We start from the raw sequence: 56291 nt of genomic DNA on the forward strand, positions 1-56291 counted from the left end.
CCCGTGCTTTCAGGTATCTTTACGGGGCACTGTACCGCTCTGGCAGTACAGCCCTTTTCTGGAAGACGGCACATCGGACAGAAGGGAGGCCCTAACAGACAACCGAGAAAAAAGTCTGACAGGGACCACAATGAAGCTCTGATCATTCCCACGGCACATGGGAGCGCATCAACTTCCTGCTCACAGCAGCACCTTAATCAGGCGTCGCTTGGGCATAGTTTTAAACTTTTTAGGCACAATTTTTAGACAGAGGCACTTTCCATGACTGAACGCGTTCAGATCGGCAACTTAAGTGTTGCAAAAACACTCTACGATTTTATCAGCAATGATGCAGCACCCGGCACAGGTGTTGACGTTGCACACTTCTGGACACAGCTTGATGCTATCGTCCATGATCTAGCGCCTCGCAACCGTGAACTACTGGCAAAGCGTGAACAGATTCAGGCACAGATCGATCAATGGCACCGTGACCGTAAAGGCCAGGCCTTCGACCTGAACGCCTACAAAGACTTCCTCAGTGAGATCGGCTACCTGCTGCCGGAAGGTGATGATTTTACAATCAACACCACCAATGTTGACCCGGAAATGGCCACCATGGCCGGCCCTCAGTTGGTGGTTCCGGTTATGAATGCCCGCTTTGCATTGAACGCCGCTAATGCCCGCTGGGGCAGCCTGTACGATGCGTTGTACGGCACCGATGCCATTTCTGAAGAGAACGGCGCAGAAAAAGGCAGCAGCTATAACCCTGTTCGCGGCGCAAAAGTGATCGAATTTGCGCGCAATTTCCTGAATGAAGCCGCGCCACTGGCCTCTAGTGACCACACTCAGGCGACTCTGTACGCCGTTAAAGATGGCGCTCTGGTTGTTACTCTGAAAGATGGCACAGAAACCGGTCTGGCTAAGCCAGAGCAGTTTGTTGGTTTTAACGGTGCCGCTGATGTGCCAGAGTCGGTATTGCTGGTCAATAACGGCATGCACTTTGAGATCCAGATCGACCGTACTCATCTGATCGGCAAAGATGACGCCGCTGGCGTTAAAGATGTGGTGATGGAATCGGCTCTGACCACCATTATGGACTGTGAAGACTCCGTAGCCGCTGTCGATGCCGATGATAAAGTGGTGATCTACCGCAACTGGCTGGGCCTGATGAAAGGCGACCTGACCGAAGAAGTGACGAAAGGCGGCAAGACTTTTACCCGTCGTATCAACGGTGACCGTGAGTACACCGGTAAAGATGGTTCTCCAATCGCACTGAAAGGCCGCAGCTTGATGTTCGTGCGTAATGTCGGCCACCTGATGACCAACAACGCCATTCTGGACAAAGACGGCAACGAAGTACCGGAAGGCATTATCGACGGTATCTGTACCTCGCTGATCTCCCTGCATGATCTGAAAGGTGACGGTCAATTCAGCAACACCACTACCGGCTCCATGTATATCGTTAAGCCTAAAATGCACGGCCCGGAAGAAGTGGCCTTTGCTAACGAACTGTTTGGCCGTATCGAAGATGCGCTAGGGCTGACTCGTTTCACCCTGAAAATGGGCATCATGGATGAAGAGCGTCGCACCACGGTAAACCTGAAAGAGTGTATCCGCGCGGCGAAAGATCGCACCGTATTTATCAACACCGGCTTCCTCGACCGTACCGGCGATGAGATCCACACCTCCATGGAAGCAGGCCCGATGATCCGCAAAGGTGAAATGAAAGCCGCCCCTTGGATCGGTGCCTATGAAAACTGGAACGTGGATGTTGGCCTGGAATGCGGCCTGAGTGGCAAAGCTCAGATCGGTAAAGGTATGTGGGCCATGCCGGATCTGATGGCCGACATGCTGAAGGCAAAAATCGGCCACCCTATGTCCGGTGCTAACACCGCATGGGTTCCGTCTCCGACTGCCGCCACCCTGCACGCCCTGCACTACCACAAGGTTGATGTTTTTGCCCGCCAGCAAGAGATCAAAGTCCGTGGCCGCGCTAATCTGGATGACATCCTCACCATTCCGGTTGAGCCAAATCCAAACTGGTCAGCGGAAGAGATTCAGCAAGAGCTGGACAACAACGCACAGGGTATTCTCGGCTACGTAGTACGCTGGGTTGATCAAGGTGTAGGCTGCTCTAAAGTGCCGGATATCAACGATGTAGGCCTGATGGAAGACCGCGCAACCCTGCGTATCTCCAGCCAACATATCGCCAACTGGCTGCATCACGGTATCTGCTCTGAAGAACAGGTGATGGAAACCATGAAGCGCATGGCCGGTGTTGTTGATCGTCAGAACGCCAACGACCCAACCTACACGCCAATGGCACCGAACTTCGACGGCATCGCCTTCGAAGCCGCCTGCAAACTGGTGTTTGAAGGCACCAAACAGCCAAGTGGTTACACCGAACCCCTGCTGCATGAATGCCGCCTGAAGCTAAAAGCACAACAGGCTTAAACGCCGGTTAAACGCTTAAAGCAGACAAAGCCCCGGTCTTGAAAGAGATCGGGGCTTTTTGGTTATGGTAGAGTCATTGCAACTTCATGATCTAACCACCTGCTTAATACAAGGAAGATACTGATGCCAAGCACAAACAAATACGAAGATATTATCGAAGTGGTTAACACTAAAGATGAGGAGACTACTAATAAATACTTAAAGCTAGGCTGGACAATGCTGAATGTTGAAAGCCATCAATATGCCGAACACGGCTGGTCTACAGCGTTCTCTCTCGGCTGGAAAGCAAGCAAAGGCGAGATCAAACGCCCAGAAATAAAAAAATTTGATTTTGGGGAATTTGATGATGACATAGCACTTTAAATGACCCAGCAACAACACTATATACCCCAAGAGAGCCTGGCTCTCTAAATATTCAAAACCCCGTCACGGCAAAATCCAGCGATGCGATGATTTCTTCTCTTAGATGACTTAAAGACCCGATAGGATCTTTAAGTTGCTTGGCGGGCATGGACGCTATTTGGGGCGTCAAAAGCAGTAGCCTCTCCCCTTCATACTCAACTTCCGGCGTTAGCTCCCGCAGCTTTTCGTTCTGAAAATGACTCAATCGACCAAGAGGAATAACAATGCGGGTCGCCAGATCGGTCAGAAAGTCATGTTGGATATCCAGCAGGTAAGGGTAAGCGTTACAAGAATGACGGCTCGGGTTTTTATAAACATCAAACTGAGCCATCAGAACGACCTGTACTCATCACCAAAACAGCCGTTTTCTTCAACAAATTCGTTATATGCCTGAATCGCTTTTTTGTTTTCTTTTGCCCAATTTTTCGCCTCTTGCTCAGCCAACTTTTCCTTAAGCGCCTGCTCCAGAGTAGCTGAAAGGTTAATTTTCAGATCCTTAGCTTTAACCAGAAGGTCACTATTCAAGCTCAGGTTAGTCGCTTTTTTTGGAGCTTGGGTATCGTATAAAGACGGCATGATTCGAACCTCTTCAGGACAGTGTACAAATCAATTATGCGCATCAAAATGCGCATTGTACAGCAAGAGTCTAATCGCCAGACTCCATCGCCAACAACTGTCGCTTGCGGGCGATTCCCCACCGATACCCTGACAAGTCACCATTCTTACGTACCACCCGATGACAGGGAATCAACAGCGCCACCTGATTAGCACCACAGGCACTGGCCACCGCTCGCACAGCCGTAGGCATGCCTAACCTTTCCGCAAGCTGGCTGTAGCTGATTGTTTCGCCAAAAGGAATATCCTGCAGGGCTTGCCAGACCTGTTGCTGGAACGCGGTTCCGGTCAGGTTCATGGGTAATTCGGGGAAAGGTTTTTTACTCTCTAAGGCAGAGCAAATTTTTTCAAGTGACGGTGTCAGATGTTCCGACTTTTGCCAGTGGCGATCAGGGAACGCGGCCTCCGCTTCGGCCATCAGGGCTTCCGGCGACTCGCCAATATAGAGCAGCGACAAACCGGTATTAGCCTGTTGTTCCGCCAACATAAGCAAACCTAATGGAGATGGTGCGAACTGATAATACATAAGTACTCCTGACAGGGTTGCCGGAGCAGCAGCAGATTATATCGCGGACTGTACCTGACAACGGCCGTTGGCTTTAGCTTTATAAAGATAAGTATCGGCAGCAATGATGCCTTCCTGCAAGCTACCATTCTGATTAATACTGACGATACCGGCACTCAGGCTGGTGTTAATTTTACGCCCCAGCACAATAAGAGGTTCGCCGGTCAGCATCCCGTTAAGAAATTGTATCTGTTCAATCAGCTCTTTTTCCTTCAAACCAGATAGCAAGGCAAACTCCTCACCCCCCATCCGCGCCAACAGCGCTTCAGGTTCAAAATGATCCGATAACATTCGCGCAATATAAACCAGAACATGATCGCCAATATCGTGACCAAAGCGATCATTGACCTGTTTGAAAAAATCCAGGTCGATAATCACTAATGTCTGGGATTCATCCCGCAAGCGGCGGACACCTTCTTCGAAGAAAGCGCGACGATTGGATAAACCGGTTAGTGTGTCCGTGTTAGCCTGCAAGCGCAGGTCATGCTCAAGAGAGCGACGCCGGTGCACTTCTCTTTCAAGAGTCGCATGTTCGTCAGCCAGCGTCTTAAACAGACGATAATGAGGCAGGCTGATTACCACAGAAATTAATAAGGGAACCAGTACGGGCAGGACAGTCGCAACCGGAATATTGAAGCATCCAGGGGCCCAAAGCAGATAGAAACCATAACACAGCACAGCGGAAAGTAGCGTTGGCAAAAGAGTTGCCCGCAATAAATAACCCAGCAGACTGTACTGGGCAATGCGCCTGGCCTTTTCGATCAGATGCGTGCGATTGCTATCTGGCATTATGCCACCTTATGCTTATTTTTCTTGGTGCAGCATTATTCATGAATATCAGGTTAGATGCACTCTTGGATCAACATAATTCGATATAAAGTGACATTAGTCCGGTATCTTTTAAGAAAATCAGATACTCCCACTAACATTCGGATGAAATTCTTTCGTCCACAATCTTTTATCCAGTGCGTCGACGGCTTTTTCAAGCCCAAAACCGGAGATTAGCCCGTCTATCACAGCATAATAAGCGCATTTTAAGGACGAAGTAAGAAGCGCATACTACGTGTTCAAAATAATCTCAAAACGCCCTGATAAAGCCTACTTCCCAGTCTTAAAAATATAGGGTATAAGCCTTTACTCCGGTCTGTCAGGAAACACCTTGCAACCGCCCTTATGCCTGAGGTCTGCCATGAACCCTATTCTCAATACTGTATTACAGCCTGACAGCTGCTCTGCCAGCCTCGTAAGTCAGGAAGATATCGATCAGATTTGTACAGACCTGTATCAGAGTGGCTGGACCGTGGTTGAGAATTTTCTCAGTGCAGCTTTTGTTGACCTCATGCGGCAGGATCTTACGACACTGGACCAGCAGGAAAAGTTTCACAAGGCGGGTATCGGCCGTGAACTGGACTTTGTCCGCCGGGAGGATATCCGGTCAGATCGCATCTGCTGGCTGGATAATATCAACGAGACTCAGAATCTCTTTATGCAGATGTTGGATCAGCTAATGACTGCTGTTAATCGGCGGTTGTTTCTGGGGATGAATCACTATGAAGCCATGTATGCTATCTACGAGCCAGGGCAGTTCTACAAAAAACATGTGGACAGCTTTAAGGGCCAGCGTAACCGCATTATGACGCTGGTATTCTATCTGAACCCCGACTGGACTCAGGAAAAGGGAGGAGAGTTGCTACTTTACCCCGAGGTCAGTGAAAGTGGCGTGGAAAACAACGAACCTATTATAACCCTACCTCCCAAAGCAGGAACTGTGGCGGCGTTTCTAAGTGAAGACTTTCCCCATGAAGTGCTGACAACTCACGATATCCGTTACAGCATCGCAGTCTGGTTCCGTATTCGTGAGGGTGAGATTCCGCTGTAACACCGGGCTGTAGGTCACCCTTCAGGGCGTCAGCGGCGCTGCCAAAGACAGATGCCGACGGGCTGAAGCCCGACCCACAAAGACCTAAAGAGACAAGGTTAACGGTTCCGGCAGCGATTAGCAGGAAACATCAGCGCTTCCAGCAGGTAGTCTTTAAAATCCTGCGGGTAGTCTTTATCTTTCAGCGCTTCCGCCATGCAACCCAACCAGGCATCCCGCTCCTCTATGCCGATATCCAGATGGGCGTGGGCCTTTGGAATTGCGATGGAGCCGTATTTTTCCCGATACAGTTTAGGGCCTCCCAGCCAACCACAAAGAAAGCGGTAAAGCTTATCGCTGGAGACCGCCAGATCTTCCTCGTGCATACTGAGAATATGTTTTGCTTCAGGCATTGTTTGCATCGCCTGATAAAAATCATCTGCCAATTGTTTCAGTCCGGCTTCACCTCCGGCGGTCAGAAATGATTTATCCCCTTCGCCATAGGCGCGATTATCTTCCGGTGTACTCATGGTGCGATACTCATAATTGATAAATGCAGCCCCGATAAAAAAGTTATCACTTTTTAATTAGAGTCTTCTTATGTAAGGTCAGGACATTATAAGCAGAGCCCTCTCTGGTCGATACTATTTTACGCCCCCTGCGCTATTTTGCCGCTGTCAGTATCAAAGGGAATATGCCCCTGCCCGATCCAGTAAAGCTTACGATTCCGTGGTAACTGCTTAAAAGCATATTCAGCTTTCAAAGCCAGACTGCGGCTACCCAGTTTCTGCTGATGGCGCAGCCGATAGGTTTTTCGGCCACGCATAAAACGCGCGCCTTTACCGGACTCATGTTCGGCAACACGACGAGAAACATCTGTGGTGATGCCGGTATAAAGGCGCTCACCATCGGTTTCTATAACATAGAGAAACCAATCAGCCACCGGCCTTTTTCACCTTAAAGCCTTTATCCGTTAACAGCGTCAGCAGCAGATCCCGCTGGTCACCTTGGATCTCAATCACATGATCTTTTACCGCGCCACCCACACCGCAGCGGGTTTTCAGCTCTTTCGCCAGCTTTTTCAGCTCCGCAGGCGTCACGGGTACACCTTCAATCAGAGTTACACCCTTACCTTTACGGCCTTTGGTTTCCCGCTTCAGGCGGACAATACCATCACCTTCCGGCACCCTGTCATCCGCCTGCTTGCAGATACAGGCATCCACCGGCTGCTCACAATCCGGGCAGAGACGACCGGTTTCCGTTGAATAGACAAGACTTCGTAACTTATCAAATGACATTATTTTATCCACAGGCTGAAAGAATCACAGGGCATAAGTGTACTGAGGCATGGCTGCAAGCTCAATCCGGGCCGCTTAGCCCGGCAGCAAACCCCTGACTGATTTTTTGCACCAGCGCGGTCGGCATCTTTGGGTGTGCGTTGGCGGACATCACCAGTGCCACAGAAACCGAGGTCAGCTCTGGCAACAAGGTTCCCGCTTCAATCAGAGTGAGATCCTCCGGAACACTGGAGCGAATCATGGCGCTGATCATGCCGTTTTGACGCACCATCTCAGAGAGAAACAGGGTACTGTTCGCCACCGCTAAGACCTGATAATCACGCCCCAACTTATCCAGCCCATCAAGGGCCGTGCTGTGAAATTTGCAGTCCGGTTCCGCCAGTGCCAACGGCAGGCAGTCATAATCATGCGGAGACTTTCCTGCTGGCAGCACCCAAACCCCCTGATCCTGGTACAACAGATAACCTTCATCGGACTCGGCGTGTCGGGTCATCACTGACAGATCCAGTTCTCCCGCATCTAACTGAGGGCGCAGGCGGCTGCTGGAACCGCCAAATACCTGCACCTCAAGACCCGGCAGATGCCGATGAACCAGGTCGATCAGTTTTGGCATCACCGTGACCAGATAATCGTCCGGGCAACCAATTCTCAGAGGGCGACGTTCCGGCTCCCGCTGTAATTTCTGCAGCGCTTCATCATGCAGGTTCAAAATCCGGCGGGCATAGCTGACCAGCGCTTTACCATCCGCCGTTAATTCAAGGGCTCTGCCTTCACGGTCAAACAAAGTTTTACCCAGGCTCTGCTCCAGACGCTTCATCTGCTGGCTCACCGCCGCCTGAGTACGGAATATCTGACGGGCCGCCCGGGTAAAACTGCCGGTATCCACCACAGCAATAAAACTTCGAAGCAGTTCGGTATCCATATCGTGTGCGCCTGTTCTGAACCATCGGGATGATAAAAAAATCCGGCCTGAAGCCATCGAGCTTAAAACCAAAAATAAAGCTGGCACAGCCAGCAGGATAAGAAAGCCTTATAGCTGAGTTAAATTTTATTCGTTTGTCGGCCAACGAAGGGCACGGCAAACTCAGCGACGAGACTTAAACATACTGTCTCACAGCTCATTGAGCCACAACCACTGACCATAATGCACTTATCCAACACTGAAACGGAGGTTCTCATGACTCAGCCTGTACTGGTGATCGGCAACAAAAACTACTCATCCTGGTCTCTGCGCCCCTGGCTGCTACTGAAACAGTTCGGTATCGGGTTTGATGAGATCCGCATTCCACTCTTTACCGAGCAGATGCCACAACTGATGGCAGAACACACTCCCTGCAACAAGGTACCTGTGATCAAAGACGGCGATGTTGCCGTGTGGGATTCTCTGGCGGTGTGTGAATATATCAACCTACGCTTTCTGGACGGGAAAGGCTGGCCAGAGGATCTGCGACTGATCTCCCTGGGTCGCTCAGCCGTGGCAGAAATGCACTTAGGCTTCCCGGATCTGCGCCATGAACTGCCGATGAATGTGCGCCGCAGTTACACCGGCTTTAAAGCCAGCGAAAAAGCACAGAAGGATATCGACCGTATTATCGCCCTCTGGCGGCAGCTGCTGGAACGTTCCGGAGGGCCTTGGTTACTGGGTGAGTTCTCCATCGCGGATGCTTTTTATGCACCGGTTGCCAGCCGCTTTAACACCTACGGCATTGAGCTACCGGAAGCTTTGCAGCGCTATGCAAAACAGATTCTGGAACTTGAGGCTTATCAGGAATGGCTGGCAGACGCCAAAGCAGAGCAGGAAGTGATTACCGAGGAAGAAGTGGAGCTTTGACGGCCTGTCTTTGATGGGCCACCTCAAATCATAAGCTTTTAAGCTCTAACACATCCATGAAGAAAAGCGGCTCAGCGTAGCCGCTTTTTGCGTTCCCGTTTGCGCTTCTGACCGGCTTTATGCCACTGCTGCATCTTCTGCAGATAAAAAGGCAGCACCATCAGCGCCAGCACCACGGCAATGCCATTGATATGGTTGTGGATAAATTCTTCCATCAGCTTTTGACCCTCAGTTTCAGGCGTCTCCTGTTTCTTAAGACAAATTCTGCCGGGATAAAAAAACCCGTACCAGCAAAACCGGTACGGGTTCGGAACCATAACGCTTAAGGCTTATAACACCCGAGGGGGGTTATTTTACCTTAGGGTCCAGCTCACCGGTCAGGTAACGCTGGTACATGATTTCCAGAGAGTCCGCGTTGATCTTGCTGGCGTTGCCCGCAGTGCCAAAGGCTTCGTAACGATCCACACACACCTGAACCATGGCATCCATAGAGGCTTTGAAGTACTTACGCGGATCAAACTCAGACGGGTTTTCTGCCAGGAAGCGACGGATCGCACCGGTAGAGGCCAAACGCAGGTCAGTATCGATGTTGACTTTACGCACACCGTGCTTGATGCCTTCAACGATCTCTTCAACCGGAACACCGTAAGTTTCAGGGATGTCACCGCCGAATTCGTTGATCACTGCCAGCCACTCCTGAGGTACAGAAGAGGAACCGTGCATCACCAGATGCGTATCCGGGATACGGGCATGGATCTCTTTGATGCGGTCGATACGCAGTACATCGCCGGTAGGCTTCTTGGTGAATTTGTAAGCACCGTGAGAAGTACCAATGGCGATAGCCAGTGCATCCACACCGGTTTTCTTAACGAAGTCAGCCGCTTCTTCAGGGTCTGTCAGCATCTGGTCCATATCCAGAGTACCTTCTGCACCAACGCCATCTTCTTCACCCGCCTGACCAGTTTCCAGAGAACCCAGGCAGCCCAGCTCGCCTTCCACAGAAACACCACAGGCGTGAGCCATCTCTACCGTGCGACGGGTAACATCAACGTTGTACTCATAAGATGCCGGCGTTTTACCGTCATCCATCAGGGAACCATCCATCATCACAGAGCTGAAGCCCAACTGGATAGAGCGCTGACAAACGTCAGGGCTGGTGCCGTGATCCTGGTGCATACAAACAGGAATATGTGGAAACTCTTCAACCGCCGCCAGAATCAGGTGACGCAGGAAAGGAGCACCCGCGTACTTACGTGCGCCAGCAGAAGCCTGAACAATAACCGGAGAGTCAGTTTTATCCGCAGCGATCATAATCGCACGCATCTGTTCCAGGTTGTTGACGTTAAAGGCTGGTACGCCGTAACCGTGTTCGGCAGCGTGATCCAGCATCTGGCGCATACTAATTAAAGCCATGATTGTTTCCTTTTAAAATCGTCAAAGAATCAATAAAGAATAGCAAAGCGATACCCGAAAAATGCGCTCAATTCAGCACATCGCAGTTCCGGCGCATGAATGGCGCTAGTGTATCGCGAAAAAGCCGGTCTGGCTCGGTTCTCATCCTGAAAAAATCTCAGAACGATCAAAACCCAGCCACCGGCTTCTGTGTTACTTATCAGGGATGCGGATTAATCGCAGCAGCCATTACCGCAGCAGGTATCCACATCACCGGCTTGCAGCTTGGCAGCCAGTTCCAATGCCGCAACCGCTGGCAGTGTTTTACCTTCCACGTACTCCAGGAAAGCACCGCCGCCGGTGGAGATATAAGAAACTTTATCTTCAATATCATACTTATCGATGGCTGCCAGCGTGTCACCACCGCCTGCGATGGAGAAGCCTTCACTTTCCGCAATCGCCAGAGACAACGCTTTGGTGCCGTTACCGAACTGATCAATTTCGAATACGCCTACAGGGCCGTTCCAAAGAATGGTCTTGGCATCTTTCAGCTGAGCCGCCAGCATAGAGGCTGTTTCAGGACCGATATCCAGAATCATCTCATCATCGGCTACTTCGTTCACTTTCTTAACAACGGCTTCGGCTGACTCGCTGAACTCTTTGGCGACAATCACATCAACCGGAACAGGAATAGAGGCTTTTGCCATCAGGCCCTTCGCTACCGGAATCAGATCCGCTTCATACAGCGACTTGCCCACGTTATAGCCAGCAGCAGCAATAAAGGTGTTGGCGATACCGCCACCTACAATCAGCTGATCGCACTTACCGGACAAAGCATTCAGCACTTCCAGCTTAGAGGATACTTTTGAACCACCAACAATGGCGGCCATTGGCTTAGCAGGGCTCGCCAGAGCTTGCTCCAGTGCATCCAGTTCAGCTGCCAGCAGCGGCCCCGCGCAGGCAATCGGCGCAAAGCGAGCAACACCATGGGTCGATGCCTGAGCCCGATGTGCCGTTCCAAAGGCGTCCATCACAAAGATATCGCACAGGGCACCATAAGCCCGGGCCAGATCATCTTCATCTTTCTTTTCGCCCTTGTTAAAGCGAACATTTTCCAGAATAACCAGCTCACCCTCAGCGACATCCACACCATTCAGGTAATCTTTTTCCAGACGTACATCACGGCCCAGCGCTTCAGACAGATACTCCGCAACCGGAGCCATGGAGAACTCATCGGCGTACACACCTTCAGTCGGACGCCCCAGATGAGACATAACCAGTACTTTAGCACCCGCTCTCAGCGCCCGCTCAATGGTTGGCAGTGACGCACGAATACGGGCGTCGGAAGCAACTTTGCCATCTTTAACCGGCACGTTCAGATCTTCACGGATCAGTACGCGTTTTCCGGTCAGTTTCAGATCGGTCATTTTTAATACGGTCATGAGTTTGTCCTGCCGTTCAGTGTCATTTCAGAAATCGTAGTCTTTGCATGCCACCGGCACTTTTTAGTGTGCCCATGGTTTTCCGGTGTTTTCACCGGGAATCTTCTTGCCTGCACCTTAAAAGCTACCGGCTTTATAAAGTACTTCAGCTACTCTTCAGCCAGCTCAGAGCCGTATCCAACATCCTGTTGGCGTAGCCCCATTCGTTATCAAACCAGCACAGAATTTTTACCATACGCTTGCCGGAAACCCGGGTTTGAGTACCATCGACAATGCCGGAGCGCGGATCGTGGTTGAAGTCTACCGAGGCGTGAGGCTCTTCGGTATAACCCAATAGCCCAAACAGCTGCTTTTGGGCCGCATCTGACAGCACCCGATTGACGGTTTCAGCATCCGTGTCGGTCTGTACGCAAAGCGTTAAATCCATGGCAGAGACATTCATGGTCGGCACCCGCAGGTGCAAAGATTCAAACTTACCGGACAGATGAGGCAGCAGACGGTCAATCCCCTTGGGCAACCCGGTATCAACGGGCACAATGGAACTCATTGCCCCACGGGTCAGCCTCAGATCGGTCTGGTGATACGCATCGATAACCGGCTGATCATTCATCGCCGAGTGAATCGTTGTTGTGACCCCATGGGCGATACCAAAGGCATCATCGATCAGTTTCAGTATCGGAATCACGCAATTGGTAGTGCAGGAGGCACTGGAAACAATAGTCTGTTGCTGGTTCAGCTCATTCTGATTCAAACCGTACACAATCGTTGCATCCACATCCGATTCTGCGGGCTGGGAGAAGAGCAGTTTCTTAGCGCCGCTATCCAGATGGCGCTGGGCGCTGGCTCTGTCTTTAAAAGAGCCGGAGCATTCCAGCAGCAGATCCACATCCAGCTCCCCCCAGGGCAGCTGTTCCGGCTTTGCCTGACTTAAGACCTGAACGGAGTGATTGTTAATCAAAAGCCCCCGCGCATCGGAACCCACCGGCACAGGAAACCGACCATGGGTCGAGTCATAACGGGTCAGATAAGTAATCGTCTCAAGGTCAGACAACTCATTCAGCGCCACCACCTCAACATCGGCGCAATCCTGACGCTCATAACAGGCACGCAGTACACACTGCCCGATACGTCCGTAACCGTTAATGGCTAATCTGAACTTAGACAAAGCCCCACCTGCTTGAATTCAGTATGAAAAATATCAGCAACCCGCCGGAATACCGTAAAAATGACCGCGAACCGCTGAAAAAAGGTGCCGTATTTTCCCGCATATAGCGCTGCAGCGCAAACTTAGCGGGAGGAAAATGGGGCTATAAAAAAGCTTAACCGAACAGACAGGCGAAGCAAGCCAAGCCGGAACCTAACAATATAGTGCCCCTGCCTAATAGCCTTGTTAGCTAGCTTTTCCTATTAGCTTGAGCGTAAAGCTTGGATCACAGGCCAGTAAAGGCTCTTCCAACATGACGTTACAGTCCGTGAATTTCGAACGGGCCCATCTCAATATATCGGATTTTCTGAAACAGGAACGATAGCCCTTATAACTAAAACTGTGATCATTCAGGGAGTACGATACTTTGATTTTTAACTTAGAGAGAGAAGGTTCTGTTTCATTTACTTCTTCGAGGCCAAGATAGCTCCATTCCCCAAACTCACCTCCAGACTTAAAAGTAAGGTGCTCTCCTATTTCCACGAGATCTCTGTCGAAGAAATCGATCAAGACTAACTCTCGGGGAAATGACAGCAATGAAGTCGCTAGACGCTCAAAATACTCAGAAGAATCCCAATAAGCAGAAACCCTGCATGCGATGACAATGCGGGTAACCGGAAGTGTGGCTATAAGCTGCGTAATATCACCAACCTGAAATCCATTTATATGTCGATAGCACCTTTTGGCATTATCAGTAATAGATGATGAGTGATCGACAAATGTCACAGGCATATCACGCGCCAAATAGGATGCGCTTTCCGGGAAGCCAGAAAAAACGATAGGCATGCGTGTATCGCCAAGTTCGTTCTTGATGCGTTTTGCAATTTGAAAGGGATCATGAAATGTACGGTAAATTCTCTCCCAATCGATATCACCTGAGTATAGATCCTTGTTCATATTTACCTTAAAAAGTTAACGAGACTATAGAGAACTTCTGCCTCAAAAATTGATCGTTTTTTGTACTAAAAATAATGGTAATACCTTTGAAATGAATATGTTTGATTTTCGAAGAGATGGTGTTGAATATATCTGATTAGACTGCCGGATGGTGCGCTTATCCAACCTACCTGAGAGGGGTGTTCTTCACCCTTGTTGCTGATTGCCGTACAGGGGATAATCCATGGGTATTCGGGGTTTGGTCATCAACAGCAGGACAGCACTATGCGACTTAGCGAGACTCAGGTCTACAGCATCACGCACATACTACGCCAGTACTTTGGCGAGGATAGTGAAATACGGCTTTTTGGCTCCCGGTTGGACGATAGCGCTCGGGGTGGTGATATTGACCTCTATATTGAGCCGGAGCTGACCGACGGTAACGAGCTGGCAAAAGCGCTGATTCTGTCAAAAGTGGCGTTGGTCAAAGCCTTGGGTGATCAGAAAATAGACCTGGTGATTAACCGCAAAGGCAGCTCAAGCCTGCCGGTTTATCAGCATGCCCGCGAGACCGGGGTTGTTTTGTAAGAACTATCAACTTAAAACCCAAAAGGGAACTGCCTGTGAAACCCATTAACTACCGGGGGATTGAAGAGGTCTGCAGAGCAGTGGCTGGTTTTCAGGGAAATACGTAATCAGTTCGCGCACGATTATCCGACCGACCCTAATATGCAATCTGGTTTGCTGAATCAGGCCTTTGATATGACAGAAATATTGCTGAAAACTCTGGATCAGATAACGGATTTTGCAGCGCCCTACCTGCCAAAATAACCGCAGTCGGATGGCGCGTCCACGGCGCTTATCCAATCTTAAATGGCTATATACCATTCGGCAGAAACCAAAAAAGGCAGCCATATCGGGCTGCCTTTTTTGCGCTTTAAAGCGGAGGACTTATCTTATAAAAATTAGTCGTCCAGCTCTTCCAGCAGTTCGTCAACGGTGCCAACGATGTTGTCGGTGGTGAAGCCGAACTCTTCAAACAGTTGGTTAGCCGGTGCAGATTCACCGAAGGTTTCCATACCGATGATGGCACCTTCAAGACCCACATATTTGTACCAGAAGTCTTTGTGAGCGGCTTCAATAGCAACGCGGGTAATCACGTCAGCAGGCAGTACTGATTCGCGGTAAGCGGCATCCTGCGCGTCAAACAGGTCCGTGGATGGCATAGATACCACGCGGATCTTCTTACCTTTAGCCGTCAGCTCTTCCGCAGCGGCTACGGCCAGTGCCACTTCTGAACCGGTGGCGATTAGAATGGCATCAGCAGTACCGTCGCAATCTTTCAGTACGTAGGCACCACGGGCGATGTTCGCCAGCTGCTCTTCGTTACGGGGCTGGTGAGCCAGATTCTGACGGGACAGAATCAGCGACGTGGGGCCATTGTCGCGCTCTAATGCAGATTTCCAGGCAACAGCGGTTTCCACGGCATCGCAAGGACGCCATACGCTCATATTTGGCGTGCCACGCAGGCTTGGTACCTGCTCAACCGGCTGGTGCGTTGGGCCATCTTCACCCAGACCGATAGAATCGTGGGTGAATACGTAGATAGCACGTTGCTTCATCAGCGCTGCCATACGTACGGCGTTACGGGCGTATTCCATAAAGATCAGGAAGGTTGCGCCGTAAGGAACAAAACCGCCGTGCAGGGCGACACCATTCATAATGGCGGCCATACCAAACTCACGTACACCGTAGTGCATGTAGTTGCCGGATGCGTCATCAGCGGTAATCGCTTTTGCGCCGTTCCAGAAAGTCAGGTTAGAGGGTGCCAGATCCGCTGAACCACCAAGAAGTTCTGGCAGCTCTGGGCCAAAGACATTCAGACTGTTCAGAGATGCTTTACGGGTGGCAACAGTTTCGCCTTTATCTTGGCATTCTTTGATATAAGCATCGGCTTTATCAGCGAAGTCAGCAGGCAGATCACCAGACATACGACGTTTCAGTTCAGCCGCCAGTTCAGGATAAGCCGCTTCGTAAGCCGCAAACTGCTCATTCCATGCGTTTTCTGCTGCTGCGCCTTTTTCCTGTGCGTTCCAAGCGCCAGCAATATTTGCTGGAATTTCAAATGGTGCATGGGGCCAGTTCAGACGCTCACGGGTCAGTGCGATCTCGTCATCACCCAGAGGTGCGCCGTGGCAATCTTCTTTGCCTTCTTTGTTTGGCGAGCCAAATCCGATGATGGTTTTACAGATAATCAGGCTTGGCTTGTCAGATTCTGCTTTAGCGGCTTCTGTAGCAGCTTTGATCTCGTCAGGGTTGTGGCCGTCAACTTTAATCACGTGCCAGCCGTAAGCGTCAAAACGCTGGGCGGTGTTGTCGGTAAACCAGCCTTCAACTTCACCATCAATAGAGATGCCGTTGTCATCGTAGAAAGCGATCAGTTTACCCAGACCCAGAGTACCGGCCAGAGAACATACCTCGTGAGAGATACCTTCCATCATGCAGCCATCACCCAGGAAGGTGTAGGTATTGTGATCAACGACCTTATGGCCTTCACGGTTAAACTGACCCGCTAAAGCTTTTTCAGCAATCGCCATACCCACAGCATTAGCCAAGCCCTGACCCAGAGGGCCAGTGGTGGTTTCAATACCCGGTGCGTAGCCGTGCTCAGGGTGACCGGCTGTTTTAGCGTGTAATTGACGGAAGTTTTTCAGATCATCAATGGATAGATCGTAGCCGCTTAGGTGCAACAAAGAGTAAAGCAGCATGGAACCGTGACCATTAGACAGTACGAAACGGTCGCGGTTAACCCAGTTAGGATTACTTGGGTTGTGCTGTAGGAAGTCGTTCCATAGTACTTCAGCAATATCAGCCATCCCCATCGGGGCGCCGGGGTGACCGGACTTGGCTTTCTGGACGGCGTCCATGCTTAGGGCACGGATGGCATTAGCTAAATCAGAACGGGAAGGCATGCTTTCCAGACTCCAGGGTGTGTGGCTTGGCCACAAATATAGGTTTCATGACTTGCAACATTTATACGGCCATCTGGCTAAGTCTTTGATGCTGTTCAGATAATAAACAGCCTCAGAAAAGAGACTCACCCGGATAGCGACACAATCGAAGCAAACCACCGGAAAATAGGCGCGTATTGTCGCTGATCTGGCGTCAGGCTTCAAACCCAAAGGGCTATTTACCTGTCTAAAGATCCCCGCTCGATAGAATTAGATGGGGATTAATCAGACTTCTTGCGCCAAAGAATATTCTCAAGCATTGGTCTTGTATAACCAGCACTTACCAATGCTTGCTGAGCTTTTTGGGAGATATCAGATACAGCCATCCCTTTCATACTTAAGGTAAGTGAGGTTAAATCTATGGCATCTGCAATGGCGCACTGTCGCAGGAACTCCTCTATATAAATGGTATCCAGTTCACCGTTACCATTTATAGTTGAGGGGTAAAATTCCAATTCAAGTAAGAATCTGGCGAAGTCTGCAGTTGAGCTTCCAGCTTCAAGGAGAGACAAAGGAGAAAATTCAGTCAGAATTTTTATATCCGAAGAACGTTTAATAACACTGCTTAAGCCCCTCAAAGCGTAGAATTCATAGCCTTCTATATCAATTTTAATAACATCGACCACACCCTCGCAAAGAGAGTCGCCACAAACCACTTCCACGTTCTCAGCTTCGTCTGAACAACATACCGAATCATACAAGCGGTGCATGCCTCGATTGACATCACATTTGAACAGAGAGCCAAAACCAGGGTTATCCGACAGTGCCAAACGAAAACATTCGACAACACACCTATTGGGGTGCTTTTCCATATTGGCGGTCAGCAAGTCAAAGTTATATCTATCGGGCTCGAAAGCTAATACCCGACCAGCCGGGCCCACAAGATTGGCAAATAAAGAAGTGTAATAGCCTATATTGGCACCAATATCTAAGCAGGTATCCCCTTTTTGAACCAATTCCGTTAACACCGAAGTCTCATTAGGTTCAAAAACCGGATTGGTGAGCAAGCCTAGGCTATCAATATCATCAGTTTGAAAATTATGCCCATGTACGTTAATCATCTTAGTAACCCTTAATTCCCCAAAAGTGCAGATTATCTATCTCTCAGCTCTAACAAATCTGATGAGAAACCTTGCTTGCAGGTTTACTCAACAGCTCTATGGAAAGATTATAAAATCACTATGCACAACTATGCTCAAATCGCTACAATGACATGATGACATAAAGCGCGTCCAACGGAGTAGTTCCATCCAACACTTTTGTCTGTCTTTGCGATGTTCTGAGCAGGCTGAGGTGAGCTTCCTAGGTCAAACGCTACTACAGGCAGAACCGGCCAAAAGTCGAGTCTGCTAAATCAACCGACAGCTAAACGTCGTTAGCTGTTACAGGAGGTCGGGCCGTTTTCTTTTGAAGACTTTTCAAACAAAACAGTCTTGGCTAATTCCTTATTCTTAACTCCTTTGAGGGTAATAAGAGAATCATGAGCGAATACTCTTTATTTACGTCTGAATCTGTATCTGAAGGCCATCCGGATAAAATCGCTGACCAGATTTCTGATGCCGTGTTAGATGCCATTCTGGCGGAAGATAAGTACGCCCGTGTTGCCTGTGAAACCATGGTGAAAACTGGTGTTGCCATTGTTTCTGGTGAAATTTCTACATCCGCTTGGATCGACCTGGAAGATCTGGTTCGTGGCGTTATTAACGACATTGGCTATACCTCTTCTGATGTAGGCTTTGATGGCAGCACCTGCGGTATCATCAACCTGATTGGTAAGCAATCTGTGGATATTGCACAGGGTGTGGATCGTCAGAAACCTGAAGATCAGGGCGCTGGTGACCAGGGGCTGATGTTCGGCTATGCGTCTAACGAAACAGACGTACTGATGCCAGCACCTGTGACCTTTGCTCACCGCTTGGTAGAGCGTCAGGCAGAGGCCCGTAAGAGCGGCCAACTGGGCTGGTTGCGTCCGGATGCAAAGTCTCAGGTCACCTGCCGTTATGAAAACGGTAAAGTGTCTGCGATTGACGCAATTGTTCTTTCAACACAGCACAACCCGGAAGTCTCTCAGAAAGATCTGCGCGAAGCCGTTATGGAGCTGATCGTTAAGCAGGAGATTCCTGCTGAGCTACTGACCAAAGACACTCAGTTCCACATCAACCCAACCGGCAACTTTGTTATCGGTGGCCCTGTAGGCGACTGCGGCCTGACTGGTCGTAAGATCATCGTGGACACCTACGGTGGTATGGCGCGTCACGGTGGTGGTGCTTTCTCCGGTAAAGATCCATCCAAGGTTGACCGTTCTGCCGCTTACGCGGGCCGTTATGTGGCGAAGAATATCGTTGCTGCCGGTCTGGCTGACCGCTGTGAGATTCAGGTGTCCTACGCGATTGGTGTTGCTGAGCCAACATCTGTGTCTATCAACACCTTCGGCACCGGCAAAGTATCTGAGGCAGCGATTATTAAGCTGGTTCGTGAGCACTTTGATCTGCGCCCGTTTGCGATCACCCGTATGCTGGATCTGCTGCACCCGATGTATCGTATGACAGCCGCTTATGGCCACTTTGGTCGTAACCCATTTGAGATGACGGTAGGTGATGACACCTTTACTGCCTTCCCATGGGAGAAGACCGACAAGGCAGATGATCTGCGTACGGCTGCTGGTCTGTAAAAATGCTTGTCTGGCCTGCTCTGTTTAACAAGCTGGCCCGTACAAACCTTTGCCCGATCACTCTTATGTCATTGGGCTGCCAAAGCAGGAGCTTGCTCCTGCTTTGCTACATCTGAATTTTGGTCTGTTGGTTCACTGTTTTTGACACAGTTTTCTGACAGATGGTCGCTTCTGGCAATTCCGGCGGCGACACACACACGATACTGAGGGGCGCTGCAACGGAGCCTTCTCCGCTACGCTCAGTCTCGTGCCAACTTTAATTGCAAGGGCGCCCATTCATCCGAATGGAGAAACCTATGAGCTTCACTGACTATAAAGTCGCTGATATCACTCTTGCTGACTATGGCCGTAACGAGATCCGCATCGCAGAGTCTGAAATGCCTGCGCTGATGGCGATCCGTGAAAAGTACCGTGCAGAACAACCACTGGCGGATGCAAAAATCATCGGCTGTATTCACATGACCATTCAGACTGCGGTTCTGATCGAAACACTGGTCGCACTGGGTGCTGAAGTTCGCTGGTCTTCTTGCAACATCTTCTCCACGCAGGATCACGCGGCCTCTGCTATCGCGGCACAAGAGATTCCTGTATTTGCTTGGAAAGGTGAGACCGAAGACGAGTACGTTTGGTGTCTGGAACAAACCATCAATAAAGATGGCAGCCCTTGGGATGCAAACATCCTGTTGGACGACGGTGGTGATCTGACCGCTCTGATCCACGAAAAATACCCGACCATGTTGGACAGCATCCATGGTGTTTCTGAAGAAACCACTACAGGTGTTCATCGCCTGATCGAAATGATGCACAAAGGCACCCTGAAGGTCCCTGCAATCAACGTAAACGATGCCGTAACCAAGTCGAAAAACGACAACAAGTACGGCTGCCGTCACTCGCTGAACGACGCCATCAAGCGTGGTACCGATCACCTGTTATCAGGCAAGAAAGCCTTGGTTGTTGGCTATGGCGATGTTGGTAAAGGTTCTGCCGCGTCCCTGCGTCAGGAAGGCATGATCGTTTCCGTAACTGAAGTTGATCCTATCTGTGCAATGCAGGCCTGCATGGACGGTTTCGAAGTGGTTTCTCCGTTTATCAATGGCAAGTTTGACGGTACGGATGCATCTATCAATGCACCTCTGCTACAGAAAACTGACCTGATCGTTACCACAACCGGTAACTACAACGTTTGTAATGCCAACATGCTGAAAGCCCTGAAAAAAGGCGCAGTGGTATGTAACATCGGTCACTTCGACAACGAGATCGATACCGCGTACATGCGTGAAAACTGGGCTTGGGATGAAGTTAAACCTCAAGTACACCGTGTCTTCCGCGATGCAAAACCAGGTAGCGACATCAACTTAGACAGCGATGACTATCTGATTCTGCTATCTGAAGGTCGTCTGGTGAACCTGGGTAATGCTACCGGTCACCCGTCACGTATTATGGATGGTTCTTTCGCCAACCAGGTGCTGGCTCAGATCCATCTGTACAAAGCCGGTTTCGCTAACCTGTCTTCAGATGAGAAAGCCGCCAACATTACCGTTGAAGTGCTGCCGAAACAGCTGGACGAAGAAGTTGCCCGTTACATGGTTGAAGGCTTCAGCGGTGTGATTACCCAACTGTCTGAAGAGCAGGCTGGCTACATCGGTGTACCGGTTGAAGGCCCGTTCAAGCCTGAAAGCTATAAATACTAAAGCTATAAGTACTAATGCCCAGGAAAGATCATCAGCCCTGATGATCTGATCGGGTTCGTACTATCAGCCCCGCGGTTTTTATCCTCTACAGATAAATCTTCGGGGCTTTTTTATACCTGCTTTAACCACCAGCCAGGCTAGAGTTCCTTCCCTAAAACAGAGGTTAAGGCTTCTTTTAAGTAATTAGTTTTTAACAGTTTTCCTTTTCTATGAGTTTTACTCATAAAGATAGAAAAAACTTTCACTGGCACAGCCGCCGTAAACTCTGTAAAAAGTAATAAGAAATAAAGCAAACAAACTTTTTTGGAATATAGCCATGAGTCAGCCCGTCGATATCAGTTTTGAATTTTTCCCACCTAAAACCCCACAAGGCCAGGAAAAGCTGCGTGTTGTTCGGGATGAACTGGCGGCTATGAACCCTGCATTTTTCTCCGTCACATACGGTGCAGGTGGCTCTACTCAAGAACGTACCATCAAAACAGTACAGGAGATGCGCGAAGCTGGTATCAATACCGCTCCGCACCTATCCTGCGTTGGCAGCAGTACCGAAAGCCTGCGCGAGTTGTTGAACTTCTATATTGAAAAAGGTATCGACCGTATTGTTGCCCTTCGGGGTGACCTACCATCCGGCATGGGCTCCCCCGGCGAGCTGCGTTACGCCAATGAGCTGGTGGAGTTTATCCGTAAAGAAACAGGTGACCATTTTCATTTGGAAGTCGCAGCATATCCCGAGACGCACCCACAGGCAGCTAACTTTGAAGCCGATCTGCTGAACTTTAAAAAGAAAGTAGATGCGGGTGCCAACAGTGCGATTACTCAATATTTCTTTAATGCTGACAGCTACTTCTATTATGTAGAGCGCTGCCAGAAGCTGGGCATCGAGATCCCGATTATTCCGGGTATTATGCCGATCACGAACTACAGCAGTCTGGCTCGCTTTAGTGATGCCTGCGGCGCAGAAATCCCACGCTGGGTACGTAAGCAGCTTGAGTCTTATGGTGATGACAGCGCCAGCATTCGCAAGTTTGGCGAAGAGGTGATTACAAAAATGTGCGAGCAGTTAATCGCCGGTGGTGCGCCAAGCCTGCACTTCTACAGCATGAATCAGACTGAACCCAATCGCGCAATCTGTAAAAACCTTGGGCTTTAAGATTTTTTAGCCTATCTCTCATTTATTGTTGTTTGTCGCAATATTGGCCGATCTGCAGGTGCATACTTGCAGATCGGTTTTTTATTCCTGCTAAGATGGTGTTTTCGACCCGTCTGAAGATGGAGCGATAACAGCCTCCTCTCTTACCGGGATTGGTAGCTCTGAGACCCGGTCAACCTGACTCTCCAACCATTGCGTCACTTCGGCGTGGACATCGTTCACATGACGGCCTTCAGTCTGTATCAGAGGCCCAAATACAACCCGAATCGTTCCTGACTTTTTCTGCAGTGGGCTGGATGTCCAGTGTTCGCCACCATTATGCGCCACAGGCAAAATCGGAACCCCCGAGTTAGTCGCCAGCATGGCACCACCTTTTTTGTGATTTCCACGGGTACCTGGCTGAGTTCGGGTACCTTCAGGAAAAACTAAAACCGACATCCCTTCTGCCAAACGCGCTTTACCCTGCTTTAGCACCTGCTTCATAGCTGCAGCAGGCTTGCCACGGTCAACCGCAATAGGCTTCAGAGCCTTCAGTCCCCAACCAAAAAAAGGTATTTTCAGCAACTCACGCTTAAGTACTGTACTCATAGGCTGCGCCACCAGTTGCAGATATATGGTCTCCCATTCGGACTGATGGTTGCTCAGAATCACCATAGGCTGGTCTTCAGGCAGATTTTCCTGACCTTCAACCTGAATTCGGATGCCGCAGGTAATACGCAGCCATAACAACACAAACCAATTAAAGCGGGTAATCATCCATGCCTTCGTTTTAAAGGGCAGAAAAAAACTGAGTGGCGTAGAGACGCAACTGGTAAAAATCAGAGCAAAAATATAACCCAGATAGAAAATAATGGCTCTTATGGCCGTAATCATGCGGAAGGTTCCTCATTCTCATCAGCTGCAACCTGTTGGTCTGCCTGGGCCTGATCTGCAATTTTCTCAATCGCTTCAACCAGAGCAGGGCGCCAGCTACGCTGTTTGATACCGTAATGATCCATAATCTTCTGACAGTTCATCTCACGATGCAGAGCTTGTCTGCCTGCCAGGCCCATCGCCGCTGCCGAGACTCCCCGCACCATCTCAGCGCCGGTCAGCAACTCACGCTCCTGAGCCAGCTCGATAACCTGCTCAGCAAAGTTTGCACGGCTAATCGGCTCAACACCGGCATAATGGTAGGTTCCCCAGCAATCTGCTCCGGCATCCAATTGCTGAATGATGGCGACGATAACCCGGCTCGCATCACTAATGGCAGTGGGTGATAAGCTGATATCTGCCGCTTCCTGGAGATCCTGAGGCTTCTGAGCCTCCGCCAGAATAGTCTGAAGCCAACCTTCAGAAGAGGTTCCATCATGGAGCTCACCGTCAAAAAGCACGCCAAGACGTAAAATAATATGACGCTTAAGCAGCTGACGTACCGCCTCCTCACCCTGCCATTTAGTTTCGCCATAGGTGTTTAGCGGGTGTACCGTATCTTTCTCCTGAAACGCGCCATTGCGCACATCACCAATCACTTCATCAGAGGAGATATGGATCAGCGCAGCGCCCAGATCAAGGCTAATATGAGCCAAATGATCCGGCAAAATTGCATTCAGTTGCCAGGCAAGATCGGGGGACTGCTCAATCTTGCTCAGATCATCAAACTGGAGTGTATTGACTATAAAATCAGGGGACGCCGCAGTCAGTTGACGTTGCAGCTCGGCCACATCACCCGTATCCCCCTGAAAAACATTGCAATGTAATCCACAAATACCCTGGGCATAGCTGAGAAAGCCCTTGGCCAGGCTGGACTCACTCTCGGTTAAAAAGATATGCATTGTTCTCTGCCGCTCCCATGGCCGCTCATATTCAGGTAAAGGCACGAATAAAACGTTGATAGCCCAAACGCGCCTTTGCTTTCAGATTATCCTGAAGACGATCAAAACTAGAATGGAATATCGTCGTCAAAATCATCGAAACTCTGAGCTGGGGCACTGGCAGGTGAACCGAAGTTACCACCTTGTGGCTGCTGAGGAGCTTGTTGTGGTGCCGGAGCAGATTGCTGCTGTGGTGCTGGGCGTTGAGCCTGTTGCTGCGGAGCTGGCTGCTGTGGTGCAGCTTGTTGCGGTGCAGCCTGACTATAATCAGGTTGCTGATACGGTGCCGCAGATTGCTGCGGTGCCTGCTGCTGAAAATTATTCTGCGGTGGCTGCCCCATTGGCTGAGCAGCAGGGTTATTGCCATACCCGCCCGGATTGCCGCCCATTGCGCCTTGGTTCGAGGCACCCGACATATTTGAGCCGCCATTATTGTAACCACTGTTGTCACCACGACCATCCAGCATCTGCATCTGGCCGCTGAATCCGTCAACAACAACCTCAGTGGTGTACTTATCATTACCATTCTGGTCCTGCCACTTACGCGTCTGCAGTTTGCCTTCAACGTATAGCTTGGAACCCTTCTTGACATACTGACTGACAATATCCGCCAACTTGCCGAAAAAGACAACACGGTGCCATTCCGTTTTTTCCTGGCGCTGACCACTGTTTTTATCCATCCAGCTTTCACTGGTGGCCAAAGTTATATTAGCAACGGCACCGCCATTAGGAAGATAACGCACCTCAGGGTCCTGCCCGAGATTACCGACCAGAATAACTTTATTGATACCACGGGACATAATTTACTCCAAAAATTCTGTATTCAGAATGATATCAGGCGATAGCAGCAGCCAGGGCCTGATCATCAAATTGAGCTTTATCGATTTTCATATAGGCTGCTTTTTCATCTTCGATGACAACAACCTCCTCTACGCCTGGTAAAGCCAATAGACGTTTCACAAAACCATCTGCATCATCCGACCAGTGCTCAGGCAGAGATACTGCCTTGCTCGTCAGATGTTTTGGTGTTGCCATGGGAAGTACAACCACAGCCCATATAAGTGCTAAAACACCACAAACTATTAATACCGCATCAATGCCCCATGCACCATAGAGCCAGCCGCCAGCGGCACCGCCCACAAAAGCCCCCATAAACTGACTGCTCGAATAAACACCCATGGCAGCACCTTTCTGACCTGCTGGGGAAATTTTACTGACCAGAGAGGGAAGGCTGGCCTCTAGCAAATTGAACGCCATAAAATAAATAAACAGAAATACAAAAAGAGCATTGCGGCTTTCTGCTGTCAGGCTGCCCATCATTAGCTGAGAAATGGCTACCAGGATAATCGCAAAAATAAAAATCGGTTTCATTTTGCGCTTCTTTTCAGCCACGATAATAAAAGGAATCATGGCCAAAAAAGACAGGATCATAATCGGCAAGTAGACCATCCAGTGATGCTGAGCCAGTAACTCCAGCTCTAACATACGAAGTGGGATCACGACAAAAGTTGCGGTCATTATCAGGTGCAGAATAAAAATGCCAAAATCCAAGCGTAAGAGCTCAGGATGCTTCAGAATTTTTTTCAGTTGGCCTTTCTGGACACCCGTATCCCGATGCTGATCATAACGCTGAGGTGTTGGCACCCACTTCCAGATAACCGCAAGTCCCATGCTCGCCAGAACTGCGGTAAACCAAAAGAGCCCCTCCAGACCAAACGGTTGCGAGATAATAGGGCCAAGAACAAGCGCAACAGAGAACGAAATACCGATACTGATTCCCACAACAGCCATCGCTCTCATCCGCATCTGTTCACGGGTCAAATCAGACAACAAAGCCATCACACTGCTGGCAATCGCCCCGCTACCCTGCAGGCAACGGCCAATAATAACGCCATAGATTGACTCTGACATTGCAGCGACAACACTGCCGGCAATAAATAATAGCAAGCCAAAAACAATCACGGTCTTTCGCCCAATCTTATCGGACAAAAAACCAAATGGGATCTGCAGAAGAGCCTGTGTCAGTCCATAGCCACCGATAGCCATACCAATCAGCGCTGGAGTAGCACCTTCCAGATCTGAGCTATAGATTGAGAGAACCGGGAGCACCATAAACAAACCCAGCATACGCAATACATATAAGCCCGCCAGGCCGGTAACCGCCCGTCGTTCACCGGTTGTCATTGCCTCAATACTCATCCGGCTCATATACCCCATTATGCACAATAGAAAGTACTGGCGCCTGCCTGGCACCCGCTTTGAATAGCCGAACATTTTACTCCTGATAAGGGGGGTATTACCACCTCGATAAAATTCATAGGACGGTTTTACTCATGCCCTGTTCTAACATCCGGTGTCTCTCTATAATGCTTAGCCCTACAACATTGGTGCACCTCCATTTCATCAATGCCATCTGATTTAAGTTACAGCGGAAGGTCCATGGATAAGATACTGGTTCGCGGCGCACGTACTCATAACCTGAAAGACGTCAATATAGAAATCCCAAGAGACAAATTAGTGGTGATCACCGGGTTATCCGGTTCAGGTAAATCATCTCTTGCCTTTGATACGCTCTATGCAGAAGGCCAACGCCGCTACGTTGAGTCGCTTTCCACATACGCCCGCCAGTTCCTCTCTATGATGGAGAAGCCGGATGTTGATCATATTGAGGGGCTGTCTCCAGCCATCTCTATTGAACAAAAATCAACATCCCACAACCCTCGCTCAACAGTGGGAACCATCACAGAGATCTATGATTACCTGCGTCTTTTATTCGCCCGCGCCGGCACGCCGCATTGCCCAACACATAATCTGGCACTCGAAGCTCAGGAAGTCAGCCAGATGGTGGACCATGTACTGGCTCTGCCTGAGGGCAGTAAACTGATGCTGCTGGCCCCAGTTGTTCGCGCCCGCAAAGGTGAGCACCTTAATCTTCTGAGTGAGCTAAAAAGCCAGGGTTTTGTCCGTATTCGCATCGATGGCCAAGTTTATGAGCTGGACGATGCACCTACGCTTGATAAAAACAAGAAGCACACATTGGAAGTCGTGGTTGACCGGATCAAAGTACGCCCGGATCAGCAGCAACGCCTGGCCGAGTCTTTCGAGACGGCACTTCAGCTGGCAGACGGGCTGGCCATTATCAATTTCATGGATGGTGAGCATAAAGACATTAGCTTTTCATCCAAATTTGCCTGCCCGGAATGCGGTTATGCGATTCAGGATCTGGAGCCAAAACTCTTCTCTTTTAATAATCCGGCCGGGGCTTGCCCCACCTGTGATGGTTTAGGGACACACCAGTTCTTTAATCAGGACAAACTGATTACAAACCCAGAACTCAGCCTAGCAGAAGGTGTCATTCGGGGATGGGATCGCGGCAGCGTTTATTACTTTTCAATGCTGTCTTCGGTTGCCAAACAGTTTGGCTTCAAACTGGAAACGCCCTGGAAAGATCTCTCTTCAGAGCATCAGGAACAGGTATTACAGGGAACTGGCAGCACTAAGGTAGAGTTTATCTATATCAATGATCGCGGCGACAAGGTGACACGGTCACACCCTTTTGAAGGTGTCATACCGAATATGGAACGTCGCTACCGGGAAACAGAGTCACAGATGGTGAGGGAAGAGCTTGCCAAATATCTCAGTATTCAGCCCTGCCCGTCCTGCCACGGAGCCCGACTCCGGGAAGAGGCAAGATACGTGAGCATTGCAGACAGACATATTCAGGATGTTGTTCGTCTGCCTATTGGCGAAGCGTATAACTACTATGGTGAGCTGGCACTGGAAGGCCGAAAAGGTGAGATTGCCGACAAAATTCTGTCTGAAATACGACAGCGCCTACAGTTCCTCGTGAATGTCGGCCTTGATTATCTGACACTGGAACGAAGTGCCGACACTCTTTCCGGTGGAGAAGCTCAAAGAATTCGTTTGGCAAGTCAGATAGGGGCTGGCCTTGTTGGCGTGATGTATATTCTGGATGAGCCATCCATCGGATTACACCAGCGTGACAATGAACGCCTTATCAAAACTCTGACCCACCTTCGGGATTTGGGCAATACCGTGATTGTGGTTGAGCATGATGAAGATGCGATCCGTAGTGCTGATTACCTGCTGGATATTGGCCCAGGCGCCGGCGTACATGGCGGACAGGTTATTGCCGCCGGAACGCCGGAAGAGGTTATCGCTAACCCTAAATCCGTCACCGGCCAGTATCTTAGCGGTCAAAAAGAGATCGCAGTGCCCAAAACCCGCATTCCTGCACACCCAGAACAGCAATTAAAACTTAAAGGCGCCAATGGCAATAACCTACAAGCCGTCGATCTGACCATTTCAGCCGGGCTTTTAACCTGCATTACAGGTGTATCCGGCTCAGGTAAATCCACACTGATCAATGGAACCCTGTACCCGATTCTGGCCCGAGAACTCAACCGGAATACAACATTAAACCCGGCCGAGTATGACAGCGTCGAAGGTCTGGAACTTTTCGACAAGGTCATCGATATCGACCAAAGCCCCATTGGTCGGACGCCTCGTTCAAACCCAGCTACCTATACCGGGCTGTTTACACCCATTCGTGAACTGTTTGCAGGCACACAGGAAGCCAGATCACGGGGCTACAAGCCGGGCCGCTTTAGCTTTAATGTAAAAGGAGGCCGCTGCGAAGCCTGTCAGGGTGATGGTCTAATTAAAGTTGAAATGCACTTTCTGCCGGATGTCTATGTACCTTGTGACGTCTGCCACGGTAAGCGTTACAACCGAGAAACACTGGAGGTCCGCTATAAAGGTAAGACCATCCATGAAGTACTCGATATGACCATGGAAGATGCCCTTGAGTTCTTCAGCGCAGTCCCGGCTCTGGCCCGTAAACTACAAACACTGATCGATGTCGGGCTCTCCTATATCCGTTTGGGTCAAAGTGCAACGACATTATCGGGAGGTGAGGCACAGCGGGTTAAACTGGCGAAAGAGCTTTCTAAACGGGATACAGGTCAGACCATCTATATTCTTGATGAGCCGACTACAGGTCTTCACTTTGCTGATATCCAACAGCTCTTAACCGTGCTTCAGAGGCTGAGGGATCACGGTAATACACTAGTGGTTATTGAGCATAATCTGGACGTCATTAAGACCGCAGACTGGTTGATCGACCTTGGCCCTGAAGGCGGGAGTGGTGGTGGCCAAATTATCGCAGAAGGCACGCCGGAGCAACTCGCAAAAGAGGAACACTCCCATACCGGGCACTTCCTGGCTCCATTGCTGCGGAAAAAATAATACTGAGATCGACAAGAAGCCTACCTTGCAAGAGCCGCACTAAGATGCGGCTTTTTTTGCCGCTAAAGTAACAAGTAAATCATTAATTTCAGACATAAAAAAACCGGCCCTTAGGCCGGTTTTGGGAAGAGAGTAAAACTTACTCTTCTTCAGCTGCTACTGGACGATCAACCAGTTCAACGTACGCCATAGGCGCGTTGTCGCCAGCACGGAAGCCGCATTTCAGAATGCGAACATAACCGCCAGGACGATTCTGGTAACGAGGACCCAGATCAGTAAACAGCTTGCCTACAGCTGCATCAGAACGAGTACGTGCAAATGCCAGACGGCGGTTTGCAACAGAATCGTTCTTTGCCAAAGTGATCAGTGGCTCAATGTGGCCACGCAGTTCTTTAGCTTTAGGCAGTGTAGTTTTAATCAGTTCATGTTCAACCAGAGAAACAACCATGTTCTTGAACATAGCCTTACGGTGTGAACTATTACGATTAAATTTACGACCACTCTTACGATGACGCATTTTTCAGTTCCTTACCAAACCGTGATGACTGAATCAGGCAGAAGCCTTATCGTCACCCTTCAAACTTGCTGGCGGCCAGTTTTCCAACCGCATGCCCAGAGACAAACCACGAGACGCCAGAACGTCCTTGATTTCAGTCAGAGACTTCTTACCAAGGTTAGGGGTCTTAAGCAGTTCTACTTCAGTGCGCTGGATCAGGTCACCAATGTAGTAAATGTTCTCGGCTTTCAGACAGTTTGCAGAGCGAACAGTCAGTTCCAGATCATCAACCGGACGCAGAAGAATCGGATCGATTTGATCTTCCTCTTCTTCAGGTTCTTGCTCTTTGTCAGTCTCAAGATCAACAAAGGCAGCCAACTGCTCCTGAAGGATAGTCGCGGAACGACGGATAGCCTCTTCAGGATCTAAAGTGCCATCTGTTTCCAGATCGATAATCAACTTGTCGAGGTCAGTACGCTGCTCAACGCGAGCGCTTTCGACAACATAAGACACACGACGTACCGGGCTGAAGGTCGCATCCAACTGCAGACGGCCAATAGAACGGCTTTCGTCTTCAGGGGATTGGCGTGCATCAGCCGGCTCGTAACCACGACCACGCTGAATACGAAGCTGCATTTTAATTTCAGCAGCATCATTCAGGTGAGCAATCACGTGCTCTGGATTAACGATTTCAACATCATGATCCAGCTGGATATCACCAGCCGTCACTGCACCAGGACCTTTCTTATTCAGCGTCAGTACAGCTTCATCGCGGCCGTGCAACAGAATTGCAACATCTTTCAGGTTCAGAAGGATCTCAATAACATCTTCCTGAACACCTTCAACCGCACTGTACTCATGCAGAACGCCCTCAATCTCTGCTTCTACGACGGCACAACCCGGCATAGACGACAAGAGAATACGACGTAGAGCATTACCCAGAGTGTGACCATAGCCACGCTCAAATGGTTCGAGAATTACTTTCGCACGAGTAGCGCTTACTTCTTCGACCTTGATTTCGCGTGGACGTAGAAATTCTGTCACTGAACGCTGCATAGAACTACCTTTACTTAGCTGCCAGATGAATACTCAGAGATTACTTGGAGTACAGCTCAACAATCAGGGACTCGTTGATATCTGCAGATAGCTCAGTACGTTCAGGTTTAGACTTGAACGTGCCTTCCATCTTTTTGTTATCAACATCAACCCACTGTACGTCAGTACGCTGAGAAGCTAATTGCAGTGCGTTCTGAATACGCAGCTGGTTCTTTGCTTTCTCACGAACTGAAACAACATCACCTGCTTTAACTTGGTAAGAAGCGATGTTCACCGTGCGGCCATTTACCTGGATAGCCTTGTGGCTAACAAGCTGACGTGCTTCAGCGCGAGTGGAGCCAAAGCCCATACGATAAATTACGTTGTCCAGACGACTTTCCAGAAGCTGCAGCAGGTTTTCACCAGTTGCGCCCTTCAAGCGGGCTGCTTCTTTGTAGTAGTTACGGAACTGTTTTTCAAGAACGCCATACATACGACGAACTTTCTGCTTTTCACGCAGCTGCAGACCGTACTCAGACAGACGTCCACGACGCTGACCATGTTGGCCAGGAGCCGTTTCTGATTTGCACTTATTATCAAAAGCAGTTACACCACTTTTCAGAAATAAGTCTACGCCCTCACGACGTGAAAGCTTGCACTTAGGGCCAATATAACGTGCCATCTAAACCGCCTCCTTATACACGACGTTTCTTGGGTGGGCGACAACCGTTGTGCGGAATAGGTGTCACGTCAGTAATGTTGCCAACTTTGAAGCCAGCAGCGTTAAGTGCACGAACAGCAGACTCACGGCCTGGTCCTGGACCCTTAACTAAAACATCAACGTTTTTAACACCATATTCGGCTGCTGCAGTTGCAGCACGTTCACTAGCTACTTGAGCTGCGAACGGGGTACTCTTACGAGAACCACGAAAACCCGAACCACCGGCAGTTGCCCAGGAAAGGGTGTTGCCCTGGCGGTCAGTAATCGTAACGATCGTATTGTTAAAAGATGCGTGGATGTGTGCTACACCATCCACAACAGTCTTTTTAACTTTTTTACGGTTACGTGCTGGGTTAGCCATAATGTATGTTTCCTGTAAAAAGCTTCACAAAATTACTTGCGAATCGGTTTACGCGGACCTTTACGAGTACGCGCGTTAGTCTTGGTGCGCTGACCGCGAACGGGAAGGCTACGACGATGACGCAGACCACGATAGCAACCAAGGTCCATCAGACGCTTGATATTCATGCTAATTTCGCGGCGCAGATCACCTTCTACAGTGTACTTGCCTACCTCATTACGAACCTGGTCGAGAACGTCTTCAGACAATTCTGCAATCTTAGTGGTAGGCTCAACACCTACTGCAGCAAGAATGCTTTTAGCAGTGGTTCCACCAATACCATAGATATAGGTCAGCGAGATCACCGCATGCTTATTGTCGGGAATATTGACACCTGCAATACGGGCCATTCAGCTATCTCCGATATACGAGCAATCGCTCTTTCAGTTTATTGTCTACGAAGGGCGCAAAAGAATACTCCTTGATATCAGTAATATCAAGGAGTATCGCCTTTCGTAACCCAAGGTCAGGATTAGCCCTGACGTTGTTTGTGCTTAGGCTCTGTGCAGATCACACGCACAGCGCCGCGGCGACGAATGATCTTGCAGTTACGGCAGATCTTTTTTACGGATGCACGAACTTTCATCACCAACTCCAGTATTAAGGTCTTAGCGCAGCATGCCGCCGCTACCGTAACCTTTCAAGTTCGATTTTTTCATCAGGGACTCATATTGATGACTCATCAAGTGCGATTGCACCTGAGCCATAAAGTCCATGACCACGACTACAACAATCAGCAGGGAAGTACCACCGAAGTAAAACGGTACACTCCAGGCAACTACCAGGAACTGTGGCATCAAAGACACAGCGGTAATGTACAACGCACCGAACAAAGTCAGGCGGGACATTACACCATCAATATAGCGAGCTGAGTGCTCCCCGGGACGGATGCCAGGAATGAACGCACCTGATTTCTTCAGGTTGTCAGCGACATCTTTGGGGTTGAATACCAGTGCTGTATAAAAGTAGCAGAAGAATACAACACTGAGCGCAAAAAGCAAGATATACAACGGTTGACCTGGTGCTAAAGCCAAAGAGGCTTCCTGCAACCATGCCATACTTTCATTTTGTCCAAACCACTGACCGATGGAGGCAGGGAATAACAAAATACTGGAAGCGAAGATTGGCGGGATAACACCAGCCATATTCACTTTCAGCGGCAGGTGACTGGATTGAGCAGCAAAAACCTTACGGCCTTGCTGACGCTTTGCGTAATTCACAGTGATACGGCGTTGACCGCGCTCCATGAAAACGACAAATGCAACAGTCAGTACTGCCAGAACGGCAATCGCTAATAGCGCCAGGATATTGATGTTCTCCTGACGAGCCTGTTCAAATGACTGGCCAATGGCGCCTGGCAAACCAGCAACAATACCAGCGAAGATCAGAATGGAAATACCATTACCAATACCGCGCTCAGTAACCTGCTCACCAAGCCACATCAGGAATATCGCACCTGAAACCAGGGTAACAACTGCTACAAAGTAGAAGCTGAAATCCGCCGCAAAAGCGACGCCCTGACTAGCAAGACCAACTGCCATACCAATCGATTGTACCGTTGCCAACACAACTGTGCCGTAGCGGGTGTATTGATTGATTTTGCGACGGCCGGCTTCCCCTTCTTTCTTGAGTTGTTCAAGAGTCGGGGAAACCACCGTCAGCAGCTGCATGATAATCGAGGCAGAAATGTAGGGCATAATACCCAACGCCAAGATCGACATGCGTTCGAGAGCACCACCTGAGAACATATTAAACAAACTCAGGATGGTGCCTTCACTCTGCTGGAACAAAGCAGCCAGTCTCTCAGGATTGATACCAGGAACAGGAATATGTGCGCCGATGCGGTAAACCACGATGGCGATAAACACAAACCGAAGGCGAGACCAAAGCTCCGCCAAACCTTTTTGTGCACCTGCTGGTACTGATCCTGATTTAGCCATTATTCTTCGACCTTTCCGCCTGCGGCTTCAATTGCTGCTCGTGCGCCTTTTGTTACTTCCAGGCCACTTACAGTAACTGCTTTGTCAATCTCGCCAGACAAGATAACGCGAACACGTTCGATGTTATCTTTGATGATGTCAGCTTGCTTAAGAGCAGCGATATCAACCACATCTGCTTCCACTTTAGCCAGTTCGTGAAGACGAACTTCAGCTTTGAAAGCAGCCTGACGGGAAGTGAAACCAAATTTTGGCAGACGACGCTGCAGTGGCATCTGACCACCTTCAAAACCTGGCTTTACAGAACCGCCGGAACGGGATTTCTGACCTTTGTGACCACGGCCGCCAGTCTTACCCAGACCGCTACCGATGCCACGACCAACACGTTTCTTAGCTGGCTTGGAACCCGGAGCCGGGCTCAGAGTATTCAGATTCATGATTACTCTCCCTCAACACGTACAAGGTAATTAACCTTGTTGATCATACCGCGAACGGATGGTGTATCTTCCAGCTCAACTGTGTGACCGATGCGGCGCAGACCCAAACCTTTTACACAAAGCTTGTGCTTAGGCAGGATACCGATCGGACTACGGGTAAGAGTTACCTTGATTTTTGCCATGATACTTACCCCAGAATTTGCTCAACAGTCTTGCCACGCTTAGCTGCTACATCTTCAGGAGCGTTCATGTCCGCCAGACCTTTAACAGTCGCACGAACAACGTTCACTGGGTTAGTAGAGCCATAGCATTTAGCCAGAACGTTTTGTACACCAGCAAGCTCCAGTACAGCACGCATCGCACCACCAGCAATTACGCCGGTACCTTCAGATGCTGGCTGCATGTATACCTTAGAAGCACCATGACGTGCTTTTACGGGATACTGCAGCGTGTTGCCGTCAAGCTGAACTTGCACCATGTTACGGCGTGCTTGTTCCATTGCTTTTTGAATAGCAACAGGAACTTCGCGAGCTTTACCACGGCCAAAGCCAACACGGCCATTGCCATCACCAACGACAGTCAGAGCTGTAAAGCCGAAGATACGACCACCCTTAACTACCTTGGCGACGCGGTTTACCTGAACTAAACGTTCCTGTAGCTCACCGCCTTTCTGTTCAATATTCGCCATCGCTTTTACCCTTAGAATTCCAGACCGCCTTCACGGGCAGCATCTGCCAGCGCTTTTACACGACCGTGATACTTATAGCCGGAGCGATCAAATGCAACCTTAGTTACACCTGCTTCTTTTGCGCGTTCAGCAATCAGCTTGCCTACTTTGCCTGCCGCTTCAACGTTACCCGTTGCGCCATCACGCAGAGTTGCATCTACAGTAGATGCAGCAGCCATTACCTGGCCGCCGTCTGGGCTGATGATCTGAGCATAAATGTGACGCGGGGTGCGGTTCACACACAGGCGGTGTACGCCGAGCTCACGCATTTTGGCACGTGCACGACGCGCGCGACGTAAACGAGACTCTTTTTTAGCGCTCATAACCCTGCCTTACTTCTTCTTAGCTTCTTTGCGACGTACTTGCTCGTCCGCATAACGGATACCCTTACCTTTATAAGGCTCAGGTGGACGGTAAGCACGAATCTCTGCAGCAACCTGGCCCAGCATCTGCTTGTCAGCACTTTTCAGTACGATAACAGTATTACTTGGCGTCTCTGCGCTCACACCTTCAGGTAATTTATAATCTACCGGGTGTGAGAAACCTAGAGACAGGTTCAGTTCGCTGCCCTTAGCCTGAGCACGGAAACCAACACCTAAGATATTCAGTGTCTTAGTGAAACCTTCACTAGCACCAACTACCATGTTGTTGATCAAGGCACGAGCGGTACCCACCTGTGCCCATGATGCTTTATCAGACGCCGGGGCAAAGGTCAGCACGTTATCGTTTTGTTCAACTACTACGTCTGCATGCAGATCCAGCTTCAGCTCGCCCAGCTTACCTTTAACAGTAACCTGACGGCCATCCAGCTTGAATTCAACACCACTCGGCAGTTCAACAGGACTTTTTGCTACCCTGGACATTTCGATCTCCTAGAATACGGTGCAGATGACTTCGCCACCAACACCGGCTTGGCGTGCAGCGCGATCAGTCATAACACCTTTAGAGGTGGACACGATCGCTACACCCAAACCACCTTCGACCTTCGGCAAAGCTCCAGCACCTTTATACTGGCGCAGACTCGGCTTACTAACACGCTCGATTTTTTCAATAACCGGCTTGCCTTCGAAGTACTTAAGTTCAACAGTCAGAGAAGGTTTCACGTCACTGTCTACAGAATAACCTGAGATGTAACCTTCTTCCTTCAGCACACGTGCCAGCTCAACCTTCATCTTAGAAGAAGGCATGGAGACGGACTCCTTGGCTACCATTTGTGCGTTACGGATACGAGTAAACATATCCGCCAGTGTATCTTGCATGCTCATTAGGTTCGCGCTCCTAAATATACGCGGTTACCAGCTTGCTTTACGCAGGCCAGGAACATCACCACGCATGGCAGCTTCACGCAACTTGATACGGCTTAAGCCGAACTTGTTGTAGAAGCCATGCGGACGACCAGTCACACGACAGCGGTTACGCTGACGTGCTGGGCTGGAGTCACGTGGCAGTTTCTGCAGCTGTTGCTGTGCTTCCCAACGATCTTCTTCCGAAGTCGTAGGGTTAGCAATCAGAGCTTTTAACTCAGTACGCTTTGCAGCGTACTTCTGTACCAGCTTAGCGCGTTTTGTTTCGCGCTGAACCATACTAACTTTAGCCATGATCCTACCCTTTATTTCTTGAACGGGAACTGTAAAGCACTCAGAAGTGCTAAACCTTCCTCGTTAGTTTCCGCTGTGGTAGTGATAGTGATATCTAAACCGCGGATACGATCTACTTTGTCGTATTCAATTTCAGGGAAGATGATCTGTTCACGAACACCCATACTGTAATTGCCACGACCGTCGAACGATTTCGGGTTCAGACCACGAAAGTCACGAACACGCGGAATAGAAATGTCTACCAGACGATCCAGGAACTCCCACATACGATCAGCGCGCATGGTGACCTTGCAACCAATCGGCCAACCTTCACGTACCTTAAAACCAGCAACAGATTTGCGTGCTTTAGTTACGATCGGTTTCTGACCACTCAGTGCTTCCAGGTCTACCAGTGCGTTGTCAACCAGCTTTTTATCGCTGGTTGCATCGCCGATACCCATGTTAAGAGTCACCTTTGTGATGCGGGGAACCTGCATCACATTTTTGTAACCAAACTGCTCCTGCAACTTGGCTACAACTTCTGACTTATATAACTCTTTCAGTCTCGCCATGATGTTACCTGACTCGATTAGGCGTCGATCTCTTTCTGGGTCGACTTGTAAATCCGAACCTTGGAACCATCTTCCAAGACCTTGAAACCAACGCGATCTGCTTTGTTGGTTTCCTTGTTATAAATGGCAACATTTGATGAATGGATGGGCGCTTCGCGCTCAACAATACCACCTTGTGTGCCTAACATCGGGTTTGGTTTGGTGTGACGTTTAACCATATTCACACCAGAAATAACAATGCGACCATCTTTAAGAACACGCTTAATGGTGCCGCGCTTGCCTTTATCCTTACCCGCAATGACGATTACCTCGTCTTCACGTTTAATTTTACGCATAGCCGGTCTCTCGCTCCCTACAGCACTTCAGGCGCCAAGGAAATAATCTTCATGAACTTTTCGCCACGCAGTTCACGTGTCACAGGGCCGAAGATACGGGTCCCGATTGGGGCATCGTTGGTATTGAGCATTACTGCTGCATTACCATCAAAACGGATCACAGATCCATCCGGACGACGAATACCCTGACGCGTACGAACTACTACAGCCTTCAGGACTTGACCTTTTTTAACCTTACCGCGAGGAATTGCTTCCTTAACAGTAACTTTGATGATGTCACCAACTCGTGCATAACGACGCTTAGAACCACCAAGCACCTTAATACACATTACACGACGAGCGCCGCTGTTGTCGGCCACATCAAGCATGGTTTGCGTTTGAATCATCGGTTCTTCTCCAAACCAAATACGCTAACTAAACTTCGATTTGTGCCAGAGCTTAAAGCTCTACAGCACGCTCATCGATGCTCACCAAAGTCCAGGTCTTAGTCTTAGAAATCGGACGACATTCCTGGATCGTTACTACATCACCCATGTTTGCAGTGTTTTCTGCATCATGTGCATGTAGTTTGGTTGAACGACGGACATACTTACCATAGATGGGGTGTGCTACGCGACGCTCAACCAGTACAGTGATGGACTTGTCCATCTTGCTGCTTACCACTTTACCGGTAACGGTACGGGTATTTTTTTCTGTATCAGCCATCTTAGTTACCTGCTTTTTCTTTCAGCAAAGTCTTAACGCGAGCGATGTCACGACGAACCTGTTGCAGCAGGTGAGTCTGATTCAACTGACCAGTCCCCTTCTGCATGCGCAGGTTGAACTGATCACGAAGCAGAGTTTCCAGCTGTTCGTTGAGCTCTTGAACAGACTTTTCACGTAGTTCTGCTGCTTTCATTACATCACCGTCCGCTTAACAAAGGTGGTTGACACAGGGAGCTTAGCAGCTGCCAGTGTAAATGCTTCACGAGCCAGCTGTTCAGACACCCCTTCCATCTCATAAAGGACACGGCCTGGTTGAATCTGGCAAACCCAGTATTCAACATTACCCTTACCTTTACCCTGACGCACTTCAAGAGGCTTACCAGTGATCGGCTTATCAGGAAAAACACGGATCCAGATTTTACCACCACGTTTGATGTGACGAGTCATCGTACGACGAGCCGCCTCAATCTGACGTGCGGTAATACGGCCGCGACCTGTTGCTTTCAGACCGAACTCACCGAAGCTCACATTATGTCCGCGAGCCAGACCGCGGTTGCGGCCCTTCATCATCTTGCGGAACTTGGTACGCTTTGGCTGTAACATTGTCTATCTCCTACTTGCCTTTCTTCTTAGGCGCGTTCTGCTTTGCACGAACTTCTTCGATGCCACCCAGGATTTCGCCTTTGAAGATCCAGACTTTTACACCGATAACACCATAAGTGGTGTTAGCTTCAGCAGACGCGTAGTCAATGTCAGCACGCAGTGTGTGCAGAGGCACACGGCCTTCGCGATACCACTCAGAGCGTGCAATTTCAGCACCACCCAGACGACCGGACACCTGGATCTTGATACCCTTGGCACCAAGACGCATTGCATTCTGTACCGCGCGCTTCATAGCACGACGGAACATCACACGACGCTCCAGCTGACTGGCTACAGATTCTGCTACCAGTTTGCCGTCTAGTTCAGGTTTGCGAACTTCTTCGATGTTGATATGTACAGGCACGCCCATCATCTTAGTGACTTCGTTGCGCAGTTTTTCAACATCTTCGCCTTTCTTACCAATCACAATACCCGGACGGGCAGTATGAATGGTGATTCGAGCATTCTGAGCTGGGCGCTCAATCTGAATACGGCTCACAGAAGCCTGTTTCAGACGATCTTGCAGGAACGAACGAACCTGAAGATCATTGTTCAGATTATCTGCATAGTCACTACCTTCTGCGAACCATGTAGAAGTGTGATCTTTAACAATACCCAGTCGAATGCCAGTTGGATGTACTTTCTGACCCATCTGGTCGTCTCCTACTTATCTGCTACCTTAACCGTGATATGGCAAGTGCGCTTAAGAATGCGATCAGCACGGCCCTTGGCACGCGGTCTGATACGCTTCATGGTCATACCTTCATCAACAAAAATCGTTGATACGCGCAGCTCGTCGATATCCGCACCTTCATTGTGCTCGGCATTGGCAATGGCTGATTCAAGAACTTTCTTAACCAGCGCCGCAGCCTTTTTAGGGCTGAAGGTTAGCAGATTCAGTGCTTCTGCTACTGGCAGTCCGCGAACCTGGTCAGCTACCAAACGCGCCTTCTGTGCGGATAAGCGAGCACCCCGTAATTTAGCGGCTACTTCCATCTCTTATTCCCCTCGGCTTAACGCTTGGCTTTCTTGTCTACTACGTGACCGCGATAGGTACGTGTAGCAGCGAATTCACCCAGCTTGTGACCTACCATCTCTTCAGAGACGAGTACAGGCACGTGCTGGCGACCGTTATGAACTGCAATGGTCAGACCTACCATTTCCGGCAGGATCATGGAACGACGAGACCACGTCTTAATAGGACGACGCTCGTTGTTTTCCAGTGCAGCTTCAACCTTCTTCAACAGATGCAGGTCAATAAATGGACCTTTTTTCAGTGAACGTGGCACAGCTGTATCCTCTTAATAACTGTTACTTAGAACCGCGACGACGGACAATTAGTCGGTCAGTACGCTTGTTCTTACGTGTCTTATGACCTTTAGTCGGCACACCCCATGGGGTTACTGGATGACGACCACCAGAGGTACGACCCTCACCACCACCATGTGGGTGATCAACAGGGTTCATTGCAACACCGCGAACAGTTGGACGAACACCACGCCAGCGTTTGGCACCTGCTTTACCCAGGCGACGCAGACTGTGTTCAGAGTTACCAACCTCACCCAGAGTTGCACGACATTCAACCAGCACTTTACGCATTTCACCGGAGCGCAGACGCAGAGTTGCATAAGCACCTTCACGAGCGACCAGCTGAACTGCAGCACCAGCAGAACGCGCAATTTGTGCGCCTTTACCTGGTTTCAGTTCGATACAGTGTATAACGCTACCAACAGGGATGTTACGAAGCGGCAAAGTATTGCCCGCTTTAATCGGCGCATCAACACCAGATTGTACCGCATCACCCGCTTTCACACCTTTAGGTGCAATGACATAACGACGTTCACCGTCTGCATACTTCAGCAGTGCAAGATGCGCAGTACGGTTCGGATCGTATTCAATACGCTCAACAGTCGCTGGAATGCCGTCTTTGTTACGACGGAAATCAACCATACGATAATGTTGACGATGACCACCACCAATATGGCGAGTGGTGATACGACCGTTGTTGTTACGTCCGCCAGTCTTCTGTTTTTTAGCCAGCAGTGGTGCATAAGGAGCACCTTTGTGCAGATCACTGTTAACTACTTTAACAACGTGGCGACGACCTGCTGATGTGGGTTTAGATTTAACAATAGCCATTGTCCCAACTCCTCGCTTATTCAGCGCCAGCAAAGTCGATTTCTTGACCTTCCGCTACAGACACATAAGCCTTGCGGAAACCTTTACGACGACCAATACCACGGGCAGTACGCTTAGTTTTACCTTTAACGTTTACAGTGCTAACACCGGTCACGTTAACTTCAAACAGAGCTTCTACAGCCTTTTTGATTTCTGGCTTAGTCGCATCAGCAGCTACTTTAAATACGTACTGATTGTTTAAATCAGCAACGACAGCCGCTTTCTCAGAAACATGAGGTCCTAGCAGAACCTTGAAAATGCGCTCTTGGTTCATCCCAGCTTCTCCTCGAACTGACGCAGAGCAGGTACGGTTACCAGCACTTTTTCATAAGCCACTAAGCTAACCGGGCTTGCTGCTGCAACATCAATAACTTCAACATTAGGGATGTTACGAGCCGCCAGGAACAAATTAGTGTCAACTTCTGAAGTCACGATCAGAACTTTGTTCAGATCCATTTCCTTCAGCTTGTTCACCAGAACTTTTGTTTTTGGTGCATCTACAGTGAACTCTTCTACTGCAACCAGACGCTCTTTGCGTGCCAGTTCAGACAGGATGCTGCGCATTGCTGCACGGTACATCTTTTTGTTCACTTTCTGCTCAAAGTTCTGAGGCTTCGCTGCGAAAGTTGTACCACCGGAGCGCCAGATAGGGCTACGAATAGTACCCGCACGTGCGCGACCAGTACCTTTCTGACGCCATGGTTTAGCGCCACCACCACTCACTTCTGAGCGGGTCTTCTGTGCACGAGTGCCTTGACGGGCTGCTGCCAGATATGCAGTAACAACCTGGTGTACCAGAGCTTCATTATACTCTTTACCAAAGGTTGCCTCAGATACTTCAACGGTACCTGTTGCTCCGCCTGCAAGATTCAGATTCATTCTCTTACCCCTTAGCCGCGAGCTTTAACTGCTGGACGAACAATAACCTGACTACCTGGAGCACCAGGTACACCGCCTTTAATAAGCAGCAGATTACGTTCAGCATCGACACGAACAACTTCCAGACTTTGAACAGTAGAACGCTCAGCACCCATGTGGCCAGCCATTTTCTTACCTTTGAAAACGCGACCTGGGGTTTGACACTGACCGATTGAGCCTGGAGCACGGTGAGATAGAGAGTTACCGTGTGTAGCGTCTTGCATGCGGAAGTTCCAGCGCTTAACACCACCCTGGAAACCTTTACCTTTGGAAGTGCCGGTCACGTCAATAATTTGACCAGCTTCAAAGAGGGATACGTTCAGTTCACCACCAACTTCAGGTGCTTCATCACCTTCCGCCAGACGGAACTCAACCAGACCTTTACCAGCCGCAACACCCGCTTTCGCGAAATGGCCTGCTTCTGCTTTGGTCAGATGCTTTGCTTTACGATCACCAGAAGTTACCTGGATCGCAGCATAGCCGTCTTTTTCAAGCGTACGAACCTGTGTTACGCGGTTTGGAGAAACCTCGATAACAGTTACAGGTACGGATACACCATCTTCGGTAAATACGCGGGTCATACCGCTTTTCTTACCGACAAGACCGATAGTCATATTTCGACTCCTTAGTGTACGGGGCTATCACCCGCTATGGCTGCACTTTTCATTGCATTCCACTGATAAATTGTGTGTCGTCTCCCGACGAGCGCCTAATTTAGATTGGCTAATTAGCCAAGACTGATCTGCACATCAACACCTGCAGCCAGATCCAGCTTCATCAGTGCGTCTACTGTTTTTTCTGTAGGCTCAACGATATCAAGAACACGCTTATGAGTACGAATCTCGTACTGATCACGCGCGTCTTTGTTCACGTGAGGTGAAATCAGAACAGTAAAACGCTCTTTGCGGGTCGGCAGCGGGATTGGACCATGCACCTGAGCACCAGTACGCTTTGCAGTATCAACAATCTCCTGCGCGGACTGATCGATCAGACGATGATCGAATGCTTTCAGACGAATTCGAATTTTCTGGTTTTGCATTCCAAAAACCCCAGTTGGAAACGAGCTAAATGAGCTCACCCTTGATAAAAAGGAAGCGCATTGTAAGAGGAGGGAAATCAGATGTCAAGCATAGACGAAAAGGGATCACCGAATTATTCGGGATCCCTTTCCAATCTAATCAAAGAGAATTATCACTCGATGATTTTAGCAACAACACCAGCACCTACAGTACGACCACCTTCGCGGATAGCGAAGCGCAGACCTTCTTCCATCGCAATAGGAACGATCAGGGTAGCGCGCAGCTGAACGTTGTCACCCGGCATTACCATTTCAACGCCTTCTGGCAGCTCGCAAGCACCAGTTACGTCAGTTGTACGGAAGTAGAACTGTGGACGATAGCCTTTGAAGAAAGGAGTATGACGACCACCTTCTTCTTTAGACAGGATGTACACTTCTGCTTCAAACTCAGTGTGAGGAGAGATAGAACCTGGCTGACACAGAACCTGACCACGTTCAACGTCTTCACGCTTAGTACCACGCAGCAGTGCACCAATGTTCTCACCTGCACGACCTTCGTCAAGCAGCTTACGGAACATTTCAACACCAGTACAAGTAGTCTTAACAGTGTCTTTAATACCAACGATTTCAACTTCGCTACCAGTATTAACGATACCGCGCTCAACACGACCTGTTACAACAGTACCACGACCGGAGATGGAGAATACATCTTCGATAGGCATCAGGAATGCACCGTCGATTGCACGCTCTGGCTCAGGAATGTATTCATCCAGAGCTTTAACCAGTTTAGCTACAGCTGTTGTACCCAGCTCGTCAGCATCTTCGCCATTCAGAGCCATCAGTGCAGAACCTGCAATGATAGGAGTATCGTCACCTGGGAAGTCATAAGTAGACAGCAGATCACGGATCTCCATATCTACCAGTTCCAGCATTTCGTCGTACTCTTCAGTACCAACACCGCCACAATCTTCAGCCAGCAGGTCTGCTTTATTCAGGAATACAACGATGTAAGGTACACCAACCTGACGAGACAGCAGGATGTGCTCACGAGTCTGAGGCATAGGGCCATCAGTCGCACCACAAACCAGAATCGCACCATCCATCTGAGCAGCACCAGTGATCATGTTTTTAACATAATCGGCGTGACCCGGGCAGTCTACGTGCGCGTAGTGACGAATGTCGGAATCATACTCAACGTGGGACGTTGCGATAGTAATACCACGCTCACGCTCTTCTGGAGCATTATCGATACCATCAAATGCAACCGCTTCACCACCGAAAACTTCTGCACATACACGAGTCAGAGCAGCAGTCAGTGTAGTTTTACCGTGGTCAACGTGGCCGATAGTACCAACGTTTACGTGCGGTTTGGAACGTTCAAATTTTTCTTTAGACACAGCTAAAACCTCTTTTCATATTTAGCGGCTATTTATGATTAATAACAGCTTCAACAATGCTTGAAGGTGCTTCCGCATATTTCTCAAACTCCATGCTGTAGCTGGCACGGCCTTGAGTTGCGGAGCGCAGGTCGGTTGCATAACCGAACATTTCACCTAGCGGTACCAGGGCACGAATGACTTTCCCCGAGACGGTGTCATCCATACCTTGAACCAAACCACGACGACGGTTCAGGTCGCCCATTACATCACCCATATATTCTTCAGGCGTTACCACCTCAACCTTCATTACAGGCTCAAGAAGAACAGGATCTGCATTGATACAACCTTGTCTGACAGCCATAGAACCCGCGATCTTGAACGCCATTTCATTGGAGTCCACATCATGGTACGAGCCATCATACAATGTAACCTTAACGTCGATCATAGGGTAACCGGCCAGAACACCATTCTGCAGCTGCTCAGAGCAGCCCTTGTCTACAGCAGGAATGTATTCTTTAGGCACCACACCACCTACGATTTCGCTATTGAATTCGTAGATTTTTTCACCGTCTTCACCCTTATCAGTCAAAGGCTCAATACGCAGCCAAACATGACCAAACTGACCACGACCACCAGACTGACGTATAAACTTTCCTTCCTGCTCTACAGAGGAACGGATTGTTTCACGATAGGCAACTTGCGGCTTACCAATATTCGCATCGACCTTGAACTCACGGCTCATACGATCAACGATAATATCAAGATGCAACTCACCCATACCTGAAATCAGGGTCTGGCCGGTCTCTTCGTCAGTCTGCACACGGAATGATGGATCCTCCTGAGCGAGCTTACCCAGCGCTACGCCCATTTTCTCCTGATCCGCCTGAGTCTTAGGCTCAACCGCAACAGAAATAACAGGCTCTGGAAACTCCATACGCTCAAGAATGATCTTCCCACCCGCATCACACAGGGTGTCACCTGTGGTGACATCTTTCATGCCGATCAGGGCAGCGATATCACCTGCACGGACTTCTTTGATCTCTTCACGGTCATTTGCATGCATCTGAACCATGCGGCCCACACGCTCTTTCTTGCCTTTGACAGAGTTGTACACACTGTCACCAGACTTCAAAACACCGGAATACACACGAACAAAGGTCAGCGCACCCACAAAGGGGTCGGTAGCAATCTTGAAAGCCAAAGCGGAGAAATGCGCAGAATCATCCGCCTCACGATTGGCGATGGTTTCACCATCATCCAACGTCCCTTCAATCGCTTTAACTTCCGTTGGAGCCGGCAGATACTCTACAACGGCATCCAGAACTGCCTGAACGCCTTTGTTCTTAAAAGCAGAACCACAAAGCGCCAGTACAATTTCATTATTCAAAACACGGGCACGAAGACCTGACTTGATCTCATCGATCGTCAGCTCTTCGCCTTCGAGATACTTGTCCATCAGCTCATCAGATGCTTCGGCAGCTGCCTCAATCATCTTCTCACGATACTCCTCAGCCTGATCAAGAAGCTCCGACGGAACCTCTTTAAGCTCATAAGTCATACCGTTATCGGCCATATCCCAGTAGATTGCTTTCATGCGCATCAAATCGATAACGCCTTCAAACTCATCTTCTGCACCGATATTCAACTGAATCGGAACCGGTATTGCTTTTAGACGACTCTCAATCTGGTCGACCACGCGCAGAAAATCCGCACCTGTTCGGTCCATCTTGTTCACAAATACGATTCGGGGGACTTCGTATTTATTCGCCTGACGCCATACCGTTTCAGACTGTGGCTCAACACCAGAGGAACCACAGAAAACCACCACAGCACCATCAAGAACACGCAACGAGCGTTCAACTTCAATAGTGAAGTCTACGTGCCCAGGTGTGTCAATAATGTTAATCCTGTGTTGATCAAACTGTTGATCCATACCTGACCAGAAACAGGTAGTAGCAGCAGAAGTAATGGTAATACCACGCTCCTGCTCTTGCTCCATCCAGTCCATGGTCGCCGCGCCATCATGTACTTCACCAATCTTATGAGAAAGACCAGTGTAAAAAAGCACGCGTTCAGTTGTTGTTGTTTTACCAGCATCAACGTGCGCGCAAATACCGATGTTACGGTAGCGGTCAATTGGGGTCTTACGTGCCACGACATATCTCCCGTTATATTAGAAGCGGTAGTGCGAGAATGCCTTGTTCGCTTCTGCCATGCGGTGAACGTCTTCACGTTTCTTAACAGCAGCGCCTTTACCTTCAGCTGCATCAAGAATTTCACCAGCAAGACGCAGATCCATGGATTTTTCACCACGGCCACGCGCTGCATCTACCAACCAACGCATAGCAAGAGCCATACGACGGGCAGGACGCACTTCAACGGGTACCTGATATGTAGCACCACCCACACGGCGGGATTTTACTTCCACCAAAGGCTGGATAGATTCAAGTGCTTTTTCAAACATTTCCAGCGGTTGCTCTTTGCTGCGCTCTTCTACTTTATCAAGAGCACCGTAAACGATTTTTTCAGCAACAGATTTTTTACCGCTAACCATTACATGGTTCATAAACTTAGCCAGGCGCTCATTACCGAACTTAGGATCCGGGATAATTTCACGCTTTGCGGCGACGCGACGTCTAGGCATTGATAAGCCCTCTTCCAGGTCTTCAGGTAAATCCGGAATTTACTCCGGCCTTACTCTTATCGACAGAGATTAATTTATTAAGACTTAGGACGCTTGGTTCCGTATTTGGAACGGCCCTGTTTACGATCCTGAACACCAGAAGTATCCAAGCTACCACGAACTGTGTGATAACGAACACCTGGTAAATCCTTCACACGACCACCGCGGATCAGAACAACAGAGTGCTCCTGAAGGTTGTGACCTTCACCGCCGATGTATGAAGAAACTTCAAAACCGTTAGTCAAACGTACACGACATACCTTACGAAGAGCCGAGTTAGGCTTCTTAGGGGTAGTTGTGTATACACGAGTACATACACCGCGTTTTTGCGGGCAGCTTTGAAGAGCAGGTACGTCACTCTTCTCAACTTTACGCTTACGAGGTTTGCGTACCAACTGATTGATGGTTGCCATGAAAGCAGACTCCACGTTGTACACAAAAAAGACAGTGGATAAACCACCGCCATACTAATTTAAGGAGGCGCATTGTATGTTGCCTCCCCTATACAGTCAAGGCCGGACATCATCCGGCCTTCACTCACTTCACCGCGAAGTAAATATTAATCTTCGCTGTTCAGCATTTCACTCAGAGCCGCTTCAACTTCACTGGCCGTTGGGCCAGCCATAGCTGCTTCAGCATCCTGAAGTTTTTGCTTACGGTTGCTGTGATAAGTCAGACCTGTGCCCGCAGGAATCAGACGACCTACAACAACATTCTCTTTCAGGCCACGAAGTTGATCGCGCTTGCCGGTTACAGCAGCTTCGGTCAGTACCCTTGTGGTTTCCTGGAAAGATGCAGCAGAGATAAAGGATTCTGTTGCCAGAGATGCCTTAGTAATACCCTGCAGTACACGCGTGTACTTAGCCGGGAATTTATCCGCTTTCTCAAGAATCTCGTTCTCTTCCAGAACCTGAGATACTTCAACCTGGTCACCGTGAATAAACGTCGAGTCACCGGATTCTGCGATCTCTGCTTTACGCAGCATTTGGCGGGCAATAACTTCGATATGCTTATCGTTAATGCCTACGCCCTGCAAGCGATAAACTTCCTGCACTTCACTGGTAATATATTCAGCCAGTTTACTGACACCCAGAAGACGCAGAATATCATGCGGGTTGGATGGGCCATCAGAGATCACCTCACCACGCTCAACTTTTTCACCCTCAAACACGTTCATCACGCGCCATTTAGGGATCAGCACTTCATAAGTCTCGCCATTATCCTGAGTAATTTGGATACGGCGCTTACCCTTAGTTTCTTTACCGAAAGTCACAACACCAGAAACTTCAGCCAGCAGAGCAGGCTCTTTCGGACGTCGCGCTTCAAACAGGTCAGCTACGCGTGGCAGACCACCGGTAATATCTTTGTTACCACTGGATTCCTGTGGAATACGGGCAATAATTTCACCGACACCCACTTCTTTGCCATCCTCAACGGTAACAACTGCATTACCAGGCAGCAAATACTGCAGAGGTGTCTGAGAGTTTGGCATTGCCAGCTCATTACCCGCTTCATCCAACAGCATAATCATTGGACGTAAATCTTTACCTGCCGCCGGGCGAGCAGATGGATCGATAACCTCAATAGAGGAAAGACCCGTCAGCTCATCCTGGGTACGGGTAATAGTGATGCTATCTTCCATCTGGTTAAACTTGGCACGACCCGCCATTTCAACCACAATTGGGTGGGTGTGTGGATCCCACTTGGCCAGAATCTGGCCAGATTCAACCATATCACCTTCACGAACACTAATTTCTGCACCGTATGGCAGCTTGTAGTATTCACGTTCACGGCCAGTTTCATCAGCCACCGCCAATGCACCGGAACGGGAGACTGCAACCAGTTTACCGTCTTTACGCTCGACAACCTTAATGTTGTGGAAGCGAACTGTGCCACCATGCTTAACCTGCACATTATCGATAGCAGACGCACGGGAAGCAGCACCACCAATGTGGAACGTACGCATCGTAAGCTGAGTACCCGGCTCACCGATCGACTGTGCTGCAATAACACCAACAGCCTCACCCACGTTAACCAGATGGCCACGCGCCAGGTCACGGCCATAACAGCTTGAGCAGACGCCATATCGCGTATCACATGAGATTGCAGAACGCACAATAATCTCATCAACACCCATGGTGTCCAGACGATCACACCAAGCCTCATCCAGCAGTGTACCGCGAGGAATCAGAATCTCGCCGGTGTCATGCTTAACCACATCCTGCGCCACAACACGACCCAGAACACGATGACCCAGAGGCACAACGATATCCCCACCCTCAATCAGAGGATGCATCGTCAGGCCGTTCTCAGTACCACAGTCATGCTCAGTAACAACCAGATCCTGTGCCACGTCAACGAGACGACGCGTCAGATAACCAGAGTTAGCCGTTTTCAGTGCGGTATCCGCCAAACCTTTACGAGCACCGTGAGTCGAGATGAAGTACTGAAGTACGTTCAGACCTTCACGGAAGTTCGCCACAATCGGTGTTTCGATGATGGAGCCATCCGGCTTAGCCATCAGGCCACGCATACCGGCCAACTGACGGATCTGTGCAGCACTACCACGAGCACCGGAATCGGCCATCATGAATACTGAGTTGAAAGAGTCCTGCTCTTCCTCTTCACCATTCCGGTTGATGACAGTCTCTTTCGAGATACCTTCCATCATAGCCTTAGCAACCTTATCGTTTGCTTTCGACCAGATATCGATAACCTTATTGTACTTCTCGCCCTGTGTTACCAGACCGGAAGAGAACTGCTGCTCAATCTCTTTAACTTCCGCTTCCGCTGCCGCAACGATTTGTGCTTTTGCATCAGGAATTACAAAGTCATTAACACCGATCGAAGCACCAGACAGCGTCGCCTGACGGAAACCGGTGTACATTAGCTGGTCAGCAAAAATAACAGTATCTTTCAAGCCAACACGGCGATACGAGTTATTAATCAGGCGAGAGATCGCCTTTTTGCTCATCGGCTGGTTCACAAGGTCAAAAGGCAGACCTTTCGGTAATACACGGTACAGCATTGCACGACCAACTGTGGTGTCTTTAATTGAAGTAACCTCTTCAATTTCACCGTCGTCCTGCAATAACTTCTCTGTAATACGCACTTTGACTTTAGCCTGCATGTGCACCTTACCGGCACCCAACGCACGCTCAGCTTCGTCAACACCACTGAACACCATACCTTCGCCTTTCGCGTTGATACGGTCACGAGTCATGTAGTACAGACCCAGTACAACGTCCTGAGATGGTACGATAATTGGCTCACCGTTCGCCGGTGACAGTACGTTGTTGGTAGACATCATCAACGCACGGGCTTCAAGCTGTGCTTCGGTGGTCAGAGGCAGGTGAACCGCCATCTGGTCACCATCAAAGTCAGCGTTATATGCCGCACAAACCAGTGGGTGCAACTGAATCGCTTTACCTTCAATCAGCAGAGGTTCAAATGCCTGAATACCCAAACGGTGCAGTGTTGGTGCACGGTTTAACAGTACTGGGTGCTCACGGATAACCTCGGCCAGAATATCCCAAACTTCCGGCAGTTCACGCTCAACCATCTTCTTAGCAGCTTTAATGGTTGTCGCCATGCCTTTTGCTTCCAGGCGCGCGAAGATAAATGGCTTGAACAGTTCAAGAGCCATTTTCTTAGGCAGGCCGCACTGGTGCAGTTTCAGCTGTGGACCTACGGTAATTACGGAACGACCGGAGTAGTCCACACGCTTACCGAGAAGGTTCTGACGGAAACGCCCCTGCTTACCTTTGATCATATCTGCCAAAGACTTCAGAGGACGCTTATTAGAGCCCGTAATCGCACGACCACGACGACCGTTATCCAGCAGAGCATCAACCGATTCCTGCAGCATACGTTTTTCGTTGCGTACGATAATGTCGGGAGCGTTCAGGTCCAGAAGACGCTTCAGACGGTTATTACGGTTAATCACACGACGGTACAGATCGTTCAGATCCGAAGTCGCGAAACGACCACCATCTAGAGGAACCAGTGGACGTAGATCGGGTGGCAGTACAGGCAGTACTTCCATGATCATCCACTCAGGCTTGTTACCTGATTTAAAGAAGGCTTCCAGAAGCTTCAGACGCTTGGATAGCTTCTTAATTTTGGTTTCACTGTTGGTTTGCGGAATCTCTTCACGCAGGTGATTGATCTCTTCTTCGAGCTCGATGTCTTTCATCAGCTCCTGGATCGCTTCAGCACCCATGCGGGCGTCGAAGTCATCACCAAATTCTTCCAGTGCTTCGTAGTACTGCTCATCGTTCAACAGCTGACCACGTTCCAGAGTCGTCATACCCGGATCGATCACTACGAAAGATTCGAAGTAAAGTACACGCTCAATATCACGCAGGGTCATATCCAGCAGCAAACCGATACGCGACGGTAGGGACTTCAGGAACCAAATATGTGCAACAGGTGACGCCAGTTCAATATGACCCATACGGTCACGGCGCACTTTAGCCTGTGTAACCTCTACACCACATTTTTCACAAATAATACCACGGTGCTTCATGCGCTTATATTTACCGCACAGGCATTCGTAGTCTTTTACCGGACCAAAAATCTTGGCACAGAACAAGCCATCGCGTTCCGGCTTGAAGGTACGGTAGTTGATGGTCTCTGGCTTTTTAACTTCGCCAAAGGACCAAGCGCGAATCATATCCGGCGATGCCAGAGTGATTTTAATCGAGTCGAATTCGTCGCTTTGTCCCTGTGCTTTCAGCACATTAACTAGATCTTTCATCGGCAACTGCTCCAAAAGGAGTTACTGATGCGGGCCGCAGCCCGCATCGGAATTCATCTGCTTCAATCTGTTAAGCGGTTAGCTTTCCAGATCAATGTCGATACCCAGAGAACGGATTTCCTTCACCAACACGTTGAAGGATTCTGGCATACCCGGTTCCATGCGATGGTCGCCATCAACGATGTTTTTATACATCTTGGTACGACCGTTCACATCATCCGACTTAACAGTCAGCATCTCCTGAAGGGTATAAGCCGCGCCGTATGCTTCCAGCGCCCACACTTCCATCTCACCGAAACGCTGACCACCAAACTGAGCTTTACCACCCAGAGGCTGCTGCGTTACAAGGCTGTAGGAACCTGTGGAACGGGCGTGCATTTTGTCATCAACCAAGTGATTCAGTTTCAGCATGTACATGTAACCTACGGTCACAGGACGGTCGAACTGCTCACCGGTACGGCCATCACGAAGCCAGACCTGACCGCTGTCAGGAATGTCCGCCAGACGCAGAAGTTCTTTGATCTCAGGCTCAGGTGCACCATCGAATACTGGTGTTGCGATAGGAACACCCTTGCGAAGGTTCTGAGCCAGAGCAATCACTTCATCGTCCGTCAGGCTATCGATATCTTCTTTGTGGTTACCGACCTGATTATAAACCTTGTCCAGGAACTCACGAATTTGCTGTACCTGGTTATCACGCTGCTCCAGCAACATTTCATTGATCTTATCACCAAGACCCTTAGCCGCCATACCCAAGTGAGTTTCAAGGATCTGACCCACGTTCATACGGGATGGTACACCAAGCGGGTTAAGAACAATGTCTACCGGCTCACCTTTGGCATCGTACGGCATATCTTCAATCGGCATAATCGCAGAGATTACACCTTTGTTACCGTGACGGCCTGCCATCTTATCACCAGGCTGGATACGACGTTTGATAGCAACGTAAACTTTAACAATCTTCAGAACACCGGGAGCAAGGTCATCACCCTGCTGCAGCTTCTTCTTCTTGTCTTCAAACTTCTCGTCCATCTCTTTGCGGCGCTGCTCAAGCTGCTCATCAGCTTGCTGCAGAACCTCATTAAGAGATTCATCAGCTAGGGATAACTTAAACCAGTCTTTACGTGGTAGCTCAGCAAGATAATCGCTGGTCAGCTTGTCACCTTTCAGCAACTTAGGACCACTCAGAACCTCTTTACCATCCAGCTGGCGACCTAAGCGTTCGAATGTTGCTTCTTCAGCAATGCGGTACTCTTCCTGAAGATCCTTACGAACCTCATCAAGCTGAGACTGCTCAATAGCACGAGCACGAGTGTCTTTCTCAACACCATCACGAGTGAAGACCTGCACATCGATAACGGTGCCTTTTACGCCTGTCGATACACGCAGAGATGTATCTTTAACGTCGGAGGCTTTTTCACCAAAGATCGCACGCAGCAGTTTCTCTTCTGGAGTCAGCTGGGTTTCACCTTTCGGCGTAACCTTACCAACCAGAATGTCACCTGCGCCTACTTCAGCACCGATATAAACAATACCGGACTCATCCAGTTTGCCCAGTGCGCTTTCGCCTACATTCGGGATATCGGATGTAATCTCTTCAGGGCCCAACTTGGTATCACGGGATACACAGGTCAGTTCCTGAATATGAATCGTGGTAAAGCGATCTTCCTGCACAACCCGCTCAGAAACCAGAATGGAATCCTCGAAGTTGTAACCGTTCCACGGCATAAAGGCGATGCGCATATTCTGACCCAGGGCCAGATCACCCAGATCCACAGAAGGACCATCAGCCAAGATATCGCCACGGGCAACCACATCACCAGGACGCACAATGGCACGCTGGTTGATACAGGTGTTCTGGTTAGAACGGGTGTATTTGGTCAGATTGTAGATATCTACACCGGCTTCACCGGCATCGGTCTCTGCATCGTTAACACGAATTACGATACGGCTGGCATCCACAGAATCGATCACACCACCACGGCGAGCCACGGCACAAACACCGGAGTCACGGGCAACAAAGCGCTCCATACCGGTACCGACCAGCGGCTTGTCAGCACGCAGTGTTGGTACAGCCTGACGCTGCATGTTCGAACCCATCAATGCGCGGTTAGCATCATCGTGTTCCAGGAACGGAATCAGAGCCGCTGCAACCGAAACAACCTGACGCGGTGAGACATCCATCAGAGTGACCTGATCGGGAGTCATAAAGGTCGTTTCACCTTTGTGACGCACCTGAACCAGCTCATCAACCAGCTGACCATCTTTAATGGTCGCGGAAGCCTGTGCAATGATGTATTGGCTTTCTTCGATTGCAGACAGATAAGCCATCTCATCGGTGACCATGCCATCAACCACTTTACGGTACGGTGTCTCAAGGAAACCGTAGTCATTCGTGCGGGCATAGGTCGCCAGAGAGTTAATCAGACCAATATTTGGCCCCTCTGGGGTCTCAATTGGACATACACGGCCGTAGTGCGTTGGGTGTACGTCACGTACTTCAAAACCTGCACGTTCACGGGTCAGACCACCAGGGCCTAACGCAGAAACACGACGCTTGTGAGTTACCTCAGAAAGCGGGTTATTCTGATCCATAAACTGAGACAGCTGAGAAGAGCCAAAGAACTCTTTGATCGCTGCCGCGACAGGCTTAGCATTGATCAGATCCTGAGGCATCAAGCCTTCACTTTCTGCCAAAGACAGACGCTCTTTAACCGCACGCTCAACACGAACCAGACCAACACGGAACTGGTTTTCAGCCATTTCGCCAACAGAACGGATACGACGGTTACCCAGGTGGTCGATATCATCAACCTCACCCTTACCGTTACGAATGTTGATCAGCTCACGTAAAACATCAATGATGTCTTCATGGCTCAGAACGCCTGACCCTGTATCTTCAGTCCGTCCGATACGACGGTTAAACTTCATGCGACCCACTGCAGAAAGATCATAGCGATCTTCGCTGAAGAACAGGTTAGCAAACAGTGCTTCGGCAGACTCTTTCGTTGGCGGCTCACCAGGACGCATCATGCGATAGATCTCAACCAGTGCTTCCAACTGATTACGAGTGCTATCGATACGTAAGGTGTCTGAGATAAACGGACCGCAATCCAGATCATTGGTGTATAAGGTTTCAATAACCTTACAGCCAGACTGAGCCAGTTTTTCGAGAATCTCGTTATTGATTTCGGAGTTACATTCGCAAATAAGCTCGCCGGTCTTTTCATCCACCATGTCTTTCGCGAGTACGCGACCGAACATGTATTCAACCGGAACCTTCAGCTTATCAAGACCCGCTTTTTCAATCTGACGGATATGACGCGGCGTGATACGACGATCTTTTTCAACAATGACATTGCCATCATTGTCACAGATATCGAAGGATGCTGTTTCACCACGAAGGCGACTTGGCACCAGCGCCATGAACAAACCATCACGTTCAAAGTAGAACTTATTGGTGTCAAAGAACATATCCAGCATCTGTTCAGACGTATAGTTCAAAGCACGCAGAAGAACAGAAGCAGGTAGTTTGCGACGACGGTCAATACGAACAAAGACACTGTCTTTAGGATCGAATTCAAAGTCCAGCCATGAACCACGGTAAGGGATCACCCGCGCTGAATACAGCAGCTTACCGGATGAGTGGGTCTTACCTTTATCATGATCGAAGAAAACACCCGGAGAACGGTGAAGCTGAGATACGATAACACGCTCAGTACCATTAATTACGAAGGTACCATTCTCAGTCATCAGGGGCATTTCGCCCATGTAAACTTCTTGTTCTTTAATATCCTTGATTGCCTTGTTTGATGACTCTTTGTCATAAATGACAAGGCGGACTTTAACGCGTAAAGGTGCCGCGTAAGTAACACCACGCAGTTGGCACTCTTTTACATCAAAAACCGGAGCACCCAGACGATAGCTAACATATTCCAGAGATGCATTACCGGAATAGCTTTCGATTGGGAATACCGACTTAAACGCAGCGTGAAGGCCTAAATCCTCCCGCTGTTCAATAGTTTTTTCTTCTTGCAGGAAGGATCGATAGGAGTCCAGCTGGATGGCCAGCAAATACGGCACATCCATGACATGGGGTAGTTTACCGAAATCCTTGCGGATACGTTTTTTCTCAGTATATGAGTAAGCCATCAGTATTCCCCAGCTTGTTCATCTGATCAGGCCACGACATGGATCTAACACATCCAGTTG

62 protein-coding genes and 1 riboswitch are annotated in these 56291 nt (G+C 49.4%); of the genes, 9 read left to right on the plus strand and 53 right to left on the minus strand.

The window, feature by feature from the left end; genetic code table 11:
- Positions 1-261 precede the first annotated feature (261 nt).
- Both ACN0R8_RS14755 and ACN0R8_RS14760 read left to right on the plus strand, forming a co-directional pair.
- Positions 262-2433 carry a malate synthase G gene (locus ACN0R8_RS14755; RefSeq protein ID WP_417598765.1) on the plus strand — a complete coding sequence of 724 codons (2172 nt, stop codon included), beginning with the start codon at positions 262-264 and terminating at the stop codon, positions 2431-2433.
- 123 nt (positions 2434-2556) lie between these two features.
- Positions 2557-2796, plus strand: a complete 240-nt coding sequence (locus ACN0R8_RS14760) for a hypothetical protein (protein ID WP_417598767.1) — start codon at positions 2557-2559, stop codon at positions 2794-2796.
- Positions 2797-2848: 52 nt separating this feature from the next.
- Here the strand turns inward: ACN0R8_RS14760 and ACN0R8_RS14765 are convergent, their stop codons facing one another.
- From ACN0R8_RS14765 to ACN0R8_RS14780, 4 genes are all read right to left on the minus strand, one after another.
- On the minus strand, positions 2849-3166 hold the full coding sequence (locus tag ACN0R8_RS14765; RefSeq protein ID WP_417598769.1) for a CcdB family protein: 318 nt from the start codon (positions 3164-3166) through the stop codon (positions 2849-2851).
- Positions 3166-3411, minus strand: a complete 246-nt coding sequence (locus tag ACN0R8_RS14770) for a type II toxin-antitoxin system CcdA family antitoxin (RefSeq protein WP_417598771.1) — start codon at positions 3409-3411, stop codon at positions 3166-3168. Before ACN0R8_RS14770 ends, ACN0R8_RS14765 begins: the two co-directional genes overlap by 1 nt.
- Before the next feature lie 70 nt (positions 3412-3481).
- Positions 3482-3976 carry a methylated-DNA--[protein]-cysteine S-methyltransferase gene (locus tag ACN0R8_RS14775; RefSeq protein ID WP_417598773.1) on the minus strand — a complete coding sequence of 165 codons (495 nt, stop codon included), beginning with the start codon at positions 3974-3976 and terminating at the stop codon, positions 3482-3484.
- Between the two features lie 36 nt (positions 3977-4012).
- A complete protein-coding gene (locus ACN0R8_RS14780) occupies positions 4013-4804 on the minus strand; it encodes a GGDEF domain-containing protein (protein WP_417598775.1) in 792 nt (263 codons plus the stop codon).
- A gap of 400 nt (positions 4805-5204) precedes the next feature.
- On the opposite strand from ACN0R8_RS14780, the gene ACN0R8_RS14785 reads away from it, so the two are divergent.
- On the plus strand, positions 5205-5894 hold the full coding sequence (locus ACN0R8_RS14785; protein WP_417598777.1) for a 2OG-Fe(II) oxygenase: 690 nt from the start codon (positions 5205-5207) through the stop codon (positions 5892-5894).
- A gap of 98 nt (positions 5895-5992) precedes the next feature.
- Here the strand turns inward: ACN0R8_RS14785 and ACN0R8_RS14790 are convergent, their stop codons facing one another.
- The 4 genes from ACN0R8_RS14790 to ACN0R8_RS14805 form a co-directional block, all read right to left on the minus strand.
- Complete coding sequence (locus ACN0R8_RS14790) at positions 5993-6403, minus strand: group II truncated hemoglobin (RefSeq protein WP_417598779.1); 411 nt, start codon at positions 6401-6403, stop codon at positions 5993-5995.
- Positions 6404-6522: 119 nt separating this feature from the next.
- The gene (locus ACN0R8_RS14795; RefSeq protein ID WP_417598781.1) at positions 6523-6816 is read right to left on the minus strand and encodes a GIY-YIG nuclease family protein; all 294 of its coding nucleotides are present in this window, start codon (positions 6814-6816) and stop codon (positions 6523-6525) included.
- Positions 6809-7171 carry a translation initiation factor Sui1 gene (locus ACN0R8_RS14800; RefSeq protein WP_417598783.1) on the minus strand — a complete coding sequence of 121 codons (363 nt, stop codon included), beginning with the start codon at positions 7169-7171 and terminating at the stop codon, positions 6809-6811. The genes ACN0R8_RS14795 and ACN0R8_RS14800 overlap by 8 nt, the downstream gene beginning before the upstream one ends.
- A 61-nt stretch (positions 7172-7232) precedes the next feature.
- A complete protein-coding gene (locus ACN0R8_RS14805; protein ID WP_417598785.1) occupies positions 7233-8093 on the minus strand; it encodes a LysR family transcriptional regulator in 861 nt (286 codons plus the stop codon).
- 255 nt (positions 8094-8348) lie between these two features.
- Between ACN0R8_RS14805 and ACN0R8_RS14810 the strand changes: the two genes are divergently transcribed.
- Positions 8349-9002: a glutathione S-transferase family protein gene (locus ACN0R8_RS14810; protein WP_417598787.1), complete on the plus strand. Its 654-nt coding sequence runs from the start codon at positions 8349-8351 to the stop codon at positions 9000-9002.
- A gap of 71 nt (positions 9003-9073) precedes the next feature.
- On the opposite strand, the gene ACN0R8_RS14815 is transcribed toward ACN0R8_RS14810, so the two are convergent.
- From ACN0R8_RS14815 to ACN0R8_RS14835, 5 genes are all read right to left on the minus strand, one after another.
- Positions 9074-9217: a hypothetical protein gene (locus ACN0R8_RS14815; protein ID WP_160055267.1), complete on the minus strand. Its 144-nt coding sequence runs from the start codon at positions 9215-9217 to the stop codon at positions 9074-9076.
- 133 nt (positions 9218-9350) lie between these two features.
- On the minus strand, positions 9351-10415 hold the full coding sequence (gene fba / locus ACN0R8_RS14820) for a class II fructose-bisphosphate aldolase (protein ID WP_417598790.1): 1065 nt from the start codon (positions 10413-10415) through the stop codon (positions 9351-9353).
- A gap of 212 nt (positions 10416-10627) precedes the next feature.
- Positions 10628-11836 carry a phosphoglycerate kinase gene (locus tag ACN0R8_RS14825; RefSeq protein ID WP_417598791.1) on the minus strand — a complete coding sequence of 403 codons (1209 nt, stop codon included), beginning with the start codon at positions 11834-11836 and terminating at the stop codon, positions 10628-10630.
- A gap of 145 nt (positions 11837-11981) precedes the next feature.
- Complete coding sequence (locus ACN0R8_RS14830) at positions 11982-13001, minus strand: type I glyceraldehyde-3-phosphate dehydrogenase (protein WP_417598793.1); 1020 nt, start codon at positions 12999-13001, stop codon at positions 11982-11984.
- A gap of 225 nt (positions 13002-13226) precedes the next feature.
- Positions 13227-13937 (minus strand): hypothetical protein, encoded by a 711-nt coding sequence (locus tag ACN0R8_RS14835; RefSeq protein WP_417598795.1) that lies wholly within the window; start codon positions 13935-13937, stop codon positions 13227-13229.
- A 264-nt stretch (positions 13938-14201) separates the two neighbouring features.
- Between ACN0R8_RS14835 and ACN0R8_RS14840 the strand changes: the two genes are divergently transcribed.
- Positions 14202-14504 (plus strand): nucleotidyltransferase domain-containing protein, encoded by a 303-nt coding sequence (locus ACN0R8_RS14840; RefSeq protein ID WP_417598797.1) that lies wholly within the window; start codon positions 14202-14204, stop codon positions 14502-14504.
- Positions 14505-14881: 377 nt separating this feature from the next.
- Here the strand turns inward: ACN0R8_RS14840 and tkt are convergent, their stop codons facing one another.
- Positions 14882-16888, minus strand: a complete 2007-nt coding sequence (gene tkt, locus ACN0R8_RS14845) for a transketolase (protein WP_417598799.1) — start codon at positions 16886-16888, stop codon at positions 14882-14884.
- A 260-nt stretch (positions 16889-17148) separates the two neighbouring features.
- Positions 17149-17988: an FkbM family methyltransferase gene (locus ACN0R8_RS14850; protein ID WP_417598801.1), complete on the minus strand. Its 840-nt coding sequence runs from the start codon at positions 17986-17988 to the stop codon at positions 17149-17151.
- A gap of 419 nt (positions 17989-18407) precedes the next feature.
- Here ACN0R8_RS14850 and metK point away from each other — a divergent pair, with 419 nt between their 5' ends.
- From metK to metF, 3 genes are all read left to right on the plus strand, one after another.
- Complete coding sequence (metK, locus tag ACN0R8_RS14855) at positions 18408-19598, plus strand: methionine adenosyltransferase (protein WP_417598803.1); 1191 nt, start codon at positions 18408-18410, stop codon at positions 19596-19598.
- Between the two features lie 199 nt (positions 19599-19797).
- A riboswitch (S-adenosyl-L-homocysteine riboswitch) is annotated at positions 19798-19879 on the plus strand.
- Between the two features lie 3 nt (positions 19880-19882).
- The gene (ahcY, locus tag ACN0R8_RS14860) at positions 19883-21289 is read left to right on the plus strand and encodes an adenosylhomocysteinase (RefSeq protein WP_417598805.1); all 1407 of its coding nucleotides are present in this window, start codon (positions 19883-19885) and stop codon (positions 21287-21289) included.
- A 316-nt stretch (positions 21290-21605) separates the two neighbouring features.
- Positions 21606-22439 carry a methylenetetrahydrofolate reductase [NAD(P)H] gene (metF, locus tag ACN0R8_RS14865; RefSeq protein WP_417598807.1) on the plus strand — a complete coding sequence of 278 codons (834 nt, stop codon included), beginning with the start codon at positions 21606-21608 and terminating at the stop codon, positions 22437-22439.
- A 90-nt stretch (positions 22440-22529) separates the two neighbouring features.
- On the opposite strand, the gene ACN0R8_RS14870 is transcribed toward metF, so the two are convergent.
- From ACN0R8_RS14870 to ACN0R8_RS14885, 4 genes are all read right to left on the minus strand, one after another.
- Positions 22530-23312, minus strand: a complete 783-nt coding sequence (locus ACN0R8_RS14870) for a lysophospholipid acyltransferase family protein (protein ID WP_417598809.1) — start codon at positions 23310-23312, stop codon at positions 22530-22532.
- Positions 23309-24253 (minus strand): SDR family oxidoreductase, encoded by a 945-nt coding sequence (locus tag ACN0R8_RS14875; RefSeq protein WP_417598811.1) that lies wholly within the window; start codon positions 24251-24253, stop codon positions 23309-23311. The genes ACN0R8_RS14870 and ACN0R8_RS14875 overlap by 4 nt, the downstream gene beginning before the upstream one ends.
- A gap of 107 nt (positions 24254-24360) precedes the next feature.
- The gene (ssb, locus tag ACN0R8_RS14880; protein ID WP_417598812.1) at positions 24361-25092 is read right to left on the minus strand and encodes a single-stranded DNA-binding protein; all 732 of its coding nucleotides are present in this window, start codon (positions 25090-25092) and stop codon (positions 24361-24363) included.
- Positions 25093-25126: 34 nt separating this feature from the next.
- Positions 25127-26491 (minus strand): MFS transporter, encoded by a 1365-nt coding sequence (locus tag ACN0R8_RS14885; RefSeq protein WP_417598814.1) that lies wholly within the window; start codon positions 26489-26491, stop codon positions 25127-25129.
- A gap of 240 nt (positions 26492-26731) precedes the next feature.
- On the opposite strand from ACN0R8_RS14885, the gene uvrA reads away from it, so the two are divergent.
- The gene (uvrA, locus tag ACN0R8_RS14890; RefSeq protein ID WP_417598816.1) at positions 26732-29560 is read left to right on the plus strand and encodes an excinuclease ABC subunit UvrA; all 2829 of its coding nucleotides are present in this window, start codon (positions 26732-26734) and stop codon (positions 29558-29560) included.
- Between the two features lie 139 nt (positions 29561-29699).
- Here the strand turns inward: uvrA and rplQ are convergent, their stop codons facing one another.
- The 34 genes from rplQ to rpoB all read right to left on the minus strand — a co-directional run bounded on the left by rplQ (position 29700) and on the right by rpoB (position 56231).
- Entirely contained in the window at positions 29700-30077 is a 378-nt protein-coding gene (rplQ, locus tag ACN0R8_RS14895) for a 50S ribosomal protein L17 (protein ID WP_078320650.1), read from the minus strand.
- 33 nt (positions 30078-30110) lie between these two features.
- Positions 30111-31112, minus strand: coding sequence for a DNA-directed RNA polymerase subunit alpha (locus tag ACN0R8_RS14900; protein WP_078320649.1), 1002 nt, complete (start codon positions 31110-31112; stop codon positions 30111-30113).
- Between the two features lie 40 nt (positions 31113-31152).
- Positions 31153-31773, minus strand: coding sequence for a 30S ribosomal protein S4 (gene rpsD, locus ACN0R8_RS14905; protein ID WP_078320648.1), 621 nt, complete (start codon positions 31771-31773; stop codon positions 31153-31155).
- A gap of 13 nt (positions 31774-31786) precedes the next feature.
- The gene (rpsK, locus tag ACN0R8_RS14910; protein WP_028301439.1) at positions 31787-32173 is read right to left on the minus strand and encodes a 30S ribosomal protein S11; all 387 of its coding nucleotides are present in this window, start codon (positions 32171-32173) and stop codon (positions 31787-31789) included.
- A 32-nt stretch (positions 32174-32205) separates the two neighbouring features.
- Positions 32206-32562, minus strand: coding sequence for a 30S ribosomal protein S13 (rpsM, locus tag ACN0R8_RS14915; RefSeq protein ID WP_078320647.1), 357 nt, complete (start codon positions 32560-32562; stop codon positions 32206-32208).
- Between the two features lie 122 nt (positions 32563-32684).
- A complete protein-coding gene (rpmJ, locus tag ACN0R8_RS14920; protein WP_028304221.1) occupies positions 32685-32798 on the minus strand; it encodes a 50S ribosomal protein L36 in 114 nt (37 codons plus the stop codon).
- Between the two features lie 22 nt (positions 32799-32820).
- The gene (secY, locus tag ACN0R8_RS14925; protein ID WP_078320646.1) at positions 32821-34152 is read right to left on the minus strand and encodes a preprotein translocase subunit SecY; all 1332 of its coding nucleotides are present in this window, start codon (positions 34150-34152) and stop codon (positions 32821-32823) included.
- Positions 34152-34586 (minus strand): 50S ribosomal protein L15, encoded by a 435-nt coding sequence (rplO, locus tag ACN0R8_RS14930; protein WP_078320645.1) that lies wholly within the window; start codon positions 34584-34586, stop codon positions 34152-34154. The genes secY and rplO overlap by 1 nt, the downstream gene beginning before the upstream one ends.
- Before the next feature lie 2 nt (positions 34587-34588).
- Positions 34589-34771: a 50S ribosomal protein L30 gene (gene rpmD / locus ACN0R8_RS14935; protein ID WP_036591057.1), complete on the minus strand. Its 183-nt coding sequence runs from the start codon at positions 34769-34771 to the stop codon at positions 34589-34591.
- 2 nt (positions 34772-34773) lie between these two features.
- Positions 34774-35274, minus strand: coding sequence for a 30S ribosomal protein S5 (gene rpsE, locus ACN0R8_RS14940; protein ID WP_078320644.1), 501 nt, complete (start codon positions 35272-35274; stop codon positions 34774-34776).
- 11 nt (positions 35275-35285) lie between these two features.
- Entirely contained in the window at positions 35286-35636 is a 351-nt protein-coding gene (gene rplR / locus ACN0R8_RS14945) for a 50S ribosomal protein L18 (protein WP_078320643.1), read from the minus strand.
- 9 nt (positions 35637-35645) lie between these two features.
- Positions 35646-36176: a 50S ribosomal protein L6 gene (gene rplF / locus ACN0R8_RS14950; protein ID WP_078320642.1), complete on the minus strand. Its 531-nt coding sequence runs from the start codon at positions 36174-36176 to the stop codon at positions 35646-35648.
- Positions 36177-36185: 9 nt separating this feature from the next.
- The gene (gene rpsH, locus ACN0R8_RS14955) at positions 36186-36578 is read right to left on the minus strand and encodes a 30S ribosomal protein S8 (RefSeq protein ID WP_078320641.1); all 393 of its coding nucleotides are present in this window, start codon (positions 36576-36578) and stop codon (positions 36186-36188) included.
- A gap of 27 nt (positions 36579-36605) precedes the next feature.
- On the minus strand, positions 36606-36911 hold the full coding sequence (gene rpsN, locus ACN0R8_RS14960; protein WP_417598821.1) for a 30S ribosomal protein S14: 306 nt from the start codon (positions 36909-36911) through the stop codon (positions 36606-36608).
- An 11-nt stretch (positions 36912-36922) separates the two neighbouring features.
- Positions 36923-37462 carry a 50S ribosomal protein L5 gene (rplE, locus tag ACN0R8_RS14965; RefSeq protein ID WP_078320639.1) on the minus strand — a complete coding sequence of 180 codons (540 nt, stop codon included), beginning with the start codon at positions 37460-37462 and terminating at the stop codon, positions 36923-36925.
- 17 nt (positions 37463-37479) lie between these two features.
- Entirely contained in the window at positions 37480-37797 is a 318-nt protein-coding gene (gene rplX, locus ACN0R8_RS14970; protein ID WP_078320638.1) for a 50S ribosomal protein L24, read from the minus strand.
- Positions 37798-37814: 17 nt separating this feature from the next.
- The gene (gene rplN / locus ACN0R8_RS14975; protein ID WP_078320637.1) at positions 37815-38183 is read right to left on the minus strand and encodes a 50S ribosomal protein L14; all 369 of its coding nucleotides are present in this window, start codon (positions 38181-38183) and stop codon (positions 37815-37817) included.
- Between the two features lie 52 nt (positions 38184-38235).
- Positions 38236-38502, minus strand: coding sequence for a 30S ribosomal protein S17 (gene rpsQ, locus ACN0R8_RS14980; protein ID WP_417598824.1), 267 nt, complete (start codon positions 38500-38502; stop codon positions 38236-38238).
- A 1-nt stretch (position 38503) separates the two neighbouring features.
- Positions 38504-38695 carry a 50S ribosomal protein L29 gene (rpmC, locus tag ACN0R8_RS14985; RefSeq protein ID WP_078320635.1) on the minus strand — a complete coding sequence of 64 codons (192 nt, stop codon included), beginning with the start codon at positions 38693-38695 and terminating at the stop codon, positions 38504-38506.
- Positions 38695-39105 carry a 50S ribosomal protein L16 gene (gene rplP, locus ACN0R8_RS14990; RefSeq protein WP_078320634.1) on the minus strand — a complete coding sequence of 137 codons (411 nt, stop codon included), beginning with the start codon at positions 39103-39105 and terminating at the stop codon, positions 38695-38697. Before rplP ends, rpmC begins: the two co-directional genes overlap by 1 nt.
- 10 nt (positions 39106-39115) lie before the next feature.
- Complete coding sequence (gene rpsC / locus ACN0R8_RS14995) at positions 39116-39796, minus strand: 30S ribosomal protein S3 (RefSeq protein ID WP_078320633.1); 681 nt, start codon at positions 39794-39796, stop codon at positions 39116-39118.
- Positions 39797-39807: 11 nt separating this feature from the next.
- Positions 39808-40140, minus strand: coding sequence for a 50S ribosomal protein L22 (rplV, locus tag ACN0R8_RS15000; protein ID WP_078320632.1), 333 nt, complete (start codon positions 40138-40140; stop codon positions 39808-39810).
- A 17-nt stretch (positions 40141-40157) separates the two neighbouring features.
- Positions 40158-40433, minus strand: coding sequence for a 30S ribosomal protein S19 (gene rpsS, locus ACN0R8_RS15005; RefSeq protein ID WP_078320631.1), 276 nt, complete (start codon positions 40431-40433; stop codon positions 40158-40160).
- A 22-nt stretch (positions 40434-40455) separates the two neighbouring features.
- On the minus strand, positions 40456-41283 hold the full coding sequence (rplB, locus tag ACN0R8_RS15010; protein WP_417598828.1) for a 50S ribosomal protein L2: 828 nt from the start codon (positions 41281-41283) through the stop codon (positions 40456-40458).
- Between the two features lie 16 nt (positions 41284-41299).
- Complete coding sequence (gene rplW, locus ACN0R8_RS15015) at positions 41300-41596, minus strand: 50S ribosomal protein L23 (RefSeq protein WP_078320629.1); 297 nt, start codon at positions 41594-41596, stop codon at positions 41300-41302.
- Complete coding sequence (rplD, locus tag ACN0R8_RS15020) at positions 41593-42201, minus strand: 50S ribosomal protein L4 (RefSeq protein ID WP_078320628.1); 609 nt, start codon at positions 42199-42201, stop codon at positions 41593-41595. The genes rplW and rplD overlap by 4 nt, the downstream gene beginning before the upstream one ends.
- A gap of 11 nt (positions 42202-42212) precedes the next feature.
- On the minus strand, positions 42213-42854 hold the full coding sequence (gene rplC / locus ACN0R8_RS15025) for a 50S ribosomal protein L3 (RefSeq protein ID WP_417598830.1): 642 nt from the start codon (positions 42852-42854) through the stop codon (positions 42213-42215).
- 113 nt (positions 42855-42967) lie between these two features.
- Entirely contained in the window at positions 42968-43279 is a 312-nt protein-coding gene (gene rpsJ, locus ACN0R8_RS15030) for a 30S ribosomal protein S10 (protein WP_028304199.1), read from the minus strand.
- A 152-nt stretch (positions 43280-43431) separates the two neighbouring features.
- Positions 43432-44655 (minus strand): elongation factor Tu, encoded by a 1224-nt coding sequence (gene tuf / locus ACN0R8_RS15035; protein WP_078320626.1) that lies wholly within the window; start codon positions 44653-44655, stop codon positions 43432-43434.
- A gap of 28 nt (positions 44656-44683) precedes the next feature.
- Positions 44684-46792: an elongation factor G gene (fusA, locus tag ACN0R8_RS15040; RefSeq protein ID WP_417598832.1), complete on the minus strand. Its 2109-nt coding sequence runs from the start codon at positions 46790-46792 to the stop codon at positions 44684-44686.
- A gap of 18 nt (positions 46793-46810) precedes the next feature.
- Positions 46811-47281 carry a 30S ribosomal protein S7 gene (gene rpsG, locus ACN0R8_RS15045; RefSeq protein ID WP_417598834.1) on the minus strand — a complete coding sequence of 157 codons (471 nt, stop codon included), beginning with the start codon at positions 47279-47281 and terminating at the stop codon, positions 46811-46813.
- 77 nt (positions 47282-47358) lie between these two features.
- Positions 47359-47733, minus strand: coding sequence for a 30S ribosomal protein S12 (rpsL, locus tag ACN0R8_RS15050; protein ID WP_028304195.1), 375 nt, complete (start codon positions 47731-47733; stop codon positions 47359-47361).
- 146 nt (positions 47734-47879) lie between these two features.
- Positions 47880-52079 carry a DNA-directed RNA polymerase subunit beta' gene (gene rpoC / locus ACN0R8_RS15055; protein ID WP_417598836.1) on the minus strand — a complete coding sequence of 1400 codons (4200 nt, stop codon included), beginning with the start codon at positions 52077-52079 and terminating at the stop codon, positions 47880-47882.
- A 78-nt stretch (positions 52080-52157) separates the two neighbouring features.
- Entirely contained in the window at positions 52158-56231 is a 4074-nt protein-coding gene (gene rpoB / locus ACN0R8_RS15060; RefSeq protein ID WP_417598838.1) for a DNA-directed RNA polymerase subunit beta, read from the minus strand.
- Positions 56232-56291: the final 60 nt, after the last annotated feature.

It is taken from the genome of Oceanospirillum sp. (assembly GCF_048265165.1).
Lineage (GTDB): Bacteria > Pseudomonadota > Gammaproteobacteria > Pseudomonadales > Halomonadaceae > Oceanospirillum.

Excerpts from the sequence above, each read along its gene's own strand:
- ACN0R8_RS14755 (WP_417598765.1), top strand. The coding sequence starts at position 262 with ATGACTGAACGCGTTCAGATCGGCAACTTAAGTGTTGCAAAAACACTC.
- ACN0R8_RS14760 (WP_417598767.1), top strand. The coding sequence starts at position 2,557 with ATGCCAAGCACAAACAAATACGAAGATATTATCGAAGTGGTTAACACT.
- ACN0R8_RS14765 (WP_417598769.1), bottom strand. The coding sequence starts at position 3,166 with ATGGCTCAGTTTGATGTTTATAAAAACCCGAGCCGTCATTCTTGTAAC.
- ACN0R8_RS14770 (WP_417598771.1), bottom strand. The coding sequence starts at position 3,411 with ATGCCGTCTTTATACGATACCCAAGCTCCAAAAAAAGCGACTAACCTG.
- ACN0R8_RS14775 (WP_417598773.1), bottom strand. The coding sequence starts at position 3,976 with ATGTATTATCAGTTCGCACCATCTCCATTAGGTTTGCTTATGTTGGCG.
- ACN0R8_RS14780 (WP_417598775.1), bottom strand. The coding sequence starts at position 4,804 with ATGCCAGATAGCAATCGCACGCATCTGATCGAAAAGGCCAGGCGCATT.
- ACN0R8_RS14785 (WP_417598777.1), top strand. The coding sequence starts at position 5,205 with ATGAACCCTATTCTCAATACTGTATTACAGCCTGACAGCTGCTCTGCC.
- ACN0R8_RS14790 (WP_417598779.1), bottom strand. The coding sequence starts at position 6,403 with ATGAGTACACCGGAAGATAATCGCGCCTATGGCGAAGGGGATAAATCA.
- ACN0R8_RS14800 (WP_417598783.1), bottom strand. The coding sequence starts at position 7,171 with ATGTCATTTGATAAGTTACGAAGTCTTGTCTATTCAACGGAAACCGGT.
- ACN0R8_RS14805 (WP_417598785.1), bottom strand. The coding sequence starts at position 8,093 with ATGGATACCGAACTGCTTCGAAGTTTTATTGCTGTGGTGGATACCGGC.
- ACN0R8_RS14810 (WP_417598787.1), top strand. The coding sequence starts at position 8,349 with ATGACTCAGCCTGTACTGGTGATCGGCAACAAAAACTACTCATCCTGG.
- ACN0R8_RS14815 (WP_160055267.1), bottom strand. The coding sequence starts at position 9,217 with ATGGAAGAATTTATCCACAACCATATCAATGGCATTGCCGTGGTGCTG.
- fba (WP_417598790.1), bottom strand. The coding sequence starts at position 10,415 with ATGGCTTTAATTAGTATGCGCCAGATGCTGGATCACGCTGCCGAACAC.
- ACN0R8_RS14825 (WP_417598791.1), bottom strand. The coding sequence starts at position 11,836 with ATGACCGTATTAAAAATGACCGATCTGAAACTGACCGGAAAACGCGTA.
- ACN0R8_RS14835 (WP_417598795.1), bottom strand. The coding sequence starts at position 13,937 with ATGAACAAGGATCTATACTCAGGTGATATCGATTGGGAGAGAATTTAC.
- ACN0R8_RS14840 (WP_417598797.1), top strand. The coding sequence starts at position 14,202 with ATGCGACTTAGCGAGACTCAGGTCTACAGCATCACGCACATACTACGC.
- tkt (WP_417598799.1), bottom strand. The coding sequence starts at position 16,888 with ATGCCTTCCCGTTCTGATTTAGCTAATGCCATCCGTGCCCTAAGCATG.
- ACN0R8_RS14850 (WP_417598801.1), bottom strand. The coding sequence starts at position 17,988 with ATGATTAACGTACATGGGCATAATTTTCAAACTGATGATATTGATAGC.
- metK (WP_417598803.1), top strand. The coding sequence starts at position 18,408 with ATGAGCGAATACTCTTTATTTACGTCTGAATCTGTATCTGAAGGCCAT.
- ahcY (WP_417598805.1), top strand. The coding sequence starts at position 19,883 with ATGGAGAAACCTATGAGCTTCACTGACTATAAAGTCGCTGATATCACT.
- metF (WP_417598807.1), top strand. The coding sequence starts at position 21,606 with ATGAGTCAGCCCGTCGATATCAGTTTTGAATTTTTCCCACCTAAAACC.
- ACN0R8_RS14870 (WP_417598809.1), bottom strand. The coding sequence starts at position 23,312 with ATGATTACGGCCATAAGAGCCATTATTTTCTATCTGGGTTATATTTTT.
- ACN0R8_RS14875 (WP_417598811.1), bottom strand. The coding sequence starts at position 24,253 with ATGCATATCTTTTTAACCGAGAGTGAGTCCAGCCTGGCCAAGGGCTTT.
- ssb (WP_417598812.1), bottom strand. The coding sequence starts at position 25,092 with ATGTCCCGTGGTATCAATAAAGTTATTCTGGTCGGTAATCTCGGGCAG.
- ACN0R8_RS14885 (WP_417598814.1), bottom strand. The coding sequence starts at position 26,491 with ATGAGTATTGAGGCAATGACAACCGGTGAACGACGGGCGGTTACCGGC.
- uvrA (WP_417598816.1), top strand. The coding sequence starts at position 26,732 with ATGGATAAGATACTGGTTCGCGGCGCACGTACTCATAACCTGAAAGAC.
- rplQ (WP_078320650.1), bottom strand. The coding sequence starts at position 30,077 with ATGCGTCATCGTAAGAGTGGTCGTAAATTTAATCGTAATAGTTCACAC.
- ACN0R8_RS14900 (WP_078320649.1), bottom strand. The coding sequence starts at position 31,112 with ATGCAGCGTTCAGTGACAGAATTTCTACGTCCACGCGAAATCAAGGTC.
- rpsD (WP_078320648.1), bottom strand. The coding sequence starts at position 31,773 with ATGGCACGTTATATTGGCCCTAAGTGCAAGCTTTCACGTCGTGAGGGC.
- rpsK (WP_028301439.1), bottom strand. The coding sequence starts at position 32,173 with ATGGCTAACCCAGCACGTAACCGTAAAAAAGTTAAAAAGACTGTTGTG.
- rpsM (WP_078320647.1), bottom strand. The coding sequence starts at position 32,562 with ATGGCCCGTATTGCAGGTGTCAATATTCCCGACAATAAGCATGCGGTG.
- rpmJ (WP_028304221.1), bottom strand. The coding sequence starts at position 32,798 with ATGAAAGTTCGTGCATCCGTAAAAAAGATCTGCCGTAACTGCAAGATC.
- secY (WP_078320646.1), bottom strand. The coding sequence starts at position 34,152 with ATGGCTAAATCAGGATCAGTACCAGCAGGTGCACAAAAAGGTTTGGCG.
- rplO (WP_078320645.1), bottom strand. The coding sequence starts at position 34,586 with ATGAATCTGAATACTCTGAGCCCGGCTCCGGGTTCCAAGCCAGCTAAG.
- rpsE (WP_078320644.1), bottom strand. The coding sequence starts at position 35,274 with ATGGCGAATATTGAACAGAAAGGCGGTGAGCTACAGGAACGTTTAGTT.
- rplR (WP_078320643.1), bottom strand. The coding sequence starts at position 35,636 with ATGAGCGCTAAAAAAGAGTCTCGTTTACGTCGCGCGCGTCGTGCACGT.
- rplF (WP_078320642.1), bottom strand. The coding sequence starts at position 36,176 with ATGTCCAGGGTAGCAAAAAGTCCTGTTGAACTGCCGAGTGGTGTTGAA.
- rpsH (WP_078320641.1), bottom strand. The coding sequence starts at position 36,578 with ATGAGCATGCAAGATACACTGGCGGATATGTTTACTCGTATCCGTAAC.
- rpsN (WP_417598821.1), bottom strand. The coding sequence starts at position 36,911 with ATGGCTAAAGTTAGTATGGTTCAGCGCGAAACAAAACGCGCTAAGCTG.
- rplE (WP_078320639.1), bottom strand. The coding sequence starts at position 37,462 with ATGGCGAGACTGAAAGAGTTATATAAGTCAGAAGTTGTAGCCAAGTTG.
- rplX (WP_078320638.1), bottom strand. The coding sequence starts at position 37,797 with ATGCGTAAAATTAAACGTGAAGACGAGGTAATCGTCATTGCGGGTAAG.
- rplN (WP_078320637.1), bottom strand. The coding sequence starts at position 38,183 with ATGATTCAAACGCAAACCATGCTTGATGTGGCCGACAACAGCGGCGCT.
- rpsQ (WP_417598824.1), bottom strand. The coding sequence starts at position 38,502 with ATGGCTGATACAGAAAAAAATACCCGTACCGTTACCGGTAAAGTGGTA.
- rpmC (WP_078320635.1), bottom strand. The coding sequence starts at position 38,695 with ATGAAAGCAGCAGAACTACGTGAAAAGTCTGTTCAAGAGCTCAACGAA.
- rplP (WP_078320634.1), bottom strand. The coding sequence starts at position 39,105 with ATGTTACAGCCAAAGCGTACCAAGTTCCGCAAGATGATGAAGGGCCGC.
- rpsC (WP_078320633.1), bottom strand. The coding sequence starts at position 39,796 with ATGGGTCAGAAAGTACATCCAACTGGCATTCGACTGGGTATTGTTAAA.
- rplV (WP_078320632.1), bottom strand. The coding sequence starts at position 40,140 with ATGGAAGTAGCCGCTAAATTACGGGGTGCTCGCTTATCCGCACAGAAG.
- rplB (WP_417598828.1), bottom strand. The coding sequence starts at position 41,283 with ATGGCTATTGTTAAATCTAAACCCACATCAGCAGGTCGTCGCCACGTT.
- rplW (WP_078320629.1), bottom strand. The coding sequence starts at position 41,596 with ATGAACCAAGAGCGCATTTTCAAGGTTCTGCTAGGACCTCATGTTTCT.
- rplD (WP_078320628.1), bottom strand. The coding sequence starts at position 42,201 with ATGAATCTGAATCTTGCAGGCGGAGCAACAGGTACCGTTGAAGTATCT.
- rplC (WP_417598830.1), bottom strand. The coding sequence starts at position 42,854 with ATGACTATCGGTCTTGTCGGTAAGAAAAGCGGTATGACCCGCGTATTT.
- rpsJ (WP_028304199.1), bottom strand. The coding sequence starts at position 43,279 with ATGCAAAACCAGAAAATTCGAATTCGTCTGAAAGCATTCGATCATCGT.
- rpsG (WP_417598834.1), bottom strand. The coding sequence starts at position 47,281 with ATGCCTAGACGTCGCGTCGCCGCAAAGCGTGAAATTATCCCGGATCCT.
- rpsL (WP_028304195.1), bottom strand. The coding sequence starts at position 47,733 with ATGGCAACCATCAATCAGTTGGTACGCAAACCTCGTAAGCGTAAAGTT.
- rpoC (WP_417598836.1), bottom strand. The coding sequence starts at position 52,079 with ATGAAAGATCTAGTTAATGTGCTGAAAGCACAGGGACAAAGCGACGAA.
- rpoB (WP_417598838.1), bottom strand. The coding sequence starts at position 56,231 with ATGGCTTACTCATATACTGAGAAAAAACGTATCCGCAAGGATTTCGGT.